The 56,002-nt window shown below is 59.4% G+C and carries 54 protein-coding genes, 3 pseudogenes and 1 other annotated feature (2 of these 58 running past the window's edge); of the genes and pseudogenes, 32 read left to right on the top strand and 25 right to left on the bottom strand.

Annotation, left to right across the window (positions count from 1 at the left end):
- The 7 genes in view from trbJ to trbI are tightly spaced (at most 17 nt apart) and all read left to right on the top strand, a layout consistent with a single transcriptional unit that may run on beyond the window.
- Positions 1–510, top strand: partial view of a P-type conjugative transfer protein TrbJ gene (trbJ, locus tag FS804_RS21595; protein ID WP_144578878.1) — the 3' portion only. 300 nt of this gene lie to the left of the window's left edge; only the last 510 of its 810 coding nucleotides appear in the window; its start codon lies beyond the left edge, outside the window; the stop codon is at positions 508–510.
- Entirely contained in the window at positions 507–740 is a 234-nt protein-coding gene (gene trbK / locus FS804_RS21590) for an entry exclusion protein TrbK (RefSeq protein WP_144578877.1), read from the top strand. The genes trbJ and trbK overlap by 4 nt, the downstream gene beginning before the upstream one ends.
- Entirely contained in the window at positions 734–1,924 is a 1,191-nt protein-coding gene (trbL, locus tag FS804_RS21585; protein ID WP_144578876.1) for a P-type conjugative transfer protein TrbL, read from the top strand. Before trbK ends, trbL begins: the two co-directional genes overlap by 7 nt.
- Positions 1,925–1,939: 15 nt before the next feature.
- Positions 1,940–2,602, top strand: a complete 663-nt coding sequence (locus tag FS804_RS21580; protein WP_144578875.1) for a conjugal transfer protein TrbF — start codon at positions 1,940–1,942, stop codon at positions 2,600–2,602.
- Positions 2,603–2,619: 17 nt separating this feature from the next.
- On the top strand, positions 2,620–3,474 hold the full coding sequence (gene trbG, locus FS804_RS21575) for a P-type conjugative transfer protein TrbG (protein WP_144578874.1): 855 nt from the start codon (positions 2,620–2,622) through the stop codon (positions 3,472–3,474).
- Positions 3,474–3,953, top strand: coding sequence for a conjugal transfer protein TrbH (trbH, locus tag FS804_RS21570; protein ID WP_144578873.1), 480 nt, complete (start codon positions 3,474–3,476; stop codon positions 3,951–3,953). The genes trbG and trbH overlap by 1 nt, the downstream gene beginning before the upstream one ends.
- An 11-nt stretch (positions 3,954–3,964) precedes the next feature.
- A complete protein-coding gene (trbI, locus tag FS804_RS21565; RefSeq protein ID WP_144578872.1) occupies positions 3,965–5,269 on the top strand; it encodes an IncP-type conjugal transfer protein TrbI in 1,305 nt (434 codons plus the stop codon).
- 113 nt (positions 5,270–5,382) lie between these two features.
- On the opposite strand, the pseudogene FS804_RS21560 reads toward trbI, so the two are convergent.
- The 3 genes and pseudogenes from FS804_RS21560 to FS804_RS21555 all read right to left on the bottom strand — a co-directional run bounded on the left by FS804_RS21560 (position 5,383) and on the right by FS804_RS21555 (position 8,848).
- Positions 5,383–6,541: pseudogene (locus FS804_RS21560) on the bottom strand (IS3 family transposase).
- Positions 6,144–6,260: a sequence feature (AL1L pseudoknot), on the bottom strand. It overlaps the preceding pseudogene by 117 nt.
- Positions 6,542–6,916: 375 nt before the next feature.
- Entirely contained in the window at positions 6,917–7,051 is a 135-nt protein-coding gene (locus FS804_RS25410; protein WP_256366760.1) for a hypothetical protein, read from the bottom strand.
- A gap of 222 nt (positions 7,052–7,273) precedes the next feature.
- Entirely contained in the window at positions 7,274–8,848 is a 1,575-nt protein-coding gene (locus FS804_RS21555) for a Na+/H+ antiporter (protein WP_144578871.1), read from the bottom strand.
- A 252-nt stretch (positions 8,849–9,100) separates the two neighbouring features.
- Between FS804_RS21555 and FS804_RS21550 the strand changes: the two are divergent.
- Positions 9,101–9,532 (top strand): annotated as a pseudogene (locus tag FS804_RS21550) (DUF983 domain-containing protein).
- Between the two features lie 45 nt (positions 9,533–9,577).
- Here the strand turns inward: FS804_RS21550 and FS804_RS21545 are convergent.
- Positions 9,578–11,878: an FdhF/YdeP family oxidoreductase gene (locus tag FS804_RS21545; protein WP_144578870.1), complete on the bottom strand. Its 2,301-nt coding sequence runs from the start codon at positions 11,876–11,878 to the stop codon at positions 9,578–9,580.
- Between the two features lie 157 nt (positions 11,879–12,035).
- On the opposite strand from FS804_RS21545, the gene FS804_RS21540 reads away from it, so the two are divergent.
- Together FS804_RS21540 and FS804_RS25245 are read left to right on the top strand one after the other, a co-directional pair.
- On the top strand, positions 12,036–12,875 hold the full coding sequence (locus tag FS804_RS21540) for a formate/nitrite transporter family protein (protein ID WP_144578869.1): 840 nt from the start codon (positions 12,036–12,038) through the stop codon (positions 12,873–12,875).
- A gap of 109 nt (positions 12,876–12,984) precedes the next feature.
- On the top strand, positions 12,985–13,389 hold the full coding sequence (locus FS804_RS25245) for an EF-hand domain-containing protein (protein WP_044460259.1): 405 nt from the start codon (positions 12,985–12,987) through the stop codon (positions 13,387–13,389).
- 305 nt (positions 13,390–13,694) lie between these two features.
- On the opposite strand, the pseudogene FS804_RS25465 reads toward FS804_RS25245, so the two are convergent.
- The 3 genes and pseudogenes from FS804_RS25465 to FS804_RS21525 form a co-directional block, all read right to left on the bottom strand.
- Positions 13,695–13,787, bottom strand: a pseudogene (locus tag FS804_RS25465) (LysR family transcriptional regulator); the annotation flags it as partial.
- Positions 13,771–16,695, bottom strand: a complete 2,925-nt coding sequence (locus tag FS804_RS21530; RefSeq protein WP_144578868.1) for a winged helix-turn-helix domain-containing protein — start codon at positions 16,693–16,695, stop codon at positions 13,771–13,773. The pseudogene FS804_RS25465 and the gene FS804_RS21530, both read right to left, overlap by 17 nt.
- 171 nt (positions 16,696–16,866) lie before the next feature.
- On the bottom strand, positions 16,867–17,550 hold the full coding sequence (locus FS804_RS21525) for a response regulator transcription factor (protein ID WP_144578867.1): 684 nt from the start codon (positions 17,548–17,550) through the stop codon (positions 16,867–16,869).
- Between the two features lie 271 nt (positions 17,551–17,821).
- On the opposite strand from FS804_RS21525, the gene FS804_RS21520 reads away from it, so the two are divergent.
- Positions 17,822–18,211 carry a nuclear transport factor 2 family protein gene (locus FS804_RS21520; protein WP_144578866.1) on the top strand — a complete coding sequence of 130 codons (390 nt, stop codon included), beginning with the start codon at positions 17,822–17,824 and terminating at the stop codon, positions 18,209–18,211.
- Positions 18,212–18,280: 69 nt separating this feature from the next.
- Positions 18,281–19,108 carry an SDR family oxidoreductase gene (locus tag FS804_RS21515; protein ID WP_144578865.1) on the top strand — a complete coding sequence of 276 codons (828 nt, stop codon included), beginning with the start codon at positions 18,281–18,283 and terminating at the stop codon, positions 19,106–19,108.
- A gap of 29 nt (positions 19,109–19,137) precedes the next feature.
- Here the strand turns inward: FS804_RS21515 and FS804_RS21510 are convergent, their stop codons facing one another.
- On the bottom strand, positions 19,138–20,106 hold the full coding sequence (locus FS804_RS21510) for an AraC family transcriptional regulator (RefSeq protein WP_144578864.1): 969 nt from the start codon (positions 20,104–20,106) through the stop codon (positions 19,138–19,140).
- A gap of 92 nt (positions 20,107–20,198) precedes the next feature.
- Here FS804_RS21510 and FS804_RS21505 point away from each other — a divergent pair, with 92 nt between their 5' ends.
- On the top strand, positions 20,199–21,164 hold the full coding sequence (locus tag FS804_RS21505) for an oxidoreductase (protein ID WP_144578863.1): 966 nt from the start codon (positions 20,199–20,201) through the stop codon (positions 21,162–21,164).
- Here FS804_RS21505 and FS804_RS21500 read toward each other — a convergent pair.
- The 4 genes from FS804_RS21500 to FS804_RS21485 form a co-directional block, all read right to left on the bottom strand.
- On the bottom strand, positions 21,141–21,473 hold the full coding sequence (locus tag FS804_RS21500; protein WP_034495405.1) for a hypothetical protein: 333 nt from the start codon (positions 21,471–21,473) through the stop codon (positions 21,141–21,143). The genes FS804_RS21505 and FS804_RS21500 overlap by 24 nt on opposite strands.
- 99 nt (positions 21,474–21,572) lie before the next feature.
- Positions 21,573–21,974: a carboxymuconolactone decarboxylase family protein gene (locus tag FS804_RS25065; protein ID WP_186376950.1), complete on the bottom strand. Its 402-nt coding sequence runs from the start codon at positions 21,972–21,974 to the stop codon at positions 21,573–21,575.
- 476 nt (positions 21,975–22,450) lie between these two features.
- Positions 22,451–23,332 (bottom strand): hypothetical protein, encoded by an 882-nt coding sequence (locus FS804_RS21490; RefSeq protein ID WP_044460255.1) that lies wholly within the window; start codon positions 23,330–23,332, stop codon positions 22,451–22,453.
- 124 nt (positions 23,333–23,456) lie between these two features.
- Positions 23,457–24,401 (bottom strand): sigma-70 family RNA polymerase sigma factor, encoded by a 945-nt coding sequence (locus tag FS804_RS21485; RefSeq protein ID WP_144578861.1) that lies wholly within the window; start codon positions 24,399–24,401, stop codon positions 23,457–23,459.
- Positions 24,402–24,559: 158 nt separating this feature from the next.
- On the opposite strand from FS804_RS21485, the gene FS804_RS21480 reads away from it, so the two are divergent.
- Positions 24,560–25,015 (top strand): carboxymuconolactone decarboxylase family protein, encoded by a 456-nt coding sequence (locus FS804_RS21480; protein WP_144578860.1) that lies wholly within the window; start codon positions 24,560–24,562, stop codon positions 25,013–25,015.
- Between the two features lie 19 nt (positions 25,016–25,034).
- Here the strand turns inward: FS804_RS21480 and FS804_RS21475 are convergent, their stop codons facing one another.
- The gene (locus tag FS804_RS21475; protein ID WP_144578859.1) at positions 25,035–25,952 is read right to left on the bottom strand and encodes a LysR family transcriptional regulator; all 918 of its coding nucleotides are present in this window, start codon (positions 25,950–25,952) and stop codon (positions 25,035–25,037) included.
- A 95-nt stretch (positions 25,953–26,047) separates the two neighbouring features.
- On the opposite strand from FS804_RS21475, the gene FS804_RS21470 reads away from it, so the two are divergent.
- The 5 genes from FS804_RS21470 to FS804_RS21450 all read left to right on the top strand — a co-directional run bounded on the left by FS804_RS21470 (position 26,048) and on the right by FS804_RS21450 (position 33,488).
- Positions 26,048–26,797, top strand: a complete 750-nt coding sequence (locus tag FS804_RS21470) for an SDR family NAD(P)-dependent oxidoreductase (protein WP_063947415.1) — start codon at positions 26,048–26,050, stop codon at positions 26,795–26,797.
- A gap of 151 nt (positions 26,798–26,948) precedes the next feature.
- Positions 26,949–27,653 (top strand): hypothetical protein, encoded by a 705-nt coding sequence (locus FS804_RS21465; protein WP_144578858.1) that lies wholly within the window; start codon positions 26,949–26,951, stop codon positions 27,651–27,653.
- A 587-nt stretch (positions 27,654–28,240) separates the two neighbouring features.
- Positions 28,241–29,308 carry an efflux RND transporter periplasmic adaptor subunit gene (locus tag FS804_RS21460; RefSeq protein WP_144578857.1) on the top strand — a complete coding sequence of 356 codons (1,068 nt, stop codon included), beginning with the start codon at positions 28,241–28,243 and terminating at the stop codon, positions 29,306–29,308.
- 5 nt (positions 29,309–29,313) lie between these two features.
- A complete protein-coding gene (locus FS804_RS21455) occupies positions 29,314–30,390 on the top strand; it encodes an efflux RND transporter periplasmic adaptor subunit (RefSeq protein ID WP_144578856.1) in 1,077 nt (358 codons plus the stop codon).
- Positions 30,387–33,488 (top strand): efflux RND transporter permease subunit, encoded by a 3,102-nt coding sequence (locus FS804_RS21450; RefSeq protein ID WP_144578855.1) that lies wholly within the window; start codon positions 30,387–30,389, stop codon positions 33,486–33,488. The genes FS804_RS21455 and FS804_RS21450 overlap by 4 nt, the downstream gene beginning before the upstream one ends.
- 103 nt (positions 33,489–33,591) lie before the next feature.
- Here the strand turns inward: FS804_RS21450 and FS804_RS21445 are convergent, their stop codons facing one another.
- Positions 33,592–34,428, bottom strand: coding sequence for an NAD(P)-dependent oxidoreductase (locus tag FS804_RS21445; RefSeq protein WP_144578854.1), 837 nt, complete (start codon positions 34,426–34,428; stop codon positions 33,592–33,594).
- The gene (locus FS804_RS21440; protein ID WP_144578853.1) at positions 34,425–35,348 is read right to left on the bottom strand and encodes an SDR family NAD(P)-dependent oxidoreductase; all 924 of its coding nucleotides are present in this window, start codon (positions 35,346–35,348) and stop codon (positions 34,425–34,427) included. The genes FS804_RS21445 and FS804_RS21440 overlap by 4 nt, the downstream gene beginning before the upstream one ends.
- Positions 35,349–35,410: 62 nt before the next feature.
- Between FS804_RS21440 and FS804_RS21435 the strand changes: the two genes are divergently transcribed.
- The 4 genes from FS804_RS21435 (at position 35,411) to FS804_RS21420 (ending at position 40,177) form a co-directional block, all read left to right on the top strand.
- A complete protein-coding gene (locus FS804_RS21435) occupies positions 35,411–36,340 on the top strand; it encodes a LysR family transcriptional regulator (protein WP_044460247.1) in 930 nt (309 codons plus the stop codon).
- A gap of 315 nt (positions 36,341–36,655) precedes the next feature.
- On the top strand, positions 36,656–37,072 hold the full coding sequence (locus FS804_RS21430) for a cupin domain-containing protein (RefSeq protein ID WP_034495423.1): 417 nt from the start codon (positions 36,656–36,658) through the stop codon (positions 37,070–37,072).
- 131 nt (positions 37,073–37,203) lie between these two features.
- Complete coding sequence (locus FS804_RS21425) at positions 37,204–37,950, top strand: SDR family oxidoreductase (RefSeq protein ID WP_034495426.1); 747 nt, start codon at positions 37,204–37,206, stop codon at positions 37,948–37,950.
- A 319-nt stretch (positions 37,951–38,269) separates the two neighbouring features.
- Positions 38,270–40,177, top strand: a complete 1,908-nt coding sequence (locus FS804_RS21420; RefSeq protein WP_144578852.1) for a PAS domain-containing protein — start codon at positions 38,270–38,272, stop codon at positions 40,175–40,177.
- Here FS804_RS21420 and FS804_RS21415 read toward each other — a convergent pair.
- Positions 40,134–40,553, bottom strand: coding sequence for an Rrf2 family transcriptional regulator (locus tag FS804_RS21415; RefSeq protein ID WP_144578851.1), 420 nt, complete (start codon positions 40,551–40,553; stop codon positions 40,134–40,136). The genes FS804_RS21420 and FS804_RS21415 overlap by 44 nt on opposite strands.
- A gap of 102 nt (positions 40,554–40,655) precedes the next feature.
- Between FS804_RS21415 and FS804_RS21410 the strand changes: the two genes are divergently transcribed.
- From FS804_RS21410 to FS804_RS21390, 5 genes are all read left to right on the top strand, one after another.
- Positions 40,656–41,333: a DUF1971 domain-containing protein gene (locus FS804_RS21410; RefSeq protein ID WP_034495429.1), complete on the top strand. Its 678-nt coding sequence runs from the start codon at positions 40,656–40,658 to the stop codon at positions 41,331–41,333.
- A 20-nt stretch (positions 41,334–41,353) separates the two neighbouring features.
- Complete coding sequence (gene hmpA, locus FS804_RS21405) at positions 41,354–42,568, top strand: NO-inducible flavohemoprotein (protein WP_144578850.1); 1,215 nt, start codon at positions 41,354–41,356, stop codon at positions 42,566–42,568.
- Positions 42,569–42,606: 38 nt separating this feature from the next.
- Positions 42,607–43,758 (top strand): hypothetical protein, encoded by a 1,152-nt coding sequence (locus FS804_RS21400; RefSeq protein WP_246665926.1) that lies wholly within the window; start codon positions 42,607–42,609, stop codon positions 43,756–43,758.
- Between the two features lie 158 nt (positions 43,759–43,916).
- Complete coding sequence (locus tag FS804_RS21395) at positions 43,917–44,669, top strand: SDR family oxidoreductase (RefSeq protein ID WP_144578849.1); 753 nt, start codon at positions 43,917–43,919, stop codon at positions 44,667–44,669.
- Positions 44,670–44,781: 112 nt separating this feature from the next.
- On the top strand, positions 44,782–46,245 hold the full coding sequence (locus FS804_RS21390) for a mechanosensitive ion channel family protein (RefSeq protein WP_144578848.1): 1,464 nt from the start codon (positions 44,782–44,784) through the stop codon (positions 46,243–46,245).
- A gap of 76 nt (positions 46,246–46,321) precedes the next feature.
- On the opposite strand, the gene FS804_RS21385 is transcribed toward FS804_RS21390, so the two are convergent.
- Positions 46,322–46,789, bottom strand: a complete 468-nt coding sequence (locus FS804_RS21385) for a carboxymuconolactone decarboxylase family protein (RefSeq protein ID WP_144578847.1) — start codon at positions 46,787–46,789, stop codon at positions 46,322–46,324.
- Positions 46,790–47,261: 472 nt separating this feature from the next.
- On the opposite strand from FS804_RS21385, the gene FS804_RS21380 reads away from it, so the two are divergent.
- Positions 47,262–48,092: an alpha/beta fold hydrolase gene (locus FS804_RS21380; RefSeq protein WP_371417900.1), complete on the top strand. Its 831-nt coding sequence runs from the start codon at positions 47,262–47,264 to the stop codon at positions 48,090–48,092.
- Positions 48,093–48,263: 171 nt separating this feature from the next.
- Positions 48,264–49,024, top strand: a protein-coding gene (locus FS804_RS21375) for an IS5 family transposase (RefSeq protein ID WP_144578845.1) whose coding sequence is annotated in 2 segments (ribosomal slippage) — positions 48,264–48,588 and positions 48,588–49,024 — 762 coding nt in all. Because the reading frame shifts where the segments join, the coding sequence is not laid out codon by codon here.
- Between the two features lie 98 nt (positions 49,025–49,122).
- Here the strand turns inward: FS804_RS21375 and FS804_RS21370 are convergent.
- Genes FS804_RS21370 through FS804_RS25060 form a run of 4 tightly spaced genes read right to left on the bottom strand, consistent with a single transcriptional unit; the run spans position 49,123 to position 50,565 of the window.
- On the bottom strand, positions 49,123–49,791 hold the full coding sequence (locus FS804_RS21370) for a methylated-DNA--[protein]-cysteine S-methyltransferase (protein WP_144578844.1): 669 nt from the start codon (positions 49,789–49,791) through the stop codon (positions 49,123–49,125).
- A complete protein-coding gene (locus FS804_RS25460) occupies positions 49,730–50,161 on the bottom strand; it encodes an Ada metal-binding domain-containing protein (RefSeq protein WP_144578843.1) in 432 nt (143 codons plus the stop codon). The genes FS804_RS21370 and FS804_RS25460 overlap by 62 nt, the downstream gene beginning before the upstream one ends.
- Complete coding sequence (locus FS804_RS21360; protein WP_051674099.1) at positions 50,161–50,364, bottom strand: hypothetical protein; 204 nt, start codon at positions 50,362–50,364, stop codon at positions 50,161–50,163. The genes FS804_RS25460 and FS804_RS21360 overlap by 1 nt, the downstream gene beginning before the upstream one ends.
- 54 nt (positions 50,365–50,418) lie before the next feature.
- Positions 50,419–50,565 (bottom strand): hypothetical protein, encoded by a 147-nt coding sequence (locus FS804_RS25060; protein ID WP_186376949.1) that lies wholly within the window; start codon positions 50,563–50,565, stop codon positions 50,419–50,421.
- 527 nt (positions 50,566–51,092) lie between these two features.
- Between FS804_RS25060 and FS804_RS21355 the strand changes: the two genes are divergently transcribed.
- Together FS804_RS21355 and FS804_RS21350 are read left to right on the top strand one after the other, a co-directional pair.
- The gene (locus FS804_RS21355) at positions 51,093–51,677 is read left to right on the top strand and encodes a hypothetical protein (protein WP_144578842.1); all 585 of its coding nucleotides are present in this window, start codon (positions 51,093–51,095) and stop codon (positions 51,675–51,677) included.
- Positions 51,678–51,709: 32 nt separating this feature from the next.
- Positions 51,710–52,387: a response regulator transcription factor gene (locus FS804_RS21350; RefSeq protein ID WP_246665925.1), complete on the top strand. Its 678-nt coding sequence runs from the start codon at positions 51,710–51,712 to the stop codon at positions 52,385–52,387.
- Here FS804_RS21350 and FS804_RS25455 read toward each other — a convergent pair.
- The 4 genes from FS804_RS25455 to FS804_RS21330 form a co-directional block, all read right to left on the bottom strand.
- Entirely contained in the window at positions 52,384–52,701 is a 318-nt protein-coding gene (locus FS804_RS25455) for an AraC family transcriptional regulator (protein WP_353505112.1), read from the bottom strand. The genes FS804_RS21350 and FS804_RS25455 overlap by 4 nt on opposite strands.
- A 266-nt stretch (positions 52,702–52,967) precedes the next feature.
- A complete protein-coding gene (locus FS804_RS21340; RefSeq protein WP_144578840.1) occupies positions 52,968–53,957 on the bottom strand; it encodes an ABC transporter permease in 990 nt (329 codons plus the stop codon).
- Between the two features lie 3 nt (positions 53,958–53,960).
- The gene (locus tag FS804_RS21335; protein WP_246665924.1) at positions 53,961–54,737 is read right to left on the bottom strand and encodes an ABC transporter permease; all 777 of its coding nucleotides are present in this window, start codon (positions 54,735–54,737) and stop codon (positions 53,961–53,963) included.
- 80 nt (positions 54,738–54,817) lie between these two features.
- Positions 54,818–56,002, bottom strand: the 3' portion of a protein-coding gene (locus FS804_RS21330) for an ABC transporter ATP-binding protein (RefSeq protein WP_144578838.1). The gene runs 447 nt beyond the window's last position; the window shows 1,185 of its 1,632 coding nt (coding positions 448–1,632); its start codon lies beyond the right edge, outside the window; the stop codon is at positions 54,818–54,820.

Raw genomic sequence — 56,002 nt, 5'->3', positions numbered from 1 at the left:
GTCGAACGGGATCTGAAGAACCTCCAGAACGTCGTCAACCAGGGACAGGGCGTCGCTTTCTCCATGAGCAATGTCGACGATGTCCTCAAGCAGCGCTTCCAGAGCTTCGCCGACATGAAGAGCAACCTGCCTGACGGCGCGAGCTTCTCCACGACCTATCAGAACTGGTCCGACACCAATCGCGACACGATTGCCGGCACGTTGAAGGCCGCCAATCTGACGGCCGAACAGTTCTCCAGTGAGGAAAGCACCATGTCGCAGCTCAGGACCGTGTCGGAATCGGCCGATGGCCAGATGAAGGCGCTGCAGGTCGGCCATGAGATCGCAGCGCAGCAGGTCGCCCAGATGCAGAAACTGCGTGGTCTGGTCTCCCAGCAGATGACAATGATGGGGACCTGGTACCAGTCCGAGCAGGCGCAGAAGGATCTGGCGCAAGCACGGCGTGAACAGTTCTTCAGCGGAACCGAGCGTGACATCAGGGGCGGCCAGACCATGGAGCCGCGCTGGTGAGCCCGCGTCTGTTCCTCTTTATTGCCCTCGTCGCGATCGGTTCCGCGGTCGGTGCGAGCGCCATCACCTGGATCATCGTCCAGCCGCAGGCCACGCCAATCTCCGGATCGGGCACAGCCGCAATCAACTCGTCCTCCGATGAAGAACAGCGCCGACATCGCGAACAGTTCTTCGGCGGAAATTCCGACCGTGACATCCGCGGCCGTCAGGAGATGAAACCGCGATGGTAGCTGCTCCTTCTTCCCGCACACTCGAACGGGCGTTTATCGCGACTGCAGTCGTCCTGCTGGCGACCACGCCCGCGCTGGCACAGCAGGGCCAGGTTCTCACCACACTCGAAAATTCTGTCGTCACCGCCGCCAAGGGCTGGGAGACGACCGTGATGAACGCGGCGCGGTCACTCTTCTGGATCCTGGCTGGTATCGAGGTCGGTATCGCTGCAGTCTGGCTAGGGATCAATGCCGCTTCGCTCGACAGCTGGTTCGCTGAGCTCGTCAAGCGGATCATGTTTATCGGCCTGTTCGCCTTCATTCTCGATCAGGGCCCGGCATTCGCAAAAGCCGTCGTCGACAGCCTCTACCAGATCGGCGCCGGTGGCGGCTCGGCTTCGCCTGCCAATATCTTCGACGCCGGCATTCGTGTCGCGACCAAGATGTCGGAACAGGCGAAGTTCGGCCTCTGGGAGGATAATGCACTGGCGATCGCCGCCGTCTTCGCCATGGTCGTCGTTGTGGTGTCCTTCTCGCTGGTGGCAGCGATTTTCGTCTCCGTCATGGTCGAGATGTATGTTGGCCTGCTAGCAGGCATGATTATGCTTGGGCTTGGCGGCTCCTCCCATACCAAGAACTTCGCGATCAAGTATCTGGTGTATGCCTTCTCCGTCGGCATGAAGCTGATGGCACTGGTGATGATCGCCAAGATCGGCTCGGATATCCTGCTCGGTCTGGCAGAGGCGCCAACGGCGACCTCGGAGCAGTTCATCACGACGCTTGCAATTGCCGGCATCTCGGTCGTTGTCTTTGTCATCGCCATGTATGTACCTCCCATCCTGCAGGGCGTGGTCCAGGGTGCATCGGTCGGCGGCGGCATGGAGGCCATTCGCCATGGCGGGCAGGCGGGATCCGCAGCGCTCGGCGCCGGGTTTCTTACGATCGGCGTGGCAAACAGAGGGTTTGGAGCCGCCAGTGCCGCGAGGGCAGGAGGCTCATCTCTGGCCAGTGCGGCGTTGCGCGGCATGCAGGCGGGGGTTGGCGGAGCGGCAGGTGCGGTCGGTTCAGCTGCCAAAGAGAAGGCGATCGGATCGCCTGGCGCCTATGCCGGATCGATGCTCGGTCTTGCCAACGCCAAACTCGATCAACCCTCCGGCCGGCCCGGCACACCGCCTCCGCCACCGCCGATCAATGACAGCAAGTGACGGGAGGCTGAAAGAATGGCCGGACAGAATATCCCAGATAATCCGTATATAGCGGCGCGCAACGAATGGAACGAGCGTTATGGGTCGTACGTCAAGGCGGCCGCAGCCTGGCGCGTCGTCGGCATTGCCGGTATGACCATGGCCGTCATTGGCTTCGGCTATGCGCTCTACCAGAGCACGCAGGTCAAGCTGATCCCCTATATCGTCGAAGTCGACAAGCTCGGCACATCAGTCAATGCCGGCTTCCCGCAGCAGATCGAGTATGCCGATCCCCGCGTGGTGCGCGCGACACTCGGCAGTTTCGTTTCGAACTTCCGATCGGTCACGCCGGACGCGGTCGTGCAGAAGCAGTATATCGACCGGACCTACGGGCTGCTCCGCACCTCCGATCCCGCGACGGAAAAGGTCAACGCCTGGTTCCGTTCGAATTCGCCCTTCGAGAAGGCGAAGAGCGCGACGGTGGCGATCGACGTCAACAACATCGTCGCTCTGTCGAACCAGAGCTACCAGATCGACTGGACCGAGTTCGAGCGGGATCGCCGCGGCAAGGAGACCGCCACCCGCCGCTTCCGCGGGATCGCCACGGTGACACTGACGCCACCCCAGGACGAGGGGGTCATCCGTCTTAATCCCATCGGTCTCTATCTCAGAGACTTCGACTGGACCGCGCAGCTTTGAAAGGCATGGCTCCCAACATGAACATACGACACTTCAGAATGCGAGCCGCCCTGCCTGCGAGCGCAGCGATACTGATGATTTTCCCAGCCATGGCTCTCTCCACCTCTCAGGCACAAGCCGCCGATGGCGTCACCGCCAACGAGGCGAAGGGAATGGGCATTTCGACACAGTGGCGTGGCGGCCGCGGGCTCGTGACGAAAGGCGCGGACGGCAAAGTCATCTTCCTTTATGGCGAGGTACAGCCATCCGTCGTCTGCTCACCGCTTCAGGTTTGCGACATCGAGCTTCAGGGTGGCGAGGTCGTTCGCGACGTGCTGGTCGGAGATACCGTGCGCTGGAAAGTCGAGCCCGCAACCTCGGGTGCCGCGGGAGGGCAGGCGATCCATCTGATCGTCAAGCCGTCGGAGCCGGGTCTGGTCACGTCGATGGTGGTGACGACGTCGCGGCGGACCTATCATATCCAGCTCAAGTCACATGCAACGCAGTATATGGCGCGTGTCGGGTTCGAATATCCCGAGGAGGTCTCGGCAAAGCTTGCCGATGTCAACGCGCGGCTGGAAGCCAGCACCATTCCCGGCGCCGGCGTTCCGGCGGAACAATTAAGCTTTGCCTATTCCGTCTCGGGCAGTGCCGGCTGGCGGCCGACGCGAGTCTATTCCGATGGGCAGAAAACCTACATCCAGTTTCCACGCTCGATCTCCGGTCAGGATGCACCGGTTCTCTTCGTCGTCTCCGGCGGCCAGAACCGCATCGTCAACTATCGCATGAAGAGCAACATGATGGTGGTCGATTACAATATCGATCGTGCCGTCCTCGTCTCGGGCGTCGGCTGGAAGCAGCAGAAGGTGACGATCAGCAGGGGAGGGCGGTGATGCGGAATCTCCTTCGCCACGTCGCGAACAGCCTCGGCCCCATCCGCTGCCTCGCCATAGGCAGTGGCCTCGCCATCCTCCTTTCCGGTTGCCAGTCAATGGAAACCGGCGGTCTCGCCACGAGCGCTGCACCTCCAGAGATCTCCGGACCGGCGGCCGGTGCGATCGCCGGCGACATGGTCAGCCGTCTCGCCGAGCAGATCGGACAGGGGAAGGCAACCGTTGCGCTAAAACAGGATGGTTCTCCCTTCGGCCAGGCACTTGAAGCTGCGCTGAAGGGATGGGGCTATGCCGTGGTCACCGACCAGAAGACGGATAGCGGCTTGGCCGTCATTGCGCTCGCCTATGTCATCGTCCCCTATGACGGCCAGGTGCTGGCACGGCTTTCGACGAGCAGTATCGAACTCGGCCGGGCCTATACAGTGACGACATCGGGTGCGACACCGGCAAGCGCCCTGTCCCTAATGCGGCGCGGGTGAGGGAGGATATCATGGTGCAGTCTCTCAAACTCGGTGGTGCGCAAACCAGTCAGGCCGCGTCCGGCATCAAGCGGGTAAACCGCGTGCCGGTCATCTTTGTGATCGTGCTGTTGATCGCCTTTCTCGGCATCATCTTCTTTGGGCTCGCCTCGCGCGGGCTCTACTTCGGCAACGATAGCGGCCCCGACACGAGCTCGGGCAATCCGGCCTCGACCTATGCCGACCAGCTCAAGCGGGGCGTCACCGACGGCATCATTGGCGAGCCACAGCAGCAGACGTTCCAGCCGACGCCGGTCGAGACGAAACATGCCGGAGAGAAGGCGGCAAATCCCTTTACGCAGCAGCCGGAACAGAGACAGGAGCAACGGCGCGGGCAGGAACTGGAACCGGAGGAAGTTTGGCGGGCGCGTCTTGCTCGTGAGCAACAGGAACAGATTCTTCGCGAGCAGCAGCGCGAGCGGATGGCCCGAATGCAGGCGCGAGACACCGCCTATGACGCGCCGCTTGCCATCGATCGCGGCAAGCTGGAAGCGCGGTCGGAAAGAGATGAGGGCGCGGGGGGCCGGACGACGACAGTCGCCGCGAGCGCAAACGCCTCCGACCTTTATGCCGCGGCCCTACGCGCTGGTCTCGGCGGCCAGAATGTCGATCCGAATGGACAGAGCTCCAAGGAAGACTTCTTCAATGCCGACCTCAAGGATCTTGGCTATCTGCCAACCCGCGTCGTGCCACAGCAGTCCCTGTACGAACTGAAACGCGGCTCGGTCATTCCGGCGACATTGATGACGGGCATCAATTCCGACCTTCCGGGTCGGATCACCGCGCAGGTCAGCCAGAATGTCTATGACAGCGCAACTGGTCATCGCCTGCTGATACCGCAAGGCACGAAACTGTTCGGTCGCTATGACAGCAAAGTCTCATTCGGGCAGAGCCGTGTGCTCGTCATCTGGTCCGACATCATCTTTCCCAATGGCTCGACATTGCAGATCGGCGGCATGGCCGGCACGGATGCGGAAGGCTACGGCGGCTTCAAGGACAAGGTGAACAACCACTATCTCAAAACCTTCGGCTCGGCGGTCATGATCGCGCTGATCGGGACCGGCATCGACATGGCTGTTCCGCAGAGCTCAACCCTTGCGACCCAGGATACGGCACCCGATGCGGCAAGGCGCAATTTTGCCGAAACCTTCGGACGAGTGGCCGACCGCACGATCCAGCGCAATATGGATGTACAGCCGACGCTGCAAATCCGGCCCGGCTATAAATTCAATGTGCTAGTAGATCAGGACATTGTCTTTCCAGGGAAATATCGTTGAGAAAGCAGCCTAGCCCTAGTCGCCGTTTCCTTCCGTGGCCCGCGCTGCATAGCTAAATCACGAAGCATGCCAACTGAACCGCACCGGGTTTGCCGGAGGCCATTTCGTTTAAGTTATGCTGCCACGGCCGGTGCGTCCAGCATGGCGTAATATCGTTCTTCGGCTTCGGCTGGCGGTATGTTGCCGATGGGCTCCAGAAGGCGACGGTTGTTGAACCAATCTACCCATTCCAGCGTGGCGAACTCCACGGCTTCGAAGTTTCGCCACGGTCCTCGCCGATGGATGACGTCGGCCTTGTAAAGACCATTGACCGTTTCAGCGAGAGCGTTGTCACAGGAATCTCCAACACTCCCGACCGACGGCTCGATGCCCGCTTCCGCCAGCCGTTCGGAATAGCGAATGGACACATATTGCGATCCGCGGTCGGAATGGTGAACCAGTCCTCCACGGTGGACGGGCCGCCGATCATGAAGCGCCTAGTCGAGGGCATCGAGAACGCGACGTAAACAAAGCCCTGCCAAGTGGCCACATACGTGAAATCAGAAAGCCAGAGCATGTTGGGCGAAGGCGCGAAAAAGTGCCGGTTCACCCGGTCGAGCGGACAAGGCGCGGCCTTGTCCGACACGGTGGTTTTGACGGGTTTGCCACGGATGATGCCCTGTAGTCCCATTGCCCTCATGAGCAGAGCAACAGTGGAGCGGGCGATGTCGTAACCTTCTCGCTGCAACTGCCGCCAGACTTTACGCACGCCATAGACCTGGAAGTTCTCGTTGAACACCCGGCGTATTTCGATCTTCAAACCGATATCGCTGCGGGCCCGGACCGACAGGCGATCCACATCCAGACGCTTGGCAACGTTCTCGTAGTAGGTTGATGGGGCAATCGGCAAAAGCCTGCAGATCGGCTCGACCCCGAACACGCCACGGTGTTCGTCAATGAACGAGATCATCGTTTGAAGGGGCGGTCGAGCTCCGCCATCGCGAAATGAGCAGACGCCTTGCGCAAAATCTCGTTGGCCTGACGAAGCTCGCGGTTCTCGCGCTCAAGAGCCTTCATCTTCTCGGCCGCGTCGCTCGGCAAGCCTGCTCGTTTGCCGCTGTCGACCTCGGTCTTCTTCACCCATTCATGCAGCGCGGCTGGCGAGCAACCGATCTTGCCCGCAATAGATGAAACGGCAGCCCACCGCGATGGGTGCTCAGCCTCGTGATCGAGCACCATACGGATGGCGCGTTGGTGGACTTCGGGTGAAAACTTGTTCGTTGTCTTGCTCATATCGGCTCCACTCTCTCAGAAGTTGGAGCCTCCGGCAAACCCGGTGCGGTTCAAGGTGTTGGCTTGTTTCCACTGACGGTTCCCGACATGGCCATCCAAGCCTCCAAGCGATCGCGCGGCTTCTTGTATCTACGAAGAACGGAGAAGAAGAAGCCCGAATCGTCTTCAATCACAAGCATGCCGCTGCCAGCGTCTGGGACGATGACGAGCTGAAGGAGGAATTCAACTATTCCACCGAATATCCGGACGGCGTGCTTCCTTGGAAGACGGTTTCTTTTTAGCAATCCGGCGAGCGACCATCGTCGATGCTTGGGCGTTCTCCATGCCAGATTCCTGCTGCGGTCACCTGAACGTCGCCACCAAGCATGTCACCTTTCACGAGAGTGGCGTCGCACCCTCGGTTTTACCGGCCTCTTGCAGGAACAGGCTGTAGCCGATCGAGTGATCCGCGTACTTGAAGGCGAGAATACTTAGTACGGAGGCGATCATGGCCGCCAGAATCAACCGCATGTGTTAGACCTCAAGATGTTATCGCAGAGAGTTATCGTCGTTTGGCGTGTATCTCTGGCCCGGAAACCCTATCGAATCGGCGCGTCCGCCGTAAGCCCCGCGGGTCTCTCCAGAAGGACTTTGACGACGACACATCGAACGTAGTTTGGACCAATCGAGCATGACAGCTATACCAATGGTTGGCGTGCCACCTTTCGGCGAACAAGGTGTGAGGTCCGCGCCTCAACGCGGTTCTATGCCGAATTCCTGCGCATCCAGATCCTGTTCGAGTTTGACGAGCGCGCGATCGCTGATTTCGCCAGTCCGATACATCTTGAGTAGCTCGGCGCGGCCGGCTTTGATCGCTGCCAACATCGCTGCGGACGGTGGCATGGCGGCGCGTGCTCCCGCAGCCCCGGCGAGCGACGAGGCTTCGCGGTCGGCACGGTTCCGGTAGTGCTCAAGCAAGCAGCGCTCCTCGTTGGAAGTTTGCGAGCTGACGGCCGCCGAGAACGCCTTGAATTGAGCCTGGGACAGCCTCATTCTCGCCGTCGCCTCGTCTCGGGCAAGCCGCTCCGCGCTTTGCGATCCGGTCGAGGGCAAGAACTTCACCAAGAGCGGCAATGTCGGCCCCTGGATCAAAACGGTCACGAATATCACGCCAAACGCCGATACCAGAATGAAATCCCTGCCGGGGAAATCCTCGGGGAGAGCCAGCGCGGCCGCGAGGGTGACCGGCCCCCGAATACCCGCCCAGCCGAGGATCACCGTGATCGAAAAGTCGGGCTGCATTCCAGCGCGTAGGAAAAGGCGGCCCGCTAGCCTCCATAAGGCGTCCGAGCCGAACAGCCAGATAAACCTCGAGATCAATACGACCCCGACGATCACCCCGGCGGGCAATATGAGTTCGGTCATCGCCTGATCGCTGGTGGCGATCCTATCCAAGGTCTCCCTCAGGGACAGTCCGACAAGAATAAACAGGATCGACTGGAGTACGAAAACGAGAATTTTCCAATAACTACGGGCGGCAATTCGAGTCGCTGCGGAGAAAATCTCGTGTTGCCGCCATCCGAGTATCAGGCCTGTCGTCACTGTCGATAGCACACCGGAAACGCCGATCCGCTCGGCGGCTATGTAGGAGGACGCTGCAAGCAGCATGGTTCCGGTGATGACGATCTCGCTGCTTGCCAGTCGCTGTAGCACCAGCATACCCGCATGGCCGAGGCAGTAGCCGACGGCGATGCCGCCGCAGGCGACCAACGCGAACATGCCCAGTGCCTCTGGAACACTGAAAGAGCCCGCTGCAGTCCAGGCGACCGCAAAATGGAAGAGCACCAACCCGCTCGCGTCATTCACCAAGCTTTCGCCGCCGAGCACCGTGGTGACCCGCGTGGGAAGGCGAAGCTTCTCTAAAACGGCTTTCACTGCAACCGCGTCGGGAGGCGAGACGGCCGCACCCAACGCAAATCCGACGGCCCAGGGAAGTTCGGGAAACATCACATGGAACGCCACACCCACACACGCCGACGTAAAGAACACCGCGCCGACGGCCAAGGAGACGATGGTGGCCGAGTGGCGCTTGAAGTCACGCCACACCGTGGCGTAGGCGCTGCTGAGCAGCAGCGGCGGCAGGAACAATACGAGGATCAAGTGCGGATCGAAGGTCACACTCGGGATGCCGGGGACAAAGGCGAGTGCCGCGCCGCCGCCGATCATCGCCGCAGCCGGAGGAAGCCGCAGATATCGAGCCATCAGCTCCAGGATCACGACCACCAATAGCAGGAGCACCAAGAACTCGTACTGAGACTGCAGCGACATCGATTCCCTTCCGCCCTTATTTACCTCGGATCGGAGAAAGCCTTAGAGATTTGCGGTAAGGGAGGAAGATACACGTCGGTGTACCTGTCACGGTACGCCGCAAGGCGTCCGGGAATGCCTGACCTAAAAACTGCTGTGCGGGGAACTATAGCCGCCGCCAATTTCTTTCGAGTGCAGCGACAAAAAGCCGGATCGCAAGTTGAACGCGCGCACATACATGATCGAATGCCTTCAATTTTCTATGGTGCTGACATGGCCGGGAATGACTGGCCTCCTCTTCCTCCTGTCCTGACGGGTATGCGGGCGAGGTGCCCCCGGCGCGGTCAGGGAAAGCTTTTCGACGGTTTCCTGACGCTCAAACCGAAGTGCTCAGCGTGCGGGTAGGACTACTCCTTCGCCGACCCGGCGGACGGCCCCGCGCTCTTCGTCATCTGCTTCACTTGTGTCCCGGCGGTTGCGGCGGCCTCTTGGATCGAGATTGCATTCAACCCTCCGTTTTGGGTCCATCTCGTGACCTCGTTGCCGCTTGTCCTGCTGGCTTGTATCCTTCCGCGTCGCTCCCTCAAAGGATGGTTGATCAACAGCCAATATTTCTACAAAGCCGAAGAGGGAAAGATCGGCTGGGAGTTCCGGCGGAACACGCAGGCAGCAGCGAAGAACGAGACGCCCATAAACAAGGTATGACGCCGCAGGCGTGCCGTACAAATCGGCGCGCGTGTCACCATGGCGTCAAGAGGCCGCCCTGATATGCACCGGGGTCGCTTTATAGGAGGGCGTCCCGGATTTCTTGTCGAAATGGCTTAGCGCCACCAGCACGTTCAACTCCGGGAAATAGCCTGCCGCCGAGCCGCGCGCGATGTCGTATTTTACTGCCGTGAAGCCAGCGACGACCCGCTTCACGCTCTCGTCCTCACCGTCGTCCGGAGCGGCGACGATGTCGACCTTCGAGCCGTCTTCCAGCCCACGCTCCTCGAGGTCGATGGCATTCATGAAGACGACGTCCCGGCGGCCGAACACCCCGCGGTAGCGGTCGTTCAAACCGTAGACAGTCGTGTTGTACTGGTCGTGGCTCCGAACGGTCGTTAACGTAATGATGTCCGGGTAGGAGAGGCGAGGGTCTTCCTCGATCTCCAGCGCGACTATGAAGTTCGCCTTGCCGTTGCTCGTCCGCCATTCCCGCCGTGAGGCGGGTATGTCGAGGTGGAAGCCACCCGGCTCGCGTATACGCTTGTTGAAATCGTAAAAGTCGGGAAACACGGTCTCGATCTTGTCGCGAATGCGGTCATAGTCCGCGACCATGCCATCCCAGTCGATGCCGTGTCTTTCGCCGAGGGTAGCTTTTGCCATTCCGGCGATGATGGACGGTTCGGAGCGGAGATGTTCGCTTGGCGGATTCAAGAAGCCCCGAGACGCATGAACCATGCATGTCGAGTCCTCGACGGTAACCGACTGAAGTCCGCCCTCCTGAAAATCGACGTCGGTTCGCCCGAGTACGGGTAGAATTAAAGAGTTCTCGGCGATCAGGAGATGGGACCGATTGAGCTTCGTGCATAGATGGACCGCGAGTTCGAGCTTCCTCATTCCGGCGAATACCCGGTCGGGATCGGACATGGCGACCGCGAGGTTTCCTCCAAGACAGATCAGGGCTTTCGATCGTCCGGCGATGATCGCGTCGATGGCCTCGACGGCGTTGTGTCCCTTCTCGGCGGGCGGGCGGAAGCCAAAGGCCCTTTCCATGCCGTCGAGCAGCAACTTGTTCGGGATTTCGGTGATGCCGACCGTACGATCGCCCTGCACGTTCGAGTGACCCCGGAGCGGGCAGATGCCAGCACCGGGCTTCCCCATGTTGCCGCGCATCATGAGGAGGTTGGCAAGCTGCTGTACATTGGAGGTGCCGTTGCGATGCTGCGTGATGCCCATGCCGTAGCAGACGATGACACGCTCCGAACGCACGTAGACGAGGGCCGCGCTGTCGATCGCGGCCCTCGTCAGACCGGACTTCTTTACGATGAGGTCCCAGGTGGTGTTCGCGAGGTCGGCCAGTAGCGCGTCGAAGCCAGCCGTATGGGTCTCGATGAATTCGCGGTCGAGCAGGCCGCTGCCTCCGTTGGCCAGGTCTTCCTGATCAAGTTCCACCACCCGCTTCATGATGCCCTTGAGCGCGGCAACGTCGCCACCGCTCCTTACCTGATGATAGGCCGAGGCGATGGGTGTGGAAGTCAGCGTGACCATCTCCACCGGGTTCTGGGGAGCGGCAAATTTCTCCAGGGAGCGTTCCTTGAGGGGATTGAATACGATGATCGGGACGCCGCGCCGTGATGCGTCGTGCAGCGTCGTCATCATGCGCGGATGGTTCGTTCCCGGATTGTGGCCAAAGCTGAAAATGGCGTCGCACTGGTCGAAGTCTTCCAGAACGACTCTGGCCTTTCCGATCCCTATAGAAGCGGGCAGGCCGACGCTCGTCGCTTCGTGGCAGAGATTGGAACAATCGGGGAAATTGTTCGTACCGTATGCGCGGACAAAAAGCTGATACAGGAAGGCCGCCTCGTTCGAAGCGCGCCCCGACGTGTAGAACTCGGCCATCCGGGGATCGGGAAGTGCGTTGAGTTTGGTGCCGATAACGTCGAACGCCTCGTCCCAGGTGATCGGTCGGTATCTGTCCGTGGCCTTGTCGTAGACCATCGGGTGTGTCAGCCGACCCTTGCCTTCAAGCTCGTAGTCGCTCCAACCCCACAGCTCGCTGAGGGGATGCTGCTCGAAGAAGTCCGGTCCGACGCGCTTGGCGGTGGATTCCCATGTGACGGCCTTCGCGCCGTTCTCGCAAAACTCGAAGGACGACGTGTGTTTCGGGTCGGGCCAGGCGCACCCGGGGCAATCGAAGCCGTCAGGCTGGTTCGATTTAAGCAGGGTCATCGAGCCCTGTACGACGATCTTTTCATGGATAAGAGCTTCCGCGGTAGCCCTCAAGGCATCCCATCCGCCAGCCGGGCCGCTGTAGTCCTCGATACCGTCGGGGCGCTTGTCGGTCATCACCATCTCCATTCGTCTTTGCAGAGAGAAGACCACACGTAGCGGCGTTCGCGTGAGACATACTCAAGTATGCGTAGATGTGCCGAAAGCCGATCCCGTAGTTTCGAACGATGGGCTAGGCCGCATCATGCAGCGGGCAAAATCGGAGACAAGCGCCATGTACATCGAAACGATGACGAAATTCGCTGAGGCGGGGTCTCACAAAGCCGAGATGGTGAACAACCAGCTTTCCGGATTTTTCATCGGCGCAATTCTGGCAGGAGCTTACATCGGCTTCGGCGACATCGTTATGTTCACGGTCGGCGCTCACCTCGACCAGGCGTGGTCGCATCTGGTCATGGGGGCTGTGTTCGCCTCTGCCCTGACGATCGTCGTGTTCGCGGGCTCCGAGCTTTTCACGGGTACGGCGATGTACATGTCCTTCGCGCTGTTCCAGCGTCGGGTTTCGACTGCCGACGTGTTGAAAGTCTGGACGGCTTGTTGGATCGGCAACCTGGCCGGAGCGATACTTCTGGCGGCGGTCTTCCGCGCGGCGGGCGGCGGCGTCCTTCTGGGGGACGGAAGCGCGCCTTTCTATGCGGCGGTTGTCACGAAAATGTCGGCGTCGCCGCTGGTGCTGCTCGCAAAAGGATTTCTGGCGAACTGGCTGGTGTGTCTCGCCATCTGGATGTGTGGCAGAACGGAGAACGATGCCGCCAAGATCGCCCTCATCTTCTGGCCCATCATGATATTCGTGGCCGCAGGCTTCGAGCACTCCGTGGCGAACCAGTTCACGTTCGCGCTGGCGCTGATGGGCAACGCGCCGGACGGCGTGAGCGTGTCTGGCGCTCTCTATAACCTCTCGATGGTAACCATCGGGAACCTGCTGGGAGGCGTCGTCATGCTGGGGTTTGCCTACAAGGCACAGGAATTCGGCGTTGGCCACGAGGGCCATTACAAGCCCCGGCCGATTTCGGACAGGAAGGGTACCCGTCACAGTACCTCGGAGCGGGCCTGAATTTCGCGGTGTTCGGATATGAGCGGAAGCATGCTTTCAGCACGGATCGCCCCAGCTTCGCGCAAGCCCGGGAGGCGATAGATGTCCCGCAACCGGAGATGGAGATTCCATGCGAGTAGGATCAGCTTCAGACATCTACCAACTTTTCGTACCCAAAGCGAAAATCAAGGACAACGGCGAAGCACCCGAAGAGCGACCAGCGCCGACAATCAGCAGCTCTGGCGGCGGCTTCGGAAACGACGGGATCGCGGCCGCGTTCCTCGCCCGGCTCGCCAAAAGCAACTTCGAGCGTGACGATACGAATGGCGACGGTTTCGTCGACCAGAAAGAGTACATCGACGCCAAGACACAGGTCAGATCCGACGGCTATCAGGCAAGCGCGTCCGACGTCCAGAAGACGTGGGGCGAACTGGACAAGGACGGAAAGGGCCGTCTCAACGAGCAGGAGTACGCCGAGGGATTTTCCTCGATGTTCCAGGTCAAAGTCGGGACCTTCGATAAACCGCTTAGATAGGCGCTTGTCACGCTGCACAGATATCGGGACGACGATTGTCCCGATATGATGCGTCGAAACCCGCCGCTGCGATATCGACGAACCTGCCGTCGGCAACGATGTCGAGGGACATTTCGGGTCGGCGGCGTAAACTGAAGAGCCATCCCTTCACTCGTACTGATGCGGAGCGTTCCCCTCGGCGTCGAGCGGAAGCGGTTCAATCGGTCGATCGTGCCAACGGCACCATGTATCTCCGACAGAAAGGCCTCGCCCTCATCCGTGAAGAACACGCTTCGCGTAGTCCGCCGGAACAGACGCACCCCGAGATCAGCCTCGAGGCTGGCCAAAGCGCGACTGAGCGCCGATCGGGAGATGTCGAGCTGGGTAGCCGCGACGCGAAAATTACGGCTCGCACTCAGCGCAATAACGCACCGGAGCGACTGGAGGTCGAGGTCCTAATGCACTTTCAGACAGCTCTGTCGAAACGGCGCTGATATCGCTCATGCGCGGCACTTGGCCGTCGGCGCTCTGACCGCTGCCATAAGGTGGGGATTGGACGAGGTCCATGTAGAAAAGCCGTTCCTCATGAGGAAGCTTTGCCAGCGTCGATTCGAACATCTCTTCGGCTTCCGATGAGTTCAGCATTCGTCTGAGCGTTGTGGCAGCTCGCAACTCGTGAAGCGAATTTCCGCTGTCGCAGGCCGTCTCGTAAGCTTTTCTGAGGTCCGCATTGCCCTCGTCCATGTGCCCGTCGAGGGGGCCTGAAATCAGTAACGTGCCCCTTATTCGCAGGAGATCGGACATCTGGAATATCTCTCCGCCAGTCCGCGCGGTGCTGATCGCGGTCTCGATGTGCCGAATTGCGTGCGATACTTCCCCGAGGGCGGCATATGCTTCTGCCAAGGCAGCATGAAAGCTCACCAGCATATGTTCGTGATTTCGGGATGTCATGACTTCGATCGCGCTTACCAGCATCGTCATGCCTTCCGCCGCAGAGCCCTGGCGCACGCGGACTTCCCCGCTAAGCCCTTTGCTAACCGCATGAAACGCGGCAAGGGAATGTCGTTGCGAAACTTCGGCCAACCTTTCGATCATGCCGTTGGCGACCGCCAGATCGCCTTTCCAGATGGCATTTGAAGCGGCGTACGCGAGGGCGATGCAAAGCGGAATGGGATGGCTGTAGGCGGCGGCGCTGTCGATCGCGTCGCGAGCGGTGATTTCCGACCGCCTACCGTCGCCTTGGAGAAGCTGTACGCGCGCGAGCTGGACCTTTGCCCGAATGAATTGGGTGAACACCACGAGTGTCAGATCGAGATCGACGGAGCCGCCGACCGGACATGATTCTTCGAGGACCCGGCGGGCACCGATGAAGTCACCGTTGTAGGCATGGCAGATTCCCTTCATCCAGAGTACGAGCCGCCCGGCGACGACGTCGGACGATCCCATGCATGCTGTCTCGGCGGCATCGGCTATTCGCGCGCCGGCGTAGCAGTTTCCCGCCCGCATGAGGAAAATGTTGAAGCCTGCGATTATTTCGAGCCTGAGCCTGAGATTACCGAGGCTATCGGCGATTTCCAGGGCGCGTTCGAACGAAGCGGTGACGATATCCCGCGCCTCTCTGACGATGATCCCCGAAACCGCACGGGCTTGATGCAGCAAAGCCTCCGCGACCTCGTCCATCATAACCGAAGGGAGCGACGAGAGCGCCCGATCGCTCCACCTGAAACATTCCTCAAGAAGGGATAGCTCCAGGAACAGCGGGGACGAATAGGCGACGAGTTGGGCTCCGAGCTCCGGGTCACCAGCCTCGCTGTAACACCAATCGATCGCGCTTCTGACATTCGCCAACGCCTCGGGAAGGATTTTCGATACACCGCTCAGATGAAACGGGTCCGCCTTTTGGGCATGGACCCTGAGTAGGTCGAGGAAATACTCCGCATGGGCGCGTGCCACGCGCTCCACCTCCGGCGGGTCGCAATGTAGCTTGTCGAGCGCGTATGCTTTCGTCGTTTCCGCCAGCCTGTATCTCAGCGCGCCGTTTGCGCTCAGGACACGGGAGATCAGCGATTTGTCCGCCAGCGAGTCGAGCACGTCGTCGGTCTCGATTCGAGATATTTTCGACGCCGCCTCGGCGGTGAACGGCCCGCTCAACCATCCGGCTCTCCGCAGGACTAGCTTTTCGTCCGGTGACAGGAGGTTATAGCTCCAATCATGCAGGGCCAGCACGGTCTGGTGACGTGGAAGCGCGGTCCGACGGCCGCCCCAATGGATTCCAAACCTCTGCTGGAGCAACTCGAGTGTCCGGGAAAGGCCGTGAGACGCGGCGCGCGCCGCCGTCAGCTCTAGGGCGAGAGCCATCCCGTCTAGCCTGCGGCATATCTCCGCTGCAAGATCGATTTCACCTTGCCCGAGCTCGGTCGCGCCACCTGCCGCGGCCATCCGGTCGAGAAACAACTGTACCGCCGGAAAACGGCGGGTGTCATCGCCGACCACGTCAGCGGCTGGCGTCGTCAAAGGAGTGATCTTGTAGACTTGCTCGCCTTCGACCCGGAGCGCTTCGCGACTGGTCGCGAGAATGCAAAGCTCCGGGCAGTAACGGTGCGCCCGTTCCGCCAACTCTGCCGCGGCTTCGATGACATGCTCGCAGTTGTCGAGCAGCAGGAGGATTCTCTTCTCCTTGAGGAAATTGCAGACCACGGCAACGGCCGCCTGCGCGGGAGCTGCGACTCCGAAATGGGAGGCGACGGTTGTCGCGACCAAGGCTCCATCCGTCACCGGAGCGAGATCGACAAAAAGAACACCATCCCGGAAACCATCCGACATCTTGTGGGCCACGGCGATCGCGAGCGTGGTCTTGCCCATTCCACCCGCGCCGAGAACGGTGACGAACCGATGGGATACAAGACGCTCGCAAGTCTCTTCCAATGCCGCCTCCCGCCCAACCATTCGGAGGAGCGGCGGGGGGAGGTGATTTTCGGTTTTCGCTATCGGTGCAGTAACCGTGTCACTTCGTGCGACGTCGGTCTCGACTTCCGCCGAAAGCATGTAGCCGCGACCGGACACGTTGCTGATGAACGCCGCGCCGCTATCGTTCGTCCCGAGCGATTTCCGCAGTGCCGAGATATGCACCCGCAGGCTCACCTCGTCGACGACGGTATCCGGCCAGGCTCTGGCGGTCAGATCGCGCTTGGAGACAACAGTACCGCCGTTTTCCACGAGAACCGACAGAAGGTCGAACGCACGGCTTCCGATCGACACTGGAACGCCGTCGCGTTCCAGTCGTCGTTCTATCGGCAGAAGCCTGAACGACCCGAACCTGTAGGACATTCGCGATCTCCTGCAGCAGCCGGGTTTCCCGGCGGAGGCGACCGGTTCTTACAGGTTGGAAGCGGCCGCTGTTGAACACTGCGGCCTCTGGATTCCCGAGGGCGCTTTGCCACGATACGCCCCCGCGCAACTTTGCGCGATGCAAACCAAAGTATGCATAGCAATACGCATCTAGTTGAGGGCCGTAATCTTTCGCAGCTCTGTCGATTCGGCGAGTGTCTGCTGAAGGACGTCGTACTTCCTGACAAGGTCCGGCAATGTGCGCGAATTCATTTTCCGCATCACTCTCCCGCGATGAACCTTGACCATGATCTCGCTGATACCGAGGTCATAGGCGATGACCTTGTTCATCAGTCCGCTCGTGACGGCTTCGAAAACCTGGCGTTCCCGGGGGGTGAGGCTGACTGCGCAGGACCTGATCGACTGGCGGGCTATGAAGGCGCTCCGTTCCCGATGGTCCAGCTCGAACGCCGCTGCGACAGCCCGAAGCAAGGCGTGCTTGTCGATCGGCTTGAGCAGGAAGTCCACCGCACCGGATTTCATCGCCTCGACGCTGGCGCGAACATCGTCCACCTGACTGACATAGATGACGGGGAGGGGAGCGCCGGGCTGGTCCCGGATCATCCCGCGATCCATGCTGCCCTGATCCGCGCTGATCACGACGCACCCGGCGCGGGGCTCATCTGAAGCGGAAGCGAATTCTTCGCTATCGTCATATTCGGCCACGTCGTAGCCGTTGTCACGAAGCAAGCGGGCCACTGCGGCGCGGCTTGCGAGGTCGCTTTCGACCAGATGGACGGTCTGCTGCGGTGCGGGCGACTGGCTGGCCATATGGATGTCGGTGCTGAGTTGCATGTCTGAATCTCCTCGCTGTTGACCACATCACTTTCGGCGAGAGAGTTCGTGTCGGCGAGTTTAGAGACGTTGGAATGCGAAAAGGTATGTTGGAGGCCTGAAGTTTTGTTGGAGTGCGGAAACAAACTGAAACCGCCAAACTCGCCTAGTCCATGATCTTTCGATATAGCCGATATAAATCAGTCACATAACGAAACTTAACGAGCATTAACTGCGTTGGATCGGCGGAGCTGGAGTATTCCTCAGGGAATAGAAGCCCGGAGAAAGATCGATGGCCTACCGACATTCACGAAACCTACAGGTCATGCCCCCGGTGCAGGTATTGCCGAAGACGATCTACGATTTCTTCACCGCCCTGAACGACGAAGATCTCGCCGGAGTTGTCAGGGGCTTCGCCAGTGATGCCGTCATCAACGACCAGATGCAGGAGCTCTCCGGGATCGAAGAGATCATCCGCTGGGCCGAACAGGACATCATCGGCTTTCATGTTCGTGCGGCGATCCTGGATATCCGACTCCGGTCCTCTGGTGCGATCGTTTCGGCAAAAATCACGGGCGATTTCGACGCCCCCGGCCTGCCCGAACCGCTGATCATGCTCTTTTACTTCGTGCTCAGCGACAACCTCATCGACCAACTCATTATCCTGAGGAGCGGCGTGTGATCCGCCGGACCTAGGGCATTTTGCGAAATGCCCACAAGGAAGCAATCTTCAGTCAAAGGAGTCGTTAAAATGTCCGAATTCTCGAAAGTGGTCGTGCTCGGCGGAAGCGGCATGATCGGGGCGAGGGTTGTTGAAAGGCTGAAGGGTCTCGACGTCGAGGTCGTAGCGGCTTCTCGCCGAACCGGAGTCAACACGACCACTGGGGAAGGGCTCCTTCAGGCCCTCTCCGGAGCGGACGTCGTCGTCGACGCGTCGGATGTCCACTCGTTCGACGAGAAGACGCTTCGGGACTTTTTCGTCGTTTCGGGAGGGAACGTCGCGAAGGCGGAGATGGAGGCGGGCGTCAAGCACCATGTGACGTTGTCGATCGTGGGAATAGATCATCTGCCCGGCAACCCATACTACGCCGCCAAGGCGCGACAGGAGCAAGTGGCCCGATCTTCCGGGACCCCTTTCACGATCGTCAGATCCACCCAGTTTTTCGAGTTCCTGCCAACCATTTCCGGGGGGTTCGCAAAGCAGAACTCGGTAAATCCCCCCGACGCGCTTCTGCAGCCTATCGCCGCCGACGATGTGGGTGGTATTCTGGCCGAGATCGCACTGGAAAAGCCGAGAAATGCGGTGGTTCAGATCGCGGGGCCCGAGCGCGACGCCATCGCGCAATGGCTGCGGAGGGCGTTTTCCGTAACGAACGACACAAGGGTGGTCACCGCCGACAGGATGGCGACCTGGTTCGGGGCACACTTGGAACAGGAATCCCTGGTTCCGGCCCATCCAGATCGCATGGGTACCATGTTTTTCGACCGGTGGTCCACGACTCCGTCGGCTCGCTTGGCACTTGGTGGCAATCGCTATGCCACCGCCTCGGCGGAGCTGGAGCGGCAGATCAAAGTCTGACGCCACCGCGCATCACACTCGGGTCCCCATCAAATCCGCCCGGCAGTCTGGCCGCTATCGAGCCGAGCGGCATCGTGTTGCCGATCAACCACACGATCGCCTTCGACAGACCGTCTCGGCGAGGTTCCGTAAACGCGTTTAAAGGCGGCTCCAAAAGCCGCCTCCGAGCCGTAGCCCACGTCGTTTGCGACCTTCGCGATCGTCGCGGTCCTATCTCTAAGCGCTTCACGGGCAAGCGTCATGCGCCACCGCGTTAGGTACTCCAGCGGAGGTTCTCCGACGATCCGTGCGAAGCGTTCGGCGAACTGCGATCTTGAGAGACCGCTTGTCGAGGCCAGGTCAGCGACCCGCCAGTTTCTACCGGGTTCAGCATGCATCGCTGAGAGCGCTTTGACGATCTGAGGATCGGAAAGGGCGGCAATCCAACCGACAGCCTGGCCGTCATTGGCGTGGCTCCGGATCATCTCCACGAAGATCATATGCATGATCTCTTCACATATGATCTCGGCCCCGGGGCGTGCCGCAGTCAATTCGGCTTCCAGCCGCAGCAGCAGCCCCCTTATCCATACGGCGGTCGCAGTTCCGGCCCTCAACAGGAGAACCGCTGGAAGGGACGAGGTGAGGAACTCCATGTTCCTGTCCGATGTCATCCTGCCGCCGACGAATGTCACTGATGGCCCGACGCCATTGTCGAGTTTCGCGAAGGCGGCGGTGGCGTCGGGAAATACCTGTTCCGCGGCTAGCACCCGACTCGAACGGTCGTTGCCGACGGTGAAGGGCGTGGCCCTTGTCAGCAGGAAGCAGTCACCGCTTTGAAGATTGTAGCTTTCATGCCCATCCACATCGAGGAAGCATGCGCCCTCCGTGATCGCGTTAAATTTCATGCCGTCGTGCATTTCGACGCGTACAGCAAAGCGTCCTTTCGCGCGGAGACCTGTCGACAAAACTCCACGCGCGCGGGTCAGCCGCAAGATGTCTGAAAAGGGATCGGACGACATTCCGGACGTTCGCTACAGATTATAGGAGCATTGAATATAGTTTGTCTTGTCTCGATTTGCCATATCTCGTTACAGACGAAAGCGAGGTAATCATGAAAAACAACGCTCAAACACCACTCGGGACCGAATGGGGTCCGGCTGCCACTGCTCAATTAGTGGCTGACGGCATCGACTTGCAAGGCAAGCTCGTCCTTGTCACGGGCGGCGCGTCAGGGCTCGGTCTCGAAACGACGCGGGTCCTCGTGTCCAAGGGGGCCGAAGTGGTTGTCCCCGCGAGGCGCGTGGCAGATGCCGAAAGCGCGCTCAAGGGCATCCCCAGGACAGAAGTCCATGAGATGGAACTCACGGACAGCATGTCCGTGGAACGCTTCGCGACGCGATTTCTGGAAACGGGCCGCCCCATCCATCGCCTGATACTGAACGCGGGCGTGATGGCGACGCCGCTCTTTCGCGACGAGGACGGCAACGAAGGCCAGTTCGCCACCAACCATCTCGGCCATTTCAGGCTCGCGACGCTCTTATGGCCAGCGCTGAAGGCCGCGCGGGGTGCGCGGATAGTTGTTCTGTCGTCGCGTGGACACCAGATCGACGGTGTTCATTTCGACGACTTGCGGTTCGAGAAGCGACCATACGACAAGTGGCAAGCCTACGGACAGTCAAAAACTGCAAACGCCCTCTTCGCCGTCGCTGCCGACGCTCGAGGAAAAACTCACGGCATCAGGGCGTTTTCGGTCCATCCCGGCTCGATCGTCGGGCCGCTGGCCCGCCATCTGTCGCCTCAAGAGGTGGACGCTTTCGGCGCAATTGACCAGAATGGGCAGCCCATCATCGACCCCGAGGCGGATATGAAGAATTTCGCCCAAGGTGCTGCGACGACCGTCTGGTGTGCGACGTCGCCGCTTCTCGATGGCTTGGGAGGCCTCTACTGTGAGAACAGCGACATCGCCGCAATCGAAGAAACCGAGCGCAAAGGCGTGCGTCCCTATGCCATCGACCCCGAAGATGCCGAGCGGCTGTGGCGGGTGAGTGTGGAACTAACGGGAGGCGACGTCGGATAGAGTCACGGCGGACGAACGATCCACCACGATCACGCCTTGGGCCCCACCGCCCGAGACGGCTTTTTCAATTTTTAGGGTCGCTGCTGGTGACACCGACAGCGAGCCGGATGCAACCTTGCGACCGGAAATCTTTGGCTGGAGGTTTGCGAAGTCCTGCGCCAGATATACCCGCGTCTGTCGCGGCTTATCCCTAGCGCCGATGTAAACCGTCGCCGAAGCGAGCCCCACCATCGTCAAGATAATGGTGAAGTAGACGGAAGCCGGAATGAGTGGGGCAGAAGGTCTCTGCTCCGGATAGTTCGAGCGCATGTCTTTACACTCCCGAAAACGTGGGTGTTGATAACGGAGAACAGATTTCGAGTGGGGTGCGCGGGCCCGGAGGCAAGTCGCCCCGGAGCCGTTCGCGGCTCAGGATTGAGGCCGCGCCGCTGCCATGCCAGTATTGCGGGATCGAGGATCGCTTCGCGCAAGCAGTGCCAGTTGATCCCACATTCTTGCTGCACTCACCGCGATCATCAGACGTGCGATATCCTTGGGAATTATGAAATCCCGGATAGCGTCATAAGCCTGATCCCAAATGCCGTTTGCGGTCTGCATCAGAAGCTCCGTGAAGTTCAGTACGGCCCGCTCTACAGGATTGTAGATCGACGCCCTTCGCCACTGCGAAGTCATTGAAAGCCAAGCTTCGGCTTCGCCGAGCATTCGGGCCTTCTGGACGTGGAAATCGATGGAGCTTTCGCAGCCGTCAATGTGCGCAGCTCGAATGCCGATCGGCGCGATGAGTCGTTCATCCACGCCGGATTCGATCACGAATCCGTCCACCAGGCGCAAATTGAAAAGGCTATCTCGGCAGTCACCGATGTCAAAGCGTGGCCGCATCCTGCAATCTCCGGTCAAGGCCCGATCAGCGGCTTGGCGTCGTGATCGTTGGTCAATGCTCCAGATATGAAAGAAACGCATTTCGCGCGCAATTATACGCTCGTATGCGATACGCGGCCCTGTGCTGGTTGATTGAGGTACGTGCAGATGGCCCGAACCCGGCCTCGAGCGCACTTTGCGTATCGGCCGATGCTGGGTTCTCGTAGGCCGTGGCTTCGCGGAAAGCCGCTGTATGCTTTTATGGCGCTTTACAGATCGAACTCGCTCGTAGAAGGGCAGCCGCTTACGGTCGATATTCTCACGAGTCGGCATACCGACCGCGTGCCGGACCCACCGATCCAAGTCGGGCAGCGAGTGGCCAACGCAGTTCGACAGATTAAATTCTGCGTAAATCTCGCTGCATCGAATCAGTCGTCGCCGACACCGTAATGCATAATGATCTGTTTTTCGTCGTAGAGATTATCCTTCACCATTGCCACAATGATGGCGAATACGGCAAAGCACAGATCCACGTCGGTCTGGGTAATCGGGTGCGTTTTCGTGTTGTGTGCGATAGCATTCCGGAGCTTCTCGCATTTGTCGAAGCCGTTTTTAACGTCTCCCCACACCTTCACTTTGTCGAGGCCGCCAATAGGCGGTGGCATGTTACCCTTAACTACCGCCTGCAGTTTTTCTATCAGTCGTATACCAGGCTTAGTGCGCTTGTCCTCGGGCAGCCCCCGGTTGAGTTTTTCCCGCTCCGCCTCAATGAAGCTGTCGATTGCCGAAAAGTATGAGAAAAACGCTTGCTTGAGTTTTCCCTCCTCCTCGAACGCAAAACCTTCGGCGATCGCTTCGGCCGCATATCCGATAAGCCGGCTGTCTCCCGAGTAGGAGCACATGGTGAAATTGAACCGCACGTCCATGTTCATCTCCATGGAAGTTCCGGACAGGCTTCCTCTCACCAGTGCTCGGCACCCAAAACGGTCTGCCATTTGAAGTTCCAAGGCAAGCCTCCCTGTGCTTTCAGACGTTGCCTTGGGCAGCTCATATTCTGGATCATCATGTGGGTCATCTTCGACAAAGTATCCGTAGTCGTCTAGGATCAGCTTGTGGATGAAAATCGCTTCGTTCGAGAGATCAAATTCGTGCCAGACTGGGTAGTCCTTATCGCTTCTTCCGTCGTACGGAATGAAATCGAAGTCGGGAAGAAGTTCAGTGATCCTGTAGACGGGCTTGAACTCGGTGGCTTCTAATTTGAGGCAGACATAGAGCTTTCCCTCGCTCAACGTCTTCGTGAGTTTATTCATGAGATCGACCTCGAATATTGTAGATTACATATCGCGATTTGCTGGGAGGAGACCGGTCACGCCTAGCTGCTCCCATCGAAAACAGGAAAAAGCGAAGCCCAGGGCAAAAAGCCTGGCCCGGACCCTAAATCTTAACACGCGTCAGCTTGTCGGGATTTTTGACGATATAGATCGCGAAGATCCTGCCATCGCGAATGTCCAAAGCCGTCGTCTGCAACAGGTCATTCGTGTCTAGGCTCACATATCCCGTCAGGCCGTCGATGGTGACGGTTCGAAGGAAAGTCGGTGAAAGCACGGCCTTTTTCCGAGCGGAAACGAAGAGGCGCAGTGCGCGCTCCAGGCCGTAAATAACATCCCGGAACGCGCGAACCTTCCCGCCGCCGTCGGTGTGTATCTGGACGTCGCGTGCCAGCAATTCCGAAAGCGCCGCGACGTCACCGTCGCGCGACGCAGCAAAGAAAGCGCGCGCAATCTCATCTGCCTCCGCTGCCCCGATATTGTATCGTGGACGTGCGTTTTGAACATTCTTACGCGCCCGGGAAGCAAGTTGTCGAACAGCGGTCGGATCACGCTCAAGCACAACCGCCACCTCGGTCAGCGCCACGCCGAATACGTCATGAAGCAGGAAAGCCGCCCTTTCGAGCGGTGAAAGTCGTTCCAACGCCAACATCAGCGTAACAGTGACATCGTCGGGAACGACCTCGTACGTGTCGGCGGTTTCAATCAGCGGCTCTGGCAACCATGGACCGACATAGACCTCGCGACGCGCTCGCGCCGACCTCATTCGATCGAGGCATAACCGCGTGACAATACGGGTGAGGTAGGCAGCCGGGGTGCGAATGTCGTCGTCAGCGCGTGCCCAACGCAGCCATGCGTCCTGCAGGACATCTTCCGCCTCGGTGACCGACCCCAGCATACGGTAACCGAGGTGCAGCAAGCGTTTTCGCTGCAGCGTAAATTCATTCAGTTTCCGGTCCTCAAGCGACACCGAGGAGCGCTCTTCAAACGCTGTCGTCCGCGTACGACTGTTTTGAACCTGGTCCGTCTCGCTATCGCCGTAGTGCCACATATCGCTTTCCTTGGACTCGACTTCCCTGATGATAAACCCGCCATTCTGCGCGAGCCACATCGAAATCGGAAAATAAATAACGTCGACATGTCACGCCTTCAATCGTCGTCTCGTCATTGGATCAGTGCCGACCATCGGCGCAGTCCAAGGAGATCATCATGAACCAGACCACACGCCTCAACTGGCACGAAATAGCTCCCGCTGGAGCCAAAGCGCTTTTCGGGGTCCATCATTACGTTTCACACAACACGAATCTTCCCGAGGAACTTATCCACCTGGTGTTCCTGCGCGTCTCCCAGATAAACGGCTGCGCGCATTGCATCGACCTGCACACCCGCGACCTTCTCAAGACTATGGCCGCTGACAAGGTCGCTCTGGTCCCGGTATGGGAGGAGGTGCCGCACCTTTTTCCCGAGAACTACCGCGCGGCGCTGGCATGGGCCGAAGAGGTCACACTTGTCAGCAAAACGCATGCTTCCGATGAAGCCTACGCCGCCGTTTCAGCGGTCTTCGAGCCCAAAGATCTGGTCGATCTCACGATCGCGATCGCAGCTATGAACGCCTTCAACCGGCTCGGCGCTCCATTCCGGCTGCCGGTAAAGGCGCAGCCCTGAGGCACACGCGCGCCGTCGCCTAACCGCGGCGGCGCTTATCAGGGTTACCCTCCAGCACTGCACCGCGAAGTACACCCTCGACCAGATCGCACAACGCCACCACTTTGTGAGGCGGGTGGAGCCCGAAGGCGTGGACCGCGCTTAGTGGGAGTACCGGGAGATCGACTCCGGGGTATATGGCCACCAATCTACCCCGCTCTATGTCGTCCGAAACGATATACCGCATAAGATACGCCGCTCCGATCCCATGTAGAGCCGCGCGATGAAGGCCAAAGCCCGAATCACAGTCGATCACACCGGGCGGCGCGGCTATCGAGCCGTCCTCGAACGCTATCTGGAATCCGTTCGCTCCCGACACGTATCGCGCGAACGGGAAGGAGGACAGGTCGCCCACGGTTCGCGGATGGCCGCGTGACGCGAGAAGTTCGGGAGACGCGACGATCACCATCTCCATGTCGGCAATTTTCCTGGCGGACAGTTCACTCGACGGCAGACGTCCGACACGGAACACGACGTCGTAGTCCTCGCGGATGACATCGACGAACCGATCGGAAATGCCGATCTCCAAACGGAGTTCGGGGTTGGGCTTCGCGACTTTCTCTATCACCGCGTCAATTAGAACTGCGGCGAGCTCATTCGGGAAACTGATTTTGAGCCGCCCAGAAATGCCTCTGGCAAGGACGTCCCCCGCGTGCGCCAGCTCTTTTAGCAGAGGGGCGACGCGTTCTAGGAACAAATGGCCATCGGGTGTTAGGGTAAGGGCCCGTGTGGATCGCAGAAAGAGCCTGGCCCCGATCTGCTTCTCGAGTCTGGAAATGCTTCGCGATGCCGCCGAAGGCGTCGTCCCAAGCAATTTGGCAGCTGAGGTAAAGGAGCCGCTCTCTGCGGCCTTCACGAACGCAAGCAGCCCAGGTGTCTCTTCGAGTAGATCGCGCATTGCAAACTCCTACGCAAAAATGATGTGCCTGACGTATACCTACTGGACGTCCTGCCGAGTTGCTATTTCGAGCTCCGACGAAGGAGCAATAGACAATGAAAAAGCTTGAAGGCAAAGTCGCCATCGTCACTGGCGGTAACAGCGGCATCGGCAAGGAAACGGCAAAACTCTTTGCCGCAAACGGAGCGCAGGTCATCGTAACGGCGCGTCGTCAAGACGCTCTCGACGCCGCAGTACTTGATATCGGTCATGGGGCGATAGGTATACGAGGGGATGTGGCCGATCTGGAACATCACAAGTCTGTAGCCTCCGAAGCCAAGCGTCTCTTTGGCGGAGTGGATATTTACGTGGCGAATGCCGCGGTGATCGATCTCAAGCCGTCCAACGAGGTCACTCCCGCGGAGTTCGACCACCATTTCGCGATTAACACACGTGGTGTCTTTTTCGGCGTCCAGACGATCGTTCCGTCGATGCATGACGGTGGCAGCATCCTTCTGACGAGCTCGCTGGCCGCCACCAAGGTGCTGGACAACCATGCAGTCTATGCCGGCACGAAAGCCGCTATGAGCGCCTTCGCGAGAAACTGGGTGAAGGAGTTCAAATCGAGAAAAATCCGGGTGAACGTTATCAGCCCGGGACCGGTCGACACCGAAATTCTGGCAAAGCTGGGGGTAAGCGAACGGGAACGGCCCGCTTTCCTGGAGGCAATGGCCAACATGATCCCTGTCGGACGGCTCGGCCAGCCGATGGAAATCGCCAATGCGGCGCTCTTCCTGGTCTCCCCGGAAGCGAGTTTCGTGAACGGCGTCGAACTCCATGTCGACGGCGGAATGAGCATCGCCTGATGGCCTATCGCCAGGGGCGGTCCTAAACGCTCGTATATATCGACTCGCTGCCAAGTAGACTTATCATTTGGACATCACATAACGGCGGACCCGGGACGATGGCGTCGCGACCGCCGTTCCGCCCTCCAATGAAAAGCGAAGAGGCAGCTCTATGACGGCAATATCCTATCGGGACTACGCGTTCGACCTTTACGGCAGAATCCAGAAGCTGCGTCGCTCGACAGATACGTTGGCCTCGATTGAGATTGCGGTCTGTCGTAATTCGTTCTGTTACAAGAGCTCCGAAACTATCGGGGCTTCATGCAGCCGCCAGTCCTCGTACGGTCCGCTCAGCTCGAAGACCGAACTCGAGCCGGATCTCGGGGGTGAGACTACCCGTGAGATCGAAGCTTTTTTCGCGTTACCGGAAATTTACGCCTATACGGACGCGGCGCTGAGTACCGAGCGGTCGCCTCTGGCAAGAGCGCATTGGGATGGCACCGTGGCTCTTGTCGAAGTCCAATACCAAACATCGCTGACAACCTGGCACCAGAGAATGCTTTTCATCGGCTTTTCCGATCCGATCCACGCGGATTTTACGGTCGGGATCGACGACGACTTGTTCGTAAACGGCCAGAACAAGGGCACGCAGCTCTTCGAGTGGAGAGCAAAGAAGCCTACGTGCGAAAAGGTCCCGGATGTAGGCGCAGCGCTTTCCTCCGTGTCGCAGGTCGAGGCATCTCCATCGTTCCGTCAACGCCTTTCCGGCCTGGCTCAAGGGAGATGGCTGGCCCATCCGCGCCAGCCACGGGGCGTTGCAGCGTCGATCGCCCTGCCCAAGTCCACGGCAATAGCAACCACTGGTCCAGCTCGCTGAGCTAACCGTCCAGTCGCCAGATCAGGCGTTCAAACCGCACCGCCATAGCGTTTCTATATAGGCGGCTGATCTTTGCCCGTTTTTACCTTGATGCGCTTCCCGACGGGCGTCCAGCCGACTTCATCGAGCGCGGAGCCCAGGGATTTTTCCTCGGTCGCAGCCTCTCCATCGACACTTCCCCCGGGTGTTTCTCTTGTCATGCCTTGCTGGCCCCGCTAGACGTTTCAGAAAGAAGACGCGATTTTTGAAGCGATCGCAAGGGATATCGTCACACGACTGCGCCTCACCCAAGCCTTTCGCGGATATCCCTGCCACGCTCCGGCATAATCGAAACAACCCCAACCGATGTATATCTTCATGTCGGGGCAGGGGACGCTAAAATCCATTCACAGTAGAGACAGCAGCGAGCCTCGACCTCCATCCGACGACGGGTGACGCCGAAATCAGCTACGTTGCGAACTCAGCCTCTATCGGGCGAACAGTGGGGTACACGCCGCGCAGCGGCCGACCCAGAACGCCCCAAATCACCACCGCGATACAGCGGCCACTCAAACGACGTTCGAAGTCACTTCGCGCGAGGCTCGACTATGTCCAAAAATATCGGGTTCATCCTGATCGCAGCCAGCTTCACGGCGCTCTCTGTGGTCGGAGGCAAAGCGGAGCCCGAGCCGCCTCCGATCGTGGTGCGAGCGGTTACGGTCCGCCCGGCTTCGACGGTCGAGGCCACCTACCTGACAGGGGAGGTTCGTGCCCGCGTGGAGAGCGAACTTTCATTTCGCGTGAACGGGAGGATTGTCGAACGACACGTTGACGTCGGAGACCGGGTGAGGGCGGGCGACCTCCTCGCTAGGTTGGATGCCGAAGAGCAGAAAGCGGACATCAACGTCGCCCGTGCCAATCTCGAGTCGGCAGAGGCGCAACTGAAATTGGCCGACCTCGCTTTCGAAAGGCAGCGTAACCTCAGCAAGACGAGCGTGACGACCCAGGCGGCGATCGATCAGGCGCAAGAGGACCTCGCGACATCAAGGGAGAATGTCGCCGCCGCCACGGCGCAGCTGGATAACGCCCGTCAGCTATTCGGGTACACTGAGCTGAAAGCCGATGCCGATGGCGTCATCACGGCCAGGAACGCCGAGGTCGGACAAATCGCGAAAGCGGCCCAACCCATTTTCACGCTGGCGCGGAACGGTCAGCGTGACGGCGTCTTCGATGTCCAGGAGGCTTTGTACCTCCGCTATCCCCCGGCAGATAGGCCCGCCCTCAGTCTGATATCCGAACCGACACGCGAGATCACAGGGACCGTCCGCGAGATATCGCCGACCATCGACGGCTTGACCGGAACGATCAAGGTCAAGGTCAACATGGGCGAGGAGCAGAACTGGCCGCTCGGCGCGCCGATCGTCGGTGCGTTTGAATCTCCACAACGGTCGACGATCGAGGTCCCGTGGTCGGCCCTCACGGTTGTCGGCGACGCTCCGGCGGTCTGGACCGTGGACCCGGGCACGCAAACCGTTTCACTCCGGAAGATCACGATCGGCAAACACAGGACGTCCTCTGTCGAAGTCGCCGACGGCATATCCGTCGGCGATACTGTGATCGTCGAAGGCGGGAAGTTTCTTTCACCTGGCCGGGCGGTCCTGGTCAAACCCGAGTAAGAGAGATGACAATCAAGAAAACCGTCATCCTGCTGGCGGTCCTCACCCTTGCCGGGTGTTCGGACCAAGGCCAGGAGAAAAAGACAAGCGGTCCCAGACCCATCATTTCGGCAGTCGTCGGTATCGGCCGAAGCGCCGGGGGATATCCGGGAGTGGTAGAGGCCCATGTCTCCTCCGATCTAGGGTTCAGGATACTCGGCAACGTCAATTCTCGGCCGGTCGAAGTCGGCGATTTCGTGACCCGCGGTCAGGTCCTGGCCACCCTTGAATCGTCCTCGCAATCGCTCGAGGTGAGCGCCGCAGAGGCCGACCTTCGAAACGCGGAGGCCAGAAGGGCCAACGCTCAGGTTACGAGGGACAGGCAGCGGACACTTGCGGACGCCGGGCTCGGCATCACCGCCATATTCGAACAGGCCGAGCAGGCATTGAAGTCTGCACAAGCCAATGTCGGCAAAGCGGAAGCCATCCTGGCAAAAGCGCGGGAACAACTCGACTACACGACGTTGAGGGCGCAATTCGACGGTATCGTCACGAGGACGTCCGCTGAGGTAGGGCAGACTGCCGACGCCGGAGCGCCCGTTGTCACGATAGCCCAACCGGACGAGCGCGAGGTCGTGATCGACGTTCCCGACGAGGTGTACGGTGGGCTGAGGATCGGGACCCCTTTTGTCCTGAGGCTGCAGCTTGACGATCAGATGGCTGTGCGCGGTTTAGTCCGGGAACTCGCGCCGTCGGCCGATCCGCTCACCAGAACCCGCCGCGTGCGCATCACCCTTTTGTCGCCGGGCAACGGTTTCCGCATCGGCGCGGTCGCGACGGCCTATCTGGCACCATCAGACAGTACCCGGGTCACGGTGCCTCGACGGGCCGTCGGAACCGGGGACGGCGCTTTCGTTTGGATCGTAGACGAGGACAGGAGAACCGTCACGAAACGGGTGATCGAGATAGAGGAGGCCAGTCTCTCCACAGACGAGGTGACGGTGCTGCAGGGTCTCGACGACGGAGAGCGTGTCGTCCTGGCTGGCGTGAACAGTCTGGTAGAAGGCCAGGCCATCCGACTTTCCAAGAGGAGCGAGCCATGAAATCGTTCAACCTATCCGACTGGGCATTAGAGCACAGATCGCTTGTCTGGTATTTCATGATCGTCTTCGTGATCGCGGGCGCGTTCTCCTACATCAAACTCGGGAGAGAGGAGGATCCCTCGTTCACGATCAAGACTATGATCATACAAGCGGAATGGCCGGGTGCGTCTGCTGACGAAATGGCCAGGCAAGTCACCGACAGAATCGAGAAGAAGCTCGAGGAACTCCCCGCACTCGACTTCACTCGCAGCATGACGGTATCCGGCAGGACGACCATTTTCCTGGATATTCTCCCGTCGACAAAAGCGAGCGAGGTCGAGAAGAACTGGATCCTCGTCAGGAACATGATCAACGACATCCAGGCGACCCTTCCAGCCGGAGTGCGGGGTCCGTTCTTCAACGACAGGTTCGGCGATGTTTTCGGCAACATATACGCTTTCACGTCAGATGGCGTGACCCAGCGCGAGATGCGTGATCTCGTCGAGAACGCTCGCGCCGAGGTTCTCACGGTGCCGAACGTTGGCAAGGTGGAAATCCTCGGAGCTCAGGACGAAGTGGTGTACCTCGAGTTCTCCACCCGTAAGCTGTCGGCGCTAGGCGTAGATCGTCAGACCGTGATCGAGACGCTTCAGGCGCAGAACGCGCTGACGCACTCGGGCGTCGTCGAGTCCGGGACCGAAAGGATCGCCCTCAGGGTCAGCGGATCGTTCGAATCCGAAAAGAGCCTCGGTGCGATCAATTTACGGATCGGAGACCGCTTTTTTCCGTTGAGCGAGATCGCCACGATCCGACGAGCCTATGCCGACCCTCCTGCCACACTGTTCCGTTACAACGGCGAGCCCGCGCTCGGATTGGCAATCGGCATGCGTACGGGAGCCAACCTGCTGGAGTTTGGCGAGGCGCTCAAGCGAAAGGTTTCGGAGATAGAGGCGAACATGCCCGTGGGCGCTGACGTCCATCTGGTTTCCGACCAGCCCGCCGTCGTCGAAGAAGCCGTATCCGGTTTCACCAGGGCCCTGTTCGAGGCGGTGGTGATCGTTCTTTTTATCAGCTTCATAAGCCTCGGCGTGCGCGCGGGTCTCGTGGTGGCCGTGTCTATCCCGCTCGTATTGGCGATAACGTTCGTTTTCATGGAGTACACGGGCATCTCGATGCAGCGTATTTCACTCGGCGCGCTGATCATCGCCCTCGGACTTCTTGTTGACGACGCCATGATCGCCGTCGAAATGATGGTCGCCAGGCTTGAGGCGGGCGACAATATCAGGAAGGCGGCGACCCACGTCTACACGACAACGGCGTTCCCCATGCTGACCGGGACGCTGGTGACGGTTGCGGGCTTCATCCCCATCGGCCTCAACAGCAGCGCCGCAGGAGAGTTCACGTTTACGCTGTTCGTCGTGATCGCGGTATCGCTCGTCGTGTCGTGGATCGTCGCTGTCCTTTTTACTCCACTTCTCGGGGTGACCCTGCTTCCCAAGACGATGGCAAGCCACAAGGCGCGAAAGGGAATAGCCGCACGAGTTTTCTCGCGGGTACTTTCCGCAGCCGTTCGGTGGAGATGGGTGACGATCGCCCTTACCGTCAGTGCTTTTGGGCTGTCCATCGCCGGGATGAGCCTCGTCCAGCAGCAATTCTTTCCAAACTCCGATCGCCATGAACTGATCGTGGACTGGAATCTGCCGCACAACACCTCGTTCGCGGAGATCAACCGTCAGATGCAGACGTTCGAGAAGGACACCCTATCGGGCAACGAAGACGTCGCTCACTGGTCGACCTACGTCGGCACGGGAGCTCCCCGCTTCATCCTGGCGTTCGACGTCCAGACGCCGGACACCTCGTTCGGGCAGACGGTCATCGTCTCCAAGTCCCTCGAGGCGCGCGACAGGTTGCGCCCCAAGTTGCAGCAGTATCTCAAGGACATGTTTCCCGGCACCGATGCCTACGTGAAACTCCTCGATATCGGGCCGCCGATCGGGAAACCGATCCACTACCGGGTCAGCGGGCCCGATATCGACGAGTTGAGATCACTTGGTCAGGAGTTGCTCGGCCTGGTCAGCAGGCATCCGCTGCTCCACAACACGATCCTCGACTGGAACGAGCCCGAGCGCGTCGTCAAGATCGACGTTCTCCAGGACAAGGCCCGCCAGCTCGGCGTCACGTCCCAGGAAATCGCGACTACCCTCGATACGGTTGTCGAAGGCGCGCCTGTCACGCAGATCAGGGACGACATCTACCTGATCAATGTTGTCGGCCGGGCAAACGCCGCGGAACGAGGTTCGCTTGAGACGCTAAGCAACGTGCTCGTCCCTGCGTCCAACGGCAAAGCGGTTCCCCTTTCGGCAGTTGCCACGCTGCGGTATGAACTCGAACCTCCGAAAATATGGCGGCGGGACCGTACTCCGACCATCACGGTCAAGGCCGCGGTTTCCGGTCCGACCCAGCCGGACACCATCGTCAAACAGCTTGGCCCCGAGATCCAGAAGTTTTCGGAGACCCTGCCACCCGGGTATTCCCTCGCGGTCGGCGGGACGGTCGAAGAAAGCGCGAAGTCGCAGGGTCCGATCGCTGCGGTCGTCCCGCTGATGCTCTTCATCATGGCGACGGTTCTTATGATCCAGCTTCAAAGCTTCAATCGGCTCTTTCTGGTTTTTGCCGTCGCGCCGCTCGCCCTCATTGGCGTTGTGGCCGCGCTGGTCCTCAGCCATGCCCCGTTGGGGTTCGTGGCCATCCTCGGAATCCTCGCCCTGGCGGGTATCCTGATCCGAAATTCGGTGATCCTGGTCGTTCAGATCGAAGAGCTGAAAGCCGAAGGCACGCCAGCCTGGCAAGCAGTGATTGAGGCGACCGAACATCGCATGCGGCCGATCATGTTGACGGCCGCGGCGGCGACACTGGCGCTCATACCGATCTCGCGTGAAGTCTTCTGGGGACCCATGGCCTACGCGATGATGGGCGGCATTGTCGTCGGTACGGTCCTGACGCTGATTTTCCTGCCGGCGCTGTATGTCACCTGGTTCCGGATCAAGCCGGAAGCGGTCGAGACAGGCGGACCCGAGCAGATCATCGACCAGGGAAACCCGGTGGACGAGGCGGCGTGACCGCGCCGGCGCGTCGGCGGAAGTACGCCTCCGAATAGAAAAGACACCCCGCTAGCAGCGTTCGCCGTCGGGGTGTTTTGCTTTAGATCGTTGTAATCGGTCTTCAGCTTCGTTCGGACAGTCTAGCGATCACACGTTCCAGGCCAGCAGCACCTCCGAGAGCCCAAGCCTCGATAGCGGAGACATCCAGACCTAGCTTTTTCGCCGCCGCTGCAAACTCTTCGACGTCGGTGCGGTTGAGCTTCGCGATATGGGCCGCGATCTGCGGCGTCACCTTAGTGCCGAGAGCGTCAAGGATGAAGCTTCCGCCGCTGCTGTGGGAAAAAGCCTTCTGCAGGCTTGCCGGGGACACGCCGAACGCGTCGGCGATCGAAAAAACCTCGACGACGTTCCGCAGGTTCGAGACGGTGAGAGCGTTGTTGCAGAGCTTGCTGGCTTGCCCGGTTCCCGCTCCACCCATGTGAACGACGTGCGTGCTATGGGTGGAAAGGATTTCGCCGCACTTTTCCAGAGTGGCGGCATCCGTCCCCACGAAGCAAGTGAGCGTCCTTGCGACCGCTCCGGGCCGTCCTCCGCTGACCGGGGCATCAACGAAGCGGATTTCCTTTGCTTTGCAGGTTTCCTCGAAGGCCCTCGCTTCACCTGGGTCCCCGGTGGCATGGTTCATAAGGATCGCGCCGGAGGGCAGGGCGTCAAGCACTCCCCCTTGCAGCAATTCAAGCAGGTCGTGGTCGGACCGTAGGCAGACGCAGAGCACGTCCACCGCCGTCGCCAGTTCGACCGCCGATTCATGCCTCGTGAATAAAGTGCCCTCAAGGCTCTCGTAGGAGAAATCTCGTCTGGCCCAGACGTGAAGGTTGAATTTTTCAGCGATCGCGACCGCCATCGGCGCGCCCTGGTCGCCGATGCCGATGAAGCCGACGTTCAGCGGGCCGCTCATTCCTTCACGCCCAGCATGGTTTCTGCCATGCCCCACAGACGTTCGGCGTTGTCTTCGTCGATCGCGTAGTGCGCGACCCCCTTGAACGGACCGTTGCCGCGCTCTTCGACGACCGAAGCTCTCTGGCAGTCGTCATAGTATTCGCCGGATCGGCCTTCGACGAGAGGCGAGGCGGCCAGAAGCACCGTGGTGGACGCACCCTGTTCGGTAGTTTTGCGGAGATGTTCCGGAGTACGGAGACCGCCCGTGTGCTTTTGCAGATTGGTCGCGATCGCTCCCGGGTTAAGGGCGTTCGACGTAATGCCTTCGTTTGCCCATTTCCGTGTGATCCCCACGGACATCAGGATGCAGGCTGTCTTCGACTGGCCATAGCCGAGCAGGGGATCGTACGGGATAAAGCGGAAGTCCGGATCGTCCCAGAAAACGGGCGCGAACAGGCTGCCAACCGATGCGACCGAGATCACGCGCGCTCCGTTCGCCTTCGCCAGATGAGTGCGCAGGCCGAGGGCGAGGGCAAAATGCCCCAAGTAGTTGGTCGCAAACTGCATCTCGCGGCCTTCGGGCGTGCGCTGCAGATCGGGGATTGCCATGACGCCAGCGTTGTTGACCAGAACGTCGAGCTTTTGGTCCCAGCCCTCAACGAAAGCACGCACCGACGACAGATCTGCGACATCGAGCTGACGAACGCTCACGCTCCCCTTTGTGATTTCCGACGCGATCCTCTCGGCAACGGCGCGGGCATCGTCGGGACGACGGGCGGCGATCGTCACGGAAGCGCCGGCGGCCGCAAGGGCCCTGGTGGTCTCGAGACCGATCCCGCCCGAACCTCCGGTGACGATGATGTTCTTTCCGGAGAGGTCTATACCCTCCAGCACTTCGTTTGCGGTCGAAGCGAACCCGAACGGGATGTCTGCGCTCATAGTCATTCTCCTTTGAATTGATCGCTTGTCATAGAGATACACCTGTGGCAGTCGTGAACTAGATGGCTAGAGATGTACGTATTGATGAGGTATTCCGTACAGTCAGTTCGCTTCCGCCGGGCGAACTGGCGGCTTTTCTGGCTGTCGCCGAGCATGGTGGCTTCAGGGCCGCCGCCCGTACGCTTGATCAGAGCGCTTCCGCACTGAGCCACGCAGTGGCAGGCCTCGAGAAGCGTCTCAAGGTGAAGCTTTTCCACCGATCCACCCGAAATGTGTCTTTGACTGAGTCCGGGAGCAGGTTCGCCTCGAGACTCGTGCCTGCGATCAGCGAGATCGGGCTGGCGGTCGAAGAAATCGAAGACATGAATGCCGCGCCCGCCGGGCTTCTGCGGATCAATACCGATGCAAACGCGGCCGAGCAGGTGCTCATGCCGCTCCTGACGAAGTTCATGGCTATCCAGCCAGCCATGCGGTTCGAGATCGTGTCCGATAAAAGATTGGTCGACATCGCCGAAGGCGGATTCGACTGCGGTATCAGGCTCGCCGAGCTTGTGCCCGAGGAGATGGTCGCGATCCCGATCGGCCCCGATCAGCAACACATCGTGGTTGCGTCTCCCGGCTATCTCGACAATGCACCCGAGTTAGCGCAGCCGTCCGATATCGCGCTTCACAAGTGTGTCCAACTGCGTATGTCGGGCGGTTCTATCTATCGATGGGAATTCCAGAGACGGGGCGAGACACTCGCCGTCGAGACATCCGGCAATCTGGTCGTCGATCATTCGCGGCTTCTCCTTGCGGCGGCGCGTGAAGGATATGGCTTGGCCTACGTCACGCGGTGGATGGCCAACGAAAGCCTGCGGGACGGATCGCTTCGCCAGGTGCTCGCTGACTGGACCCCGCCCTATCCGGGGCTTTGTCTCTACTATCCGCGCCACCGCCACATCGGGGCAGGGATGCGTGCCTTCCTCGCATACCTTCGGGCGACCCGCTGAACTCTCCGGACGTTGGCTCCGCGGCGCTCTCTCAATAAAGATCCGCCAGGCGTTTGCGTCACCGTTAAATTAGCCTGCGTTGGTTCGCAGCACCCAACAGGTAATATCGATCTCTAAGAGCTCCTGCTCACCCATGTTCCTTCCCAAAGGCAGGCACCCGGAACAGTATACCTGTATCGTTGCATTGTATTAAGCTCTCTACGAAGGTTACCGCGACCTTCACACAAACGTTTGTATATCTCCAATGTGCACGGATGGTCCTCTATTCTCACTGAGGTGCCGCGGCATGCGGTTCAAAGTCCCGAGGAGATATCCATGTTTAAAAAGACAGCCTTCACAGCACTTTTCGCATTGGCGACCATCTATCCCGTAAGTGCGGCGGACGGGTCGAAGAATGCGAAGGTTACGCTGGTCTTCAACCACGAACTGCCAAATGTGCCAGGCAAGAGCATGCGCGGAGTATTGGTCGAGTACGGCCCCGGCGGATACTCGCCCGCCCACACACATGCCAAGAGCGCCTTCATCTACGCGACTGTTCTAGAAGGCGAAATTAGGAGCAAGGTAGGCGGTGGCCCAGAAAAGACCTACAAAGCTGGAGAGAATTTCATCGAAAATCCCGGCGACCATCACGGCGTCAGCGCTAATGGAAGCGAAACAAAACCAGCCAAGCTTTTGGCCGTCTTCGTCGTCGATACGAAAGAGATTGAATTGACCACTCCAGACAAAAAATAGTCGACCGATGAACGCAAGCCGGCGACTGACGTATGGGGCAATCGCACCGCAATCCTCCGAGAAACTCAAAATCGATCTATCAGTGCTGTCTAAGTATGCTGTTGGGATGGACCAGGTTAGGGAGCTAGTTAATGAAATTCGTTATAATGGGCGGAACCGGGTTCATCGGTTCAAAAGTCGTCTCGAAACTAACAGCGGCCGGGCATGAGGCGATTGCGGCCTCACCGAGTAACGGCATTGATAGCGTTACCGGGGAGGGCCTTGATGAGGCGATGGCGGGGGCGCATGCCGTGCTCGACGTAACCAACTCACCGACCTTCGACCCACAGGGCATCCTGGACTTTTTCAACAAATCCACCTCGAACCAGATTGTCGCGGAGAAAGAAGCCCATGTGCGCCATCACGTTTTGCTGTCAATCGTCGGGATACACAAACTTCCAGACAATGCCTACACGAAAGGAAAGATAGCGCAGGAGAACATGGTCGAGGGATCAGGAGTGCCATTCACCATCGTCAGGGCCACCCAGTTTATGGAGTATCTTGGTACCATTGCCGATCATGGTGGCAGCCACGGCGAAACCTATATTCCCACTGCGAATGTTCAGGTGGTTGCCGCGTCCGATCTGGTAGATGCGCTATGCGAAATCCTTACGGAAGGACCAACCAACAGCACCGTTCAAATCGCCGGTCCGGACCGCGCCCCGATGAATGAAGTTGTATCTCGCTATCTCAAGGCAAAGGGCGACGACAGGGTCGTCAGAGCAGACCCGGACGCGCTTTATTTTGGATCTCGTCTGGAGGCTGATACTCTTGTCCCGGACGGCAGTGTGCGGATTTGCCAGACAACTTTAAATGAATTCATTGCTAGGGGTGTCTGATAACGCGCATCTGCATGAATTCATTGTGCTGTCGTCCCAAGTGACGGCGTGGGCATCTATTTTATCGACTTGAAAATCGTCTGAGCGGCGTTCGCGTTGATAAACATAATGATTAAAGGCCGCGAGAGCAACTACCTAGTCTTGCGGCCTTACCCTGTTTAAGGCATACCGGATATAAGTTCGCTCCAGATACGACACGCACTTTGCTGCTTGTCGACTCGACACGGAAGGTGTCGTTGAACTGTCTAATTCGCGTCTGTGGGAAGCTCGGGTGATCTCAGGTAGGATCTCGGTTGAAGCGATAAAAGAGCTCGTGGACATGATCCCCGGACTTGGCTGGGCGGCGTGGCCGAACGGAAATCTAATTTGCCAGAGTCTGTCCTTGGAGGCGTACACCGGATTTCCAAATTCGAAGGTCGGAGCACGAGATGTTGAAGGCAAGTTTTCTTGGAGCGAATTGGTTCATGGAGACGACTATCGTGACCTCGAAGTGGCGTGGTTGTTAGCCGTTGGTAATGGTGACGTCTATAACGTTGCACATAGAGTTCGGACCAGTAGCGGAAAGTTCAGGTGGATTCGGACTACTGCAAGACCGCAGATCAATGCAGAAGGTGAGATCGTCTTCTGGCTCGGTACCTGTGTAGATATCCACGAAGCCATACTGGAGGCTGAAGCGTCTAAAGCGCGGGAGCGCGCCCTGCAAAAGTTTATCGACGCGGTTCCGGTTCCAATCTGGGCTGCCGATACGCTCGGAAATCCTACCTACTTTAATGAGGCGCTAAAAGCTCAGGTCGGATTTTCCATTTCACATACTATAGAGCAGTCCTCGCTCGAGGGCGCGTTAGCGCGAGTTATTCATCCTGATGACCTCGAGCAGGTTACATCGGGCCTGAAAGCTGCTTTATCTGGCGGACCTCGCTTCAAACAGAGGTATAGACAAGTACGTGCCGATGGTGGATACCGTTGGACGAAAGGCGAAGCGAACGCGTTAACTGGCGATGATGGCACCGTTGAACGATGGCTTGGCGTCGCGCAGGACATCGATGATGAAGTATCTGCCCAGATTACGATAGCTGAGCGTGAAGCACGGCTCGCGCTCATTGTCGAAACGATGCCTGGATTATTGTGGGTGTCATCGCCTGATGGACAACCCACCTATTTCAGTCGGCAGCTTGAGGAGTGGTCCGGTGTAACCGTCGATCAGATCGCCGGGCGCGACGGTGATGCTCTGAAGTGGATCATCCACGCGACTATTCACCCAGATGATAGGGAGGACGTGGAGACGACGATCCGGGAAAGCTTCCGCTCTGGCAAGCCCTGGTTCAGGCGGTTCCGTCAACGGCGCTCTGACGGCAGCTGGCGCTGGCTTGAGGCGCGAATGGAACCGCTGAGAGACAGTAATGGCAAAATCATCCAATGGTATGGCTTGCAGGTTGATATCGAAAACGAGTTCGTCGCTCAAGAATCACTAAGGGTCTCTCAGGAAAAACTTGCCAAGGCGTCCCGTTATGCGGGAATGGCAGAACTTTCCGCCTCGATCGCACATGAACTCAGCCAACCTCTGGCGGCAGTGATCATGAGCGCCGACGCGTGCAGGCGTTGGCTCGAGATGGCGTCGCCGAATATCGAGCGGGCGAAGCAGAGCGCCGACTGTGTCGTCAGGGACGCCAACATCGCCACCGAAGTCGTCAAGCGCATCCGGGCACTGTTCCAGCACAAGTCGGAAGGGCGGGAGAGAGTCGATATCAACCTGCTCATTCAAGGCGTGAAGGATATGATGTCGGAGGAATTGGCATCGAAAGGCGTTCGCCTGGAATTAAAGCTCGAAAGATCACTGGATCCGATTTCCATCGATGTCATTCAAATACAGCAGGTACTCGTGAACCTCCTGCATAACGCCAGCGAGGCGATGGCGGTGGCGACGGGCCGCGAGCGCATGATAACGGTAGAGACGCTGGCGTCCGACCTCGGCGCAGTCGTCGAGATCTCGGACACCGGAAGCGGAATCGAGGATATCGACCGAATTTTCATGCCGTTCTTCACTACCAAAGAAAGCGGTATGGGAATGGGGCTTTCGATCTGCGAGTCGATTGTGACTTCCCACGGAGGACGGATCTGGGCTGAAAACACGGACGTAGGCGCTCGTGTGAGCTTTTCGATCCGGTCCACCTCCGAAGTGTTTTCTACGCTGACCGGAGAAGAAGCCGGATTTCAGGTCTCCGCCTGACAAGGTCGCCAACCGTGTACTTGTCGAACACGGCGGCGAATGCTGCCGACGCCTCCGCAAGGATGGGGGGCAGGCCGCAGGCGGGAGCGATGGGGCATCCACCGCATTCCACGAGTTCATCCAGACTCTCGGTGTGGCGGAGTACAGACCCGAGATTGATTTCGTCCGGTTGACGGGCCAACCTGATTCCCCCGTTCCGACCCCTCACGGATTCAATGAAACCTGCGGCCGACAAATCTTGGACGACCTTCTTGAGGTGGTCCTGGGAGATGTCGAACGTGCGGGCGATCTCGCGGATCGAGCCGAGCTCTCCGCCTGATGTACCAAGGTGTATCAAGACCCGGATACCGTAGTCCGTGTATTTGGTCAGTCTCATAGAAACCTGCGTCAAAACGCCCATGTTTAAAAGGTGTATTTCAATAGCACCTTTTTGTAGAACGTAATAGGAGTATCTCAGATACCCCTTTAGGAGTCGGCAATGTCGGTAGAGCTAACTGAGACGGACATTTCGCGGATACTGGCGAAATTTTACGACCGGGTGAAAGCAGACGAGGACCTCGGTGCGGTTTTCGCGGTGGTCGAGGACTGGGACGAACATCTGACGCGGCTCTCGGAATTCTGGTCGTCGCTGATGCTCACCACCGGGCGCTACAAGGGCAATCCGTTATCGATGCATCTTGCCCATGCCGAAAAGTTCCGGCCGTTGATGTTCATTAAGTGGCTGGAGATCTGGCGTGAGACGACCGACGAGCTCGTTGCGCCGGAGATAGCGTTCGAGATGCAGGCGAGAGCGAAGAGGATCGCTTCCCGTTTTTCGATCATGATATGCGGCGAGGAGCTTCCCGCATCGGTGACAAGCGAGCCGATACCGCTCGCGCCCACGCCCTACAAAATCTCGGCTCTTTTCGACGAGCAGAGCTTGCCGCGCGCGCTTCTCACCGACCACGCTCTCAAATCCGGGACATGGGGCGTAGTCCGCGTCGAAGAGGGCGCGGTCCACTACCTCGAGCCCGGTGTTTCCGAGCCCCGGATCCTTGAACCCGGCATACCGGGTGTCATCCCTCCCAATACAAGCCACAGCCTGGAGCTCGTGGGAGCGGTGAAGCTGCGCGTCGAGTTTTACGACCGCTACCCGCTCGGCACCTATCACAACTGACCCAAGAAGGAATTGAGATCATGTCACGCCAGCTGTCCGCAGAAACCATAGAACTCGTAAAGGCGAGTGTTCCGGCCCTCGAGGCCCATGGTAGCGACATCACCAAGGCCATGTACGCGCGGCTCTTCAAGGACGAGCATATCCGGAACCTGTTCAACCACTCCAACCAGGGCGAGGGTGGTTCACAGGTTCACGCGCTAGCCGCAGCGATCCTCGGTTACGCCCGGAACATCGAGAACCTCAGCGTGCTGGGTCCGGTCGTCGAGCGTATCGCACACAAGCATATCGGCTACCACATCCTGCCGGAGCACTATCCCTACGTCGCCGAAGCCCTGATGGCGGCGATCGAGGACATTCTGGGAGATGCGGCAACGCCTGCCATTCTGTCTGCCTGGGGAGAGGCGTATTGGTTTCTTGCCGACATCCTCAAGGGCCGCGAGAGCGATCTGCGGTCCGATATCAAGAACCGGAACGGCGGCTGGAACGGGTGGCGGAACTTCACGATCGTCTCGAAGACCAAGGAAAGCAACGTCGTCACGTCCTTCGTGCTGAAGCCGTCCGACGGCGGTCGGGTCATCCGGCACCGGCCCGGCCAATACCTGACTTTCCGGCTGCCTCTGGAGAACGGAACGGTCGCCAAGCGGAACTACTCCATTTCATGCGGTCCGAACGACGAATTCTATCGCATCTCTGTGAAGCGCGAGACCTCCGGACAGGGCGGCTCAATCTACCTGCACGACCACACGGATATCGGTTCGGTTGTCGACGCCACACCTCCGGCAGGGGACTTCTATCTCCCGGAAGAACCAAAGGCTCCGGTCGTATTGTTGTCCGGCGGGGTAGGGCTAACACCCATGGTCAGCATGCTCGAGGCGATCGCTCGCGACTATCCGGACCTGGAAACACACTTCATCCATGGCGCGTTGAACAGCGCCACCCACGCGATGGACAAACATGTCAGGAGCCTCGCCGCTGCCCGTTCCCGGGTGAACGTGAAAACCTTCTACAGCGAGCCGTCCACCCAAGACGCAGTCGGGCTCTCCCATGACTATGACGGGTTCATCACCGTCGACTGGCTGCGCTCCGCGACACCCTTCGAAACCTCCGAGTTCTACCTCTGCGGACCCAAGCCGTTCCTCCGCGCGCTGGTTCCCGCTCTGGCGAGAGCAGGTGTGCCGGGAGAGCGTGTTCACTACGAATTCTTCGGCCCGGCGGACGAGCTCCTCGCTGCCTGATCGATCCATCAAACCGCCATTCCGAGAAGGCGACTTCCATGCAAAGCCGTAATCACCCGATGCTGTGGGCGTGGCCCGCAGCGGCCGCCGCCGTGTTCCAACCCCTGTCGGCCCAAGCCCACGTCAAATGGTTCGCCCCGTATATCGTGGGCGCGCCTCCAGCGCCGATCGAGAACACTCTACACGACACCTGGTTCTGGGTCGGCATATGTCTTGTCCTTGTGTTTTTCGTCCTGACGCGTCTGGTGGAGGTTAGCCCCTTCGGCGCGAAAGCCATCGGAGCGCTCAATTGGGCGACAGACCCGCTCTGGGCACGGCAGGACGACTACATTCGTTCGATCATCGCCGCGTTTTTCGTCGCGATCTTTGCCGTCGGGGGTGTGTATCTGACGCCCGACCTCAAGACACCCGCCGAATGGGTTTCCTGGCTTCAGCTCGTTATTGCCTGCTGCATATTTTCGCGGCGGACGATGCCGCTCGCCGGGCTTGGAATCATAGCGCTTTGGATATTCGCACTAAGAGACTACGAGCTGTTCCATCTTTTCGACTATCTCGCGCTCGGCCTCGGCGTGGCGGGATACCTGCTCCTCGAGCCGCTCAAAAACGAGGAACTGAGGGGACGCCGCTTCGAGGCGCTCCGGTGGGGACTGGCGATCGCCCTCATGTGGTCGAGCCTCGAGAAGTTCGCGTTCCCGAGCTGGTTCTACCCCCTCGTCGTCGAGAAGCCGTTTCTCACTTTCGGAATGCCGAGGGACGTGTTCATACCGATGGCAGGCGTCACGGAGTTCACTCTCGGATTCGGCCTTCTGTGGACGCCCCTGATACGCAGGCTGTCGGCTATCGCCCTCCTCGTGATCTTCACGGCCGCCGTATGGCCTTTCGGCCGGGTCGACCTCATCGGGCACGGCCTGATCATGGCGATCCTCATCGCGGTTGCGGCCGATCACCGTACGGGCGTCGATCTCATGACGGCGCTCAAGCGGCGTCTCGTGAATATCCCCATCGGCCTCTCGACCGCTCTCGTCGTTTTCTGCACTGCCTACTGGGGATTACACGTCGCTTTCTACGGGATGGATGGCCGGCTGCCCGCCGCAGATATCCCAAGGACGACACATAGCTACAGCGTGGAACATCCGCACGGCCCCGGCGGGCCCGACGACGTTCCGGCCAACCAGCACTCCCATCCGTAACGGCTCAGGCAGGGCGCGGAACCACGAAGCGGCTGTGCGGCATCCCGATGTATATCTTGCTAGGGTCAGCGTGCGGCGCGATTGTCTGGAGGCAGACCGCGGGCAGTCCGCAGCTGGAGCCGCGCCTCGACTGACCAACAAATTCAAGGAGAATGAAAATGAAAATCGTAGTTGTAGGCGGCACAGGCCTTATCGGCAGCAAGCTCGCTAGCATATTGTCGGCGCGGTTTCTGGAAGTCGTGGTCGCATCGCCAAGCACGGGTGTGAACAGCCGTACAGGCGAGGGGCTGGACGCCGCGCTACAGGGGGCCAACGTCGTCGTGGACGTCACGAACCCGCCTTCTTTTGATCCCGGTGAAGTCCTGGATTTCTTCAAGACCTCGACCAGAAACCTGCTCGCCGCCGAGAAGAAGGCCGGAGTGCAGCACCACGTGCTACTCTCGATCGTCGGCACCGATGGTCTTCCGGGTAACGGTTACTTCCTCGCCAAGGCAGCCCAGGAGGCTTTGATCGAAGGGTCCGGCGTCCCCTATACCATCGTCCGCGCGACTCAGTTCATGGAATTCATGGCAATGATCGCGGATGCCGGAACGACAGACAACGAGGCGCGCCTTTCGACGGCAAACTTCCAGCCGATCGCAGCGGATGATCTGGCAGGCTTCCTCGCCGATACGGTCGGCAAAGCACCCGCCAACGGAATCGTTGATGTCGCCGGACCGGAAAAAGGCCGGATGTGCGACATCATCGGTCGATACCTCCGGTCCGTCGGCGATTCCCGCAAGGTCACTCCGGATTCCAGCGCAGGCTATTTCGGCTGCGCGTTGGAGGAAAACTCGCTGGTCCCCGTTGGCCAGGCCAGCCTTGGCCCCACTGGTATCGAGCAATGGGCGAATTCAGCCAAGGCCGCCTAGATCTCGTTGCCTGACCCGACCGTGACACCCATGCCGGGTGACGTGGTCGGACTGCGTTAATCCACCATGGGTCGCGGCTCCATGCCCGACGACATCTGCGGGAACAACCATCATGCCGATGTTGTCGGAGTTCGTGATCCAGGTCGGTCTGCTTCTGGCGGTCTCGGTCCCGCTTAGAGTTCTGCTGCGCCACCAGACCAAGGCCAAGCTCATCCTTGATGCCGTCGTCTTCGTCGCCCTATCAGGCCTGTTCTTTTCGAGAGATATCGAGCCCTATAGGCCCGGAGCCGTCGGAGGCATAGACGCGGTCAGTGTGGCGATCGCCAAAGCGGCATGGTGGATAAGCATCTCGCTTCTCCTGGTGACGGTAGTCCGGAAATTCCTCGTCTTCAATCGACGGCCTCGCGAAGGCAGACTGGTCAGGGACCTACTCTCTGGCGTCATCTACATCGGCACCGCCTTATCCATAGTCGCGTATGTCTTCAATGTTCCGGTGGGAACGTTGATCGCCACGTCCGGCGTCTTCGCGATCGTACTCGGTCTCGCGCTGCAGAGTACCCTCAACGACGTGTTCAGCGGCATCGCCCTGAACCTCAACCGCCCCTACGTGGTCGGTGATTGGATCGTTCTGGACGACAATCTCCAAGGAAGGGTGATCGAAACCAACTGGCGTTCGACACATCTGCTCAACGGCACGAACGACATCGTGATCCTGCCGAACAGCATTCTGGCGAAAGCGAGACTCACGAACTACAGCAGCCCGGACGAGAGCCACGGCATTGTGGTGACCGTGCGATTTCATCCGACGGAAAGACCCGAGGTGATCGGTGAAACCATGAAAACGGCGCTACTCGGGTGCACGAATATTGTCCACTCGCCGCCTCCGAGCGTGGCGATCACCGCCCTGGAAGGCGACGGCGTCACGATAGATCTTGTCAGTCGGGTGAGGGACGTCGGCAAGGTCTCCGACGCTCGCAACGAGATATACGATCTGGTCTATCGTCACGCGCGCTCCGCGAACCTGGTGTTGAGCTCGTCAACACAATGGACGGGGCCGCTCCCATACTGCGAACAGGCTTCGCGTGGGCAAAGCGCGGTCGACTGTCTTTCATCCATTCCACTGTTTCATTCGCTCAGGGAAGACGAGCGAGCGTCATTGGGCGCTGCAATGAAGCAGGTCGTCTTTCCGAAGGGGGCCGTGATCGCCCGTCAGGGAACCTCCCTGACCTCGCTCCTGCTCATCCAGAAGGGCGTCGTTATCGTCGAGAGAGAGGAAAGCGGTCGCCACACAGAACTCACGAGACTTTCCCCCGGAGATTTTTTTGGAGAACGGGGTGTCTTGATGGGGTCGCTCGAGGCTGGTGAAATCCGTTCGTTGACGCCGGTCACCGCATACGAAATCAAGAAGGATGCCCTCGCTCCGTTTCTCGGGCAACGCCCGGAAATCGCCGAGGAGCTCGGGTTCGTTCTCGCGCATCGGCTCGAGAAGGAAAAGCATCTTCTCGACCAGCCGGGAATGGAAAACAGCACCTCGATCACCCTGTCGGGGAAGATACGCAGCCTGTTCGGTCTGTAGTACACTCCGGCATGGTGGCTGCTCGCTCTGAAATCAGCTTCGCCACGCCACCATGCCCTTGAACGGTGGATCGACGTCAAGCCGCCGCCGGGACCGTCCGATGGTCGATAGGGTGCTGCAGACGCAAGGCGAGCGCCATGCGGTTCCAGACGTTGATCGTGCTGATGGCGGTTGTCAGCTTGGCAATCTCGGCTTCGCCGAAATGCTTCCTCAACTGCTCGTAGTCGGCGTCGGGGACGCCCGTAACCGAGATATTCGTCAAGCTTTCCGCCCAGTTCAGCACCGCGCGTTCCTTCTCGTCATAGAGAGCGGATTCCTTCCAGACCGCGATGAGGGCGATCCATTGGTCCGAGAACCCGGCTTTCCTCGCCTCCTTGGTATGCATGTCCACGCAGTAGGCGCAGCCGTTGATCTGCGACGTACGGATCTTCACGAGATCGATGTAGCGTTTGTCGATGCCGGACTTCTGGACGTACATCTCCAGTCCCATGATCGCCTTGAAACTGTCGGGCTCGACAGCATTGATATCGAAACGGGGTTGCATCTTATCACTCCCAGCTTTGGGTTTTTGTCGAGCGGGAATTCGCCGACGAACGGACGCTAAGGCGGGAGCGGGCAGCGAGGAAGATATACGGGAGTATCCGTGCTGAACGGACGAAGCCTATAAAGGGGGCGACTTTCAAAGGGGAACGCGACGCGTCGCTTTTCACCTGACGCGGAATCGCTTCCGTTTCCTGCCACAGGCCACACGGCATACAGATGTATAACTCGCGTAGCTCCCGATCCTGCGTCACCTTCGACGCGCTGAGTTTGGCTCTGCCCATCGAGGCGAGCGGGCCAAGGCTCGTCAATACCGGATCATGGAGAGACAAATGACGGAAAAAGAGACGTCACGGGGCACGGGCCCCTTGAGACGCGAGGTGTTGGCGCTTGGCCTCGGAGCGAGCGTCGCAACCGTAATCCCCAATATCGCGATGGCGGCCGCCACGCAGAAAACCACTGAAAGGAAACAAGACATGGGCTTTGTGAAAACGAAAGACGGCGCGGAAATCTTCTACAAGGACTGGGGCCACGGTCAGCCGATCGTGTTCCATCACGGATGGCCCTTGAGCGGCGACGACTGGGATGCCCAGATGATGTTTTTCCTGGAAAAGGGCTTCCGCGTCGTCGCCCATGACAGGCGTGGCCACGGCCGCTCGAGCCAGGTCGCCGAGGGTCACGACATGGACCACTACGCGTCGGACGCCGCAGCCGTTGCCGAACATCTCGATCTCCGCAACGCGGTTCACATCGGCCACTCGACGGGCGGTGGTGAAGCCGCGAGGTACGTCGCCAGGCACGGCAAGGGCCGTGTCGCCAAGCTCGTTCTCGTCGGCGCGGTTCCGCCGATCATGGTCAAGACCGCTGCGAACCCCGGAGGTCTGCCAATCGAGGTGTTCGACGATTTCCGCAAGAACCTGGTCGCCAACCGCGCCCAGTTCTTCCTCGATATTCCTTCCGGCCCTTTCTATGGCTTCAATCGGCCGGACGCCAAGGTTTCCCAGGGCGTCATCCAGAATTGGTGGCGACAGGCCATGGTTGGCGGCGCGAAGGCGCACTACGACAGCATCAAGGCGTTCTCCGAGACGGATTTCACGGAAGACCTCAAGTCGATCACGGTTCCCACGCTCATCCTGCACGGCTCGGACGACCAGATCGTGCCGATCGATGACTCCGCCAAGCTCGCCATCAAGCTGCTGAAAAACGGGACTCTGAAAATCTACGACGGCTACCCGCATGGCATGTGCACGACCCACGCCGACGTCATCAACCCGGACCTTCTGGCGTTCGTTCAGGCCGCCGGCTGATCCAAGAGGGGCAGGCTGCAAAGCCTGCCCCGCAAATCATGCGCCGCTGCGCGATCCGCAGGCACAATCAAATACAGAGTTTTATCCGTTCGGCACTTTGAAGATTAGGGGTCAGGACCCATTGATTTGAATTGACGGCCATAATTCAGGCGGGCGTATAGGAGCCTGCTGGTGAGTCATCTGTTTTGGCTGACGGACGAGCAAATGGCTCGTCTTCAGCCGTACTTCCTCAAGAGCCATGGTCGCCAGCGCGTTGATGATCGACGCGTTCTGAGCGGCATCATTTTCGTCAACCGCAACGGTCTCAGGTGGTGCGATGCGCCAAAGGAATATGGCCCCTCCAAGACGCCTTATAACCGTTGGAAACGTTGGGGAGACAAGGGCATCTTTCTCCAGATGATGGAAGGCTCGGCTGTGCCTGAGGCTGCAGAGCGCACGACCATCATGATCGACGCGACCTATCTCAAGGCCCACCGCACGGCTTCCAGCCTGCGGGTAAAAAGGGGGGCTCGGGCCGCCTGATTGGACGCACGATAGGCGGCATGAACACCAAGCTTCATGCCGTAACGGATGCGAATGGTCGCCCGATCACTTTCTTCATAACGGCCGGTCAGGTCAGCGATTACACCGGTGCTGCCGCTTTGCTTGATGAACTTCCCAAGGCCAAATGGCTACTGGCCGACCGTGGCTATGATGCCGACTGGTATCGTGAAGCTTTACAAGCGATGGGGATCACTCCCTGCATTCCGGGTCGGAAATCCCGTAATAAAACCATCAAATACGATAAACGCCGCTACAAACGGCGCAACCGGATCGAGATAATGTTCGGGCGTCTCAAAGACTGGCGGCGTGTCGCTACGCGCTACGACAGATGCCCAATGGCCTTCGTCTCCGCCATCGCTCGCGCGGCAACCGTTATCTTCTGGCTCTGATCAACGAGTTCTGAGCGTAACTATGTCCGCGTTAAACAGTCGCGAAATGTCAAATGGTCTCAAAGAGAATGCGGCCGTTAGAACGTTGGAAAACTTGTTCAATCAGCAATTTTACCCTCGCGACCCAGCAGTGCGCTCTTTCGCTCCAGGCCCCAGGTATAGCCAAAGAACGTTCCGTCGTGCCTAACAACCCGTTGACAGGGAATGGCAACCGCCAGAGGATTGCTGGCGCAGGCACTGGCGACCGCACCGATGGCACGAGGGTGGCCCACGCGCCGCGCTATCTCGTCATAGGAGATCGTCTCGCCGGCTAGCACCGATTGCAGAGCATGCCAAACCCGTCGTTGAAAGACTGTCCCTCTGATATCCAGGGGCAGATTCGTCGTCAGATTCGGTGCCTCGATCAAACCGACGACCTGGGCGATGGTACGCTCGTAGTCTGCATTGCCGCCGACTAGAATCGCCTTCGGGAAGCGGTCCTGGAGGTCGCGAAGCAGTGCCTCGGCATCGTCGCCCATCAGAATGGCGGCGATGCCTTTTGCGCTGGAGGCGACGACGATCGCTCCGAGCGAGGTATCTCCGACAGCGAAATGCAGGGTCTCCTTGGAGCCCCCATCCTTAAAGTGACTTGGTGTCATGCCGAGGGATTTGTTGGTGATGGCGTAGAAGCGGCCGCTGGAACCGTAGCCGGATTCGTGGAGGGTCTCAGTGATGGTCCGACCGCGCGAGCTGGCTGCGGGCCAGCGCCATCCGCTTCTGTTCGGCATAGGCTCGTGGGGTCATTCCTGTATGACTGCGAAACAGGCGGTGGAAATGACCCTCGCTCATGCCGACAGCATGGGCCAGCGCCGATACTGAGACAGGGCTGTCGGCTAGATCGATCAGCCTGCACGCTTCGGCGATGGTTTCGATATGCCGCTGCTCGAAGCTACCTTCATTCGGTCGGCACCGTCGACAGGGTCGAAATCCTGCGGACAAAGCCTCGGCCGACGAATGGAAGTAACGGAGGTTTTCCGCGCGTGGCACCCGAGAACCACAGGAAATCCGGCAATAGATGCCCGTGGTGATAACGCCGCGCCAAGTGCCTGCACCGCGCTCGTCCGAGCCACGTGGATTCCTGGTAGCGGCGCTATCCATCAGGCCCGGACCCGCTTCTGGGAGCCGAAGGGATTGTCGATCAGATACCGCCAGCAACCATCGTCGCCCCGGCGCGCGATGTCGGTCGCGGTCGCCACCATGTTGATCTCCGTGCCATCGCGGGCGGTGCCGATATAGGACCAGTCGAGGATCAGAAGTGCCGTATCCGCCGCGACGAACATATGCCGTTGCGTGATCGACATTTGAAGTCCCAGAGAGAAATACTTTTCGAGTTCCGCGCCGATCGCGTTCCGCCTTTAGTGGGCGTTGCCCGCCGCGTCGATGATAATGCCTTCTGGATGATAGAAGCTGAGCATCGTGTCGACATCGAGAGAATTGAGATGGGCAAGCAACGCGGGGACGATGCCTTCCACGGTGGTTGCCAGGGCGAATTTCTGGATCATGCTTTGAGCTCCTATCTGCATGTCGCCCGCCATTCGCGAGCGAGACACCGATGACAGGAATTCAGAACTAGGAAACTCCGATTTCTGATCTCAGATTCGCGTTCGTCGAAGTCTGCAAATGACGCGAAGCGGAAAAAGCTACCCGACCTATCCCGCCGTATAGGTCGACCACGGCTACTGGCGCGGTAGCGACGCGGGAACATTTTACGTAGGCTATCACCCACATAGCCAGCCAGTGCATCGATGAAAGGACCGCGTCGCGCGAGCGCGGTTTTCACCAACCGACGTGGGAACAGGTAGCGACCGTGGACTTTGCCCCGCACACCGAACGGATGTTTGAAAAGGGTTCTCAAGAGCAGAGGCTACAGAACCTCGAGGAGAGCGGTGGGCACGCCGCGCGTCTTAGGCCTCTTGGGCGTATGACAAGCTCCTTTGTTCTCGACACCCGTCAACCTCTGGCGGTAATCGTTACGGATTGCGGTACCGCCCAGAGGCTCCTGGCTTCGGGGCGTGATACGACCAAGCAAATGGAAGTACTGCTTACGCGCATTGTCGAATGTGCCCGTTGGGCGGATGAAGTAATCGGCTTCGCGGATCGAATGATCGCCAGGCGAGTTTCGACTCTGGCGCTGGTGGATATCAACTCCCTGGCAAAAAGCGCCGTCCGGTTTAGCCAGTGCGAAAGCTTCTCCAGGGCGGTGACCCTGCACCTTGCCCACTCGCCCAGTCGCGCGTTGGCACTTGGCGACGAGCTCCAGCTTCTCCAGGTGGTGGTCACCCTTCTAGTGAGCACCCTACAGCAACAACCCGCACGGAGAGCGGAAAGGCATGCGGTTCATTTGTGCATCGCCGACATCGGAGACGAGATCGTCCTCGACATAGGAACACCCCTGACATCGGGGAACGGGAAGCTCGAAGACCAAAGGAAGCGGACCACTAAAGCCGATTCCGAAGTCGTTATGTGCCGATCCATCGTCGAAGCCCATCAGGGCGCGCTCGAATATGGTCGCGGTCGGTCGGGCGTCATGTTTCGCATGAGGTTGCCGCGCGTTTCCGATCGGCTGGAGCGAAGCCACAGCCAATCTGAACCGCCATCACTTGAAGACAATTAGGCAAAAGTCACGGACGGACCTCGCCGTCGTCATTGAAAAGGAGTTTCGCTGTGCCATCTCAACCGGAGAAAGACGTGAGTCGACAGAGGGTTTACGTCATCGATGACGAGCCAAACCTTCGCGCCTCGCTGCTCAACTTTTTCGAGTCGGTGCAGATCGGGGCAGTCGGTTTCGGTAGTGCCGAAGAGTTTTTGTCCGAGGCTGACGGGGATAGCGCCGGGTGTATCCTTCTCGACATCCAAATGCCCGGCATGACTGGGCTCGAACTTCAGGCTGAGCTCTCGCATCGCGGCAATCCGATGCCGATCATTTTCATCACCGGAAACGGCAGCGTGTCCGTGAGTGTTTCAGCGATGAAGGCTGGCGCTTTCGACTTCCTGCTGAAGCCGTTCAACTCTCAGGCCGTCGTCGATGCGATAACAAGAGCGATGGAGGCCGACAGGCAAGCAAGAGCCAAGAGAGCGGAGGCGGATAAATTAATGCAGCGATTTTGCAGACTGACCCCGCGTGAAACGGAAGTCTGGGAATACGTTTCCCAAGGTCTCATGAACAAGCAGATCGCGTTCGAAATGAGCATCAGCGAAATCATGGTGAAGCTGCATCGTGGACGCATGATGAAAAAGATGCATGCGAAGTCTGTCGTAGACGTCGTGCGGATGTTCGACAGGCTCTCGGTGCATGGCGGTGAATCGACCTCTTTGCACACTTAGAGAATCGATTGGGATCCTGCGCGCAATTCCACTGCCTGCCGTCTCCATTCACTTGGCGGCAGGCCTTCCAAGCGGCGAAACAGGCGACAGAAGTGCGCATGGTCCGATAGTCCACATTGTTCGGCGACGGACGATAGCGGGCAGTTCGAGTTCGCCATAAGGGCCTTTGCCTTTGCCATGCGCTCCCCCATCACGAAGCTGGACGGCGAGACCCCGAACGCGATCGTGAAGCACCTCCCGAAATGCCCGACACTGATTTTGGCTTGAGACGCAAGGTCGCGGACCTTTATGGAGCCAGCGATATTTTCAGACACAAACGTGCGGACGCGGCGACACTGCCAATCGGTCAGCCCACTCCTTCCGCGAGCGGAGTTCCTGATTGGCAACAGGCGATCGGATGTCGAAACGCTTACCGCGCCGAGACGCGCAACGTGCTCCAAGGTCAACGCCCGCCTCCAATTCCGCTTCGCGTCCAGAGTCTGATCGATACGACCTTGAAAATGCCGCTTCGGGACTGAACTTGATACCTATCTAAACGTCGCGCCTTCCTATCCCGGCGTATAGGTTTGCCCGCCGCACCTCACTCGATCGATATCCGTGGATCGGCGATCCTCTGCGTGCTCTCGACGATCATCCCGACGAGGACGTAGAGCCCTCCGAGAACCAGAGCAACGCCGAGGATGGCCGGGAGATCCAAGTAGGCCAGCGCTTGGACCATGTACATGCCGAGTCCGGGCCAGGCGAAGATGCGTTCGACGACCAGCATGTTACCGAACAACAGTCGAGCCTGGAGGCCGCTCATCGTAAGCGCCGCATTCGCTGCATTACGGAGACCGTGGTGTACGGCGACCCATACGAACCGTAGGCCCTTGGCACGCGCGGTGCGGATGTATCCGTGCTTCATGACGTCATGCAACGAGCTTGACAGGACCTGCCCGACCGCGACCGCGACGGGTAGCGCGAGAACCGAAGCGGGCAGGACAAGATGAGCGGCCGCGTCCACGAAAAGGCGCAGGTTGCCGGAAATCAACGTGTCCACAAGAAGGAGTCCTGTCGGACCGGAGAACCCTCTGACACCGAGGCGGCCGGAACCCGGCAGCCATCCAAGCTTATACCAGACGACCAGGACCAGCATCAGGCCAGTCAGGAACACTGGCAAGGACCCGAGCCCGACGAGTGCGGGACGCAGCATGCGCAACGATGGATAGGTGGCCTGGACGACCGCCACCGTGACGGCCACCGAAATGCCGAGCAGCAGAGCGACAACCGCAAGTTCTATCGACGCGGGCAGGTGCTTCCGAATATCGTTGACCACTGGCTGCCTTGTGCGGACCGAGATGCCGAGGTCACCATGTGCGACCCGGGTAAGAAAGTGTCGGTACCGCGTGATGACGTTTTCATCCAGGCCCATCTGCGCGCGCAAGGCCTTGATCGTGGCGGGTGGTGCCGCCGGCCCCGCGATGAGGCGGGCCGGATCGGCTGGAACGACGCTCTGAAGGCAGAAGACAAGGAACGTCATCGCCATCAGCGTCAGAATGCCACCCGCGATTTTGCGCCCGAGATACCGCATGCGTTACCGCCCCTTGAGTGCATGGCGGACCCCGTCGGCAAAAAGGTTCGCCAAGAAACATATTAGGAATATCGCCAACGACGGGAGTATGGGGAGCCACCAGAACATCGTCAGGCTGTCGAGAGAGCGCGACACCAAGGCTCCGAGCTCCGGAGCGGGGTCAGGCTGTCCCAGGCCGAGGAACGACATCAACGACAAGGTCATGACGACGTTGGAGACATCCACGCCGGCTGCCACGATCAGTGCCGGGACGACGCCTGGTAGGGCGTACCTGAAAACCAACCTCGATCGCGAAGCGCCCGATACCTTTGCCCCAAGGTAATGAGGGGAGGCCAAGATACGTCGGACTTCATCGCGTGCGATCCAGGCGTACCAAGGCCACCAGCAGACTGCGATCGCGACCACTGAATTCTCGACACCGGGGCCGAGCAACGCCGCGAACGCGATGGCGAAAAGCATCGACGGCACCGTCAGGAAGACCTCGTTTACCCTCCGGAAGACCGCGTCGAGCCATCCTCCGACAAAGCCGGATACCAACCCGATCGCCGTTCCGACGACGAAGCTTGCCCCGATGATCGCCATCCCGGGCAGCCAGGTGAACCTTATGCCGAGTATGACCCGCGAAAAAAGGTCCCGTCCGATTTCGTCCGTACCGAAGGGGTGCGTCATCGACGGAGGGAGCAAGGCCGGACCCACCCGCAGTTGCGGGTCGTATGGCATGAAGAGCTGCGGGAACGCTGCGGTGGCCGTGATCAGCAGTAAGCCGAAAAGGCCGATCATGCCGGGAATGTCAATCCTGCGGAAAGACCAGCCGTTGCTAGACGCTTCCGAGTGTCCGGTCGGTCTTCGTGCGAACGGCCTCAGCATAGTCCGGCGTCCCTGCCGGATGGATCACAACGGTCGTCCCGCGAGGAGGTCGACATGTCTGCGAGTTCGAGCAGCTTTCCATCATGAATGCGATAGACCCTGTCCGCGGCGATCCTGGCAGCGGCGAGGTCGTGCGTCGCGATAACTATCGCGGTGCCATAGATGCGGCGGATGCGGCCGAGCAGGTTCAGCATCGATGCCGCGAGCGACGTGTCCAGCGCGCTGATGGGTTCGTCACACAGGAGGAGCCGCGGGGAAACCGCAAGCGCTCTGGCGATCGCGGCACGCTGGCATTGACCGACAGAAAGCTCTGAAGGCAAGGCATCGGCAAGCGAGCGCTCGAGATCGACGAAATCCATCAATTCCGCCAGGCGCTTGTCGCGAGGCACCTTTGCCACCTTCGCGGAACGCAACCCTTCGACGATCTGTTCACCGATAGGAACCCAAGGCGTCAGGAAAGATTTAGGGTCCTGGAAGACCAGTTGAGGGCGGCGGCCGTCCAACCGAACCGTTCCGCGGTCCTGTTCAAGGAGCCCAGCAGCGATCTTGAGGAGGGTGGATTTACCGATGCCGCTCTCGCCTAGAAGCGCCACACACTCTCCGGCCTTCACGGTGAGGTCGATCTCGGCCAGGACATCGTAAGAGCTAACCCGAAAGAGGCTTCTCGTACGAAAGGCCTTCGAGACCCGGCGCATGTCCAACACGACTTCCTCTCGATTCGAGGAGAACGGGGCCCAAGGAACGCTTTGCTGCACGATGTTTTCGAAATGCGAATTGTCGATAGCTCGATCGCCTCGGGCGAGGGTTGGCAATTGCGCGGATTTGTCGACGGCTCCATCATACCGGATCGCGAGGAGCCCGACGCTGTAGGGGTGGCGGGGGCGGGCGAAGATCGTCGAAGTCGGCCCGACCTCGACGATCCGCCCATCTTCGAGGATTGCCGTTTGATCCGCTATCTCCGCTACTGCGAGATCGTGCGTACTGAGCAATACGGCCGCTCCGTGTGCTGCCAGATTCCGCAGAAGCGCGGTGACCCTTCGTTTGTTATCAAGGTCGAGACCTGTCGTGGGTTCGTCAGCCACGATCAGCGGCACGGGTACGGCCGTCGTCATAGCGATCAGAACACGCTGTCTCTCTCCCCCGGAAAGCTGATGCGGAAGGCTGCCCATGACGCGTTC

Source organism: Agrobacterium sp. DE0009 (assembly GCF_007680755.1).
Lineage (GTDB): Bacteria > Pseudomonadota > Alphaproteobacteria > Rhizobiales > Rhizobiaceae > Agrobacterium > Agrobacterium tumefaciens_B.
The sequence above is the reverse complement of the archived record's forward strand: the minus strand, read 5'-3'. Positions and strand labels throughout refer to the sequence as shown.

What these genes read in the sequence shown, in the direction of transcription:
- trbL (WP_144578876.1), top strand. Translation starts at nt 734, where the DNA reads ATGGTAGCTGCTCCTTCTTCCCGCACACTCGAACGGGCGTTTATCGCG.
- FS804_RS21580 (WP_144578875.1), top strand. Translation starts at nt 1,940, where the DNA reads ATGGCCGGACAGAATATCCCAGATAATCCGTATATAGCGGCGCGCAAC.
- trbG (WP_144578874.1), top strand. Translation starts at nt 2,620, where the DNA reads ATGAACATACGACACTTCAGAATGCGAGCCGCCCTGCCTGCGAGCGCA.
- trbH (WP_144578873.1), top strand. Translation starts at nt 3,474, where the DNA reads ATGCGGAATCTCCTTCGCCACGTCGCGAACAGCCTCGGCCCCATCCGC.
- trbI (WP_144578872.1), top strand. Translation starts at nt 3,965, where the DNA reads ATGGTGCAGTCTCTCAAACTCGGTGGTGCGCAAACCAGTCAGGCCGCG.
- FS804_RS25410 (WP_256366760.1), bottom strand. Translation starts at nt 7,051, where the DNA reads ATGCGGTTGATTCTGGCGGCCATGATCGCCTCCGTACTAAGTATTCTC.
- FS804_RS21555 (WP_144578871.1), bottom strand. Translation starts at nt 8,848, where the DNA reads ATGTCGCTGCAGTCTCAGTACGAGTTCTTGGTGCTCCTGCTATTGGTG.
- FS804_RS21545 (WP_144578870.1), bottom strand. Translation starts at nt 11,878, where the DNA reads ATGACCGACAAGCGCCCCGACGGTATCGAGGACTACAGCGGCCCGGCT.
- FS804_RS21540 (WP_144578869.1), top strand. Translation starts at nt 12,036, where the DNA reads ATGTACATCGAAACGATGACGAAATTCGCTGAGGCGGGGTCTCACAAA.
- FS804_RS25245 (WP_044460259.1), top strand. Translation starts at nt 12,985, where the DNA reads ATGCGAGTAGGATCAGCTTCAGACATCTACCAACTTTTCGTACCCAAA.
- FS804_RS21530 (WP_144578868.1), bottom strand. Translation starts at nt 16,695, where the DNA reads ATGTCCTACAGGTTCGGGTCGTTCAGGCTTCTGCCGATAGAACGACGA.
- FS804_RS21525 (WP_144578867.1), bottom strand. Translation starts at nt 17,550, where the DNA reads ATGCAACTCAGCACCGACATCCATATGGCCAGCCAGTCGCCCGCACCG.
- FS804_RS21520 (WP_144578866.1), top strand. Translation starts at nt 17,822, where the DNA reads ATGGCCTACCGACATTCACGAAACCTACAGGTCATGCCCCCGGTGCAG.
- FS804_RS21515 (WP_144578865.1), top strand. Translation starts at nt 18,281, where the DNA reads ATGTCCGAATTCTCGAAAGTGGTCGTGCTCGGCGGAAGCGGCATGATC.
- FS804_RS21510 (WP_144578864.1), bottom strand. Translation starts at nt 20,106, where the DNA reads ATGTCGTCCGATCCCTTTTCAGACATCTTGCGGCTGACCCGCGCGCGT.
- FS804_RS21505 (WP_144578863.1), top strand. Translation starts at nt 20,199, where the DNA reads ATGAAAAACAACGCTCAAACACCACTCGGGACCGAATGGGGTCCGGCT.
- FS804_RS21500 (WP_034495405.1), bottom strand. Translation starts at nt 21,473, where the DNA reads ATGCGCTCGAACTATCCGGAGCAGAGACCTTCTGCCCCACTCATTCCG.
- FS804_RS21490 (WP_044460255.1), bottom strand. Translation starts at nt 23,332, where the DNA reads ATGAATAAACTCACGAAGACGTTGAGCGAGGGAAAGCTCTATGTCTGC.
- FS804_RS21485 (WP_144578861.1), bottom strand. Translation starts at nt 24,401, where the DNA reads ATGTGGCACTACGGCGATAGCGAGACGGACCAGGTTCAAAACAGTCGT.
- FS804_RS21480 (WP_144578860.1), top strand. Translation starts at nt 24,560, where the DNA reads ATGAACCAGACCACACGCCTCAACTGGCACGAAATAGCTCCCGCTGGA.
- FS804_RS21475 (WP_144578859.1), bottom strand. Translation starts at nt 25,952, where the DNA reads ATGCGCGATCTACTCGAAGAGACACCTGGGCTGCTTGCGTTCGTGAAG.
- FS804_RS21470 (WP_063947415.1), top strand. Translation starts at nt 26,048, where the DNA reads ATGAAAAAGCTTGAAGGCAAAGTCGCCATCGTCACTGGCGGTAACAGC.
- FS804_RS21465 (WP_144578858.1), top strand. Translation starts at nt 26,949, where the DNA reads ATGACGGCAATATCCTATCGGGACTACGCGTTCGACCTTTACGGCAGA.
- FS804_RS21460 (WP_144578857.1), top strand. Translation starts at nt 28,241, where the DNA reads ATGTCCAAAAATATCGGGTTCATCCTGATCGCAGCCAGCTTCACGGCG.
- FS804_RS21455 (WP_144578856.1), top strand. Translation starts at nt 29,314, where the DNA reads ATGACAATCAAGAAAACCGTCATCCTGCTGGCGGTCCTCACCCTTGCC.
- FS804_RS21450 (WP_144578855.1), top strand. Translation starts at nt 30,387, where the DNA reads ATGAAATCGTTCAACCTATCCGACTGGGCATTAGAGCACAGATCGCTT.
- FS804_RS21445 (WP_144578854.1), bottom strand. Translation starts at nt 34,428, where the DNA reads ATGAGCGGCCCGCTGAACGTCGGCTTCATCGGCATCGGCGACCAGGGC.
- FS804_RS21440 (WP_144578853.1), bottom strand. Translation starts at nt 35,348, where the DNA reads ATGAGCGCAGACATCCCGTTCGGGTTCGCTTCGACCGCAAACGAAGTG.
- FS804_RS21435 (WP_044460247.1), top strand. Translation starts at nt 35,411, where the DNA reads ATGGCTAGAGATGTACGTATTGATGAGGTATTCCGTACAGTCAGTTCG.
- FS804_RS21430 (WP_034495423.1), top strand. Translation starts at nt 36,656, where the DNA reads ATGTTTAAAAAGACAGCCTTCACAGCACTTTTCGCATTGGCGACCATC.
- FS804_RS21425 (WP_034495426.1), top strand. Translation starts at nt 37,204, where the DNA reads ATGAAATTCGTTATAATGGGCGGAACCGGGTTCATCGGTTCAAAAGTC.
- FS804_RS21420 (WP_144578852.1), top strand. Translation starts at nt 38,270, where the DNA reads ATGATCCCCGGACTTGGCTGGGCGGCGTGGCCGAACGGAAATCTAATT.
- FS804_RS21415 (WP_144578851.1), bottom strand. Translation starts at nt 40,553, where the DNA reads ATGAGACTGACCAAATACACGGACTACGGTATCCGGGTCTTGATACAC.
- FS804_RS21410 (WP_034495429.1), top strand. Translation starts at nt 40,656, where the DNA reads ATGTCGGTAGAGCTAACTGAGACGGACATTTCGCGGATACTGGCGAAA.
- hmpA (WP_144578850.1), top strand. Translation starts at nt 41,354, where the DNA reads ATGTCACGCCAGCTGTCCGCAGAAACCATAGAACTCGTAAAGGCGAGT.
- FS804_RS21400 (WP_246665926.1), top strand. Translation starts at nt 42,607, where the DNA reads ATGCAAAGCCGTAATCACCCGATGCTGTGGGCGTGGCCCGCAGCGGCC.
- FS804_RS21395 (WP_144578849.1), top strand. Translation starts at nt 43,917, where the DNA reads ATGAAAATCGTAGTTGTAGGCGGCACAGGCCTTATCGGCAGCAAGCTC.
- FS804_RS21390 (WP_144578848.1), top strand. Translation starts at nt 44,782, where the DNA reads ATGCCGATGTTGTCGGAGTTCGTGATCCAGGTCGGTCTGCTTCTGGCG.
- FS804_RS21385 (WP_144578847.1), bottom strand. Translation starts at nt 46,789, where the DNA reads ATGCAACCCCGTTTCGATATCAATGCTGTCGAGCCCGACAGTTTCAAG.
- FS804_RS21380 (WP_371417900.1), top strand. Translation starts at nt 47,262, where the DNA reads ATGGGCTTTGTGAAAACGAAAGACGGCGCGGAAATCTTCTACAAGGAC.
- FS804_RS21370 (WP_144578844.1), bottom strand. Translation starts at nt 49,791, where the DNA reads ATGCCGAACAGAAGCGGATGGCGCTGGCCCGCAGCCAGCTCGCGCGGT.
- FS804_RS25460 (WP_144578843.1), bottom strand. Translation starts at nt 50,161, where the DNA reads ATGGATAGCGCCGCTACCAGGAATCCACGTGGCTCGGACGAGCGCGGT.
- FS804_RS21360 (WP_051674099.1), bottom strand. Translation starts at nt 50,364, where the DNA reads ATGTCGATCACGCAACGGCATATGTTCGTCGCGGCGGATACGGCACTT.
- FS804_RS25060 (WP_186376949.1), bottom strand. Translation starts at nt 50,565, where the DNA reads ATGATCCAGAAATTCGCCCTGGCAACCACCGTGGAAGGCATCGTCCCC.
- FS804_RS21355 (WP_144578842.1), top strand. Translation starts at nt 51,093, where the DNA reads ATGGAAGTACTGCTTACGCGCATTGTCGAATGTGCCCGTTGGGCGGAT.
- FS804_RS21340 (WP_144578840.1), bottom strand. Translation starts at nt 53,957, where the DNA reads ATGCGGTATCTCGGGCGCAAAATCGCGGGTGGCATTCTGACGCTGATG.
- FS804_RS21335 (WP_246665924.1), bottom strand. Translation starts at nt 54,737, where the DNA reads ATGATCGGCCTTTTCGGCTTACTGCTGATCACGGCCACCGCAGCGTTC.